Source organism: Azospirillum sp. SYSU D00513 (assembly GCF_017356015.1).
Classification (GTDB): domain Bacteria; phylum Pseudomonadota; class Alphaproteobacteria; order Azospirillales; family Azospirillaceae; genus Azospirillum.
On the sequence record NZ_JAFIQV010000045.1, the window covers coordinates 1 to 53,994 of the forward strand.

The window sequence follows — 53,994 nt, forward strand, 5'->3', positions numbered from 1 at the left end:
CCTCAACTCCTCGAACCGCCCGGTGCGGACCCGCATGCCGGGTGGTGTGGGAGGGGTGCGGTCCACTAGGATCGCCCCCTATCCCGATTGCGCATGCGGGGGTGTGCCTTTGCGTGACGGCACATGCGTTGGCACGCTGCGGTTGCCGGTGGTCACGGAATTCCGAGATTCCGGGGTTGCGTCCGCCGCAGAATCTGGCGATATTCGCCGTCCCTGGGGGCCCGTAGTTCAGTGGTTAGAACGCGCCGCTCATAACGGTGTTGTCGTCGGTTCAAATCCGGCCGGGCCTACCAGGCTTTTCAAGGGGTTGGCGGCTTTTCAAATCGGCGGATCACGCCGCATGGAAAGCAACTGGAAAGCAGTTCGCCTCTCCGACAAAAAACTACCTAACAGCAACTTTCTGTTTGCGGGTGCGAAGTGCGGCGCGCCGTTGAGCCGTTTGTTCCCGGCGCCCGGTATCATGTCAAAACCGCTCCGCACGGAGAGCTACCGCCCCTGCCGCCCCCGTTCTATCATTCACTTGCATCCAGCCGCGCCGACCCCGCGCGCCAGAACAGGAGAGGACGGTCCATGCCGCACGACCATTCCCACGACGATGGTTATCCTGAGCATCCCTCCCACGGCCATGAGCGCGCGCCGGTCGATTGGCGGGAGCATGGGGTGAAGGTCATTCCCGGCGGGGCGCTGGATCCGAACACGGCGCAGACGCCGGGCATGAATCGGGCGACGGCGATCAACAACGCGCGGGCCGGGGCGGAGAAGATCTGGGCGGGGACGGTGGTGATCCATCCCAACGCCAAGACAGGGGCGCACCATCACGGCGACCTGGAAAGCGTGATCTATGTCGTGAAGGGCAGGGCGCGCATGCGCTGGGGCGACAAGCTGGAGTTCACCGCGGAGGCCGGGCCGGGGGACTTCATCTTCGTGCCGCCCTATGTCCCGCATCAGGAGATCAACGCCAACCCGGACGAGCCGCTGGAATGCGTCCTGGTCCGGTCCGGGCAGGAGCCGGTCGTGGTCAACCTCGACATCACGCCGGTCGAGCCGCCGGAGCAGGTTCTCTGGAAGGACCCGATCCACCGGTAACGGTTGCGCGAGGCGGGCGGCCGGCGGGGCCGGGCCGTCTTGGATCGGGGCGGGCGCACCCCACATGCTCGGGGCCATGAAAACCCTGCCCTATCCTTCCCGTCCGTCGCGGCGCGCCCTGCTGTCCGCCACCGTCGCCTCCGCCACCCTGGGCGCGCTGCCGCCGTTCGTGCCGTCCGCCCGGGCGCAGGACATGGCGCAGGCACCGGGGGCGGACGCCGCCTTCGACGCGGCTCGGCTGGGGCGGGCGGTGGACCGGGCGGCGCGGCTGGATCAGATCCGTGGGCTGATCATCGGCAGGCATGGGCGCATCGCGGTCGCGGAGGCGATCCGTGGGCCGGCGCTCGACCGGCCGGTGAACGTGAAGTCTGTGTCCAAGACCATCGTCGCGTCGCTCGCGGGCGCGGCCATAGACCGGGGCGTCCTGCGGGGCGTGGACATGACGCTCGCCGAGGCCGCACCCGGCTTGATACCACGCGATGCCGACCCCCGCGTCCGCGCCATCACCATCGCCCAGCTCCTCACGCTCCAGGCCGGGCTGGAGCCAACCTCCGGCCCCTTGTACGGGCGCTGGATCGAGAGTCCGAACTGGATCGCCTACGCCCTGCGCCGTCCCTTCGTGGCGGAGCCCGGCGAGCGCATGATCTACTCGACGGGCACGACCCATGTGCTGGGCGCGGTGATCGCGCGGGCCGCCGGGCGCGACCTGCTGTCGCTCGCGCGGGACTGGCTGGGCGAGCCGCTCGGCATCCGGCTGGCGGGCTGGACCCGCGATCCGCAGGGCTTCTACATGGGCGGCAACAACATGCTGCTGTCGCCGCGCGACCTGTTCCGCTTCGGCGAGATGTGGCGCGCCGGCGGGCTCTGGAACGGCCAGCGCGTGCTGAGCGCCGCCTGGGCGGAGGCGTCCTGGACGCCGCGCACGCGCTCGCCCTTCTCCGGCGACGAATACGGCTATGGCTGGTTCCTGGCGGAGGAGGGCGGGCGGTCCTTCGCCTACGCGCGCGGCTACGGGGGGCAGATGCTCTATGTCGTGCCGTCGCTCGGCCTGACGGTCGTCGTGACCTCCGACCCCAACCGGCCGGCCCGCTCCGACGGCCATGTCGGAGACCTGAAGGCGCTGCTGGCCGAGGAGATCATCCCGGCCGCGGAAAACGCCTAAGAGGGCGTCAGACGGCGAAGCCGGCCAGCAGGGAGAGGACGGCACCGGTGGTGAGGTGCGTCCGCAGCCGCCCGTACCAGTCCGGAAGCCGCCCCCGCCGCACCAGGGTCCGGTCCACGCCCCACGCCGCCAGCAGGCCGAGGACCAGCACCGCCAGCCCGATGCCGCCCCCAACCAGCAGCCCCGCCCAGCCGAGCAGGGACGGCACGTTGCTCCAGACCAAGGCCAGGGCCGGCCGGGGTTCGGCGGCGGCGAGGCCGATACCCCAATGGACCGCCCCCACGAAGGACAGGATGACCGCGCCGTAGCCCATCAGCGAGCGGAGCGCGAATGCCGCCCATTCGCCGTCCAGGAACAGGCAGCCCAGGGCCGAGGCCGCGAAGGGGATCAGCCCGGCGTAGCCGAGCAGGTGGGCAGTTTCCGGAACCCTGTCCGTGCGCATGGGACGCTTTCCTTTCTTCGCGGAAGAGGCGGGCCAGCCTTCAACGCCGGCCAGGGGACAACGATCCGGGACCGGGGCTCCGTGGCCGGCTTGGCGGAAAGGCCGGGTTGCTGGCGGCGGCACGCTCGTCCATCTTCTCCCCAAGACGGACGAAGAAGGCTTTGCGATGCGGACGGTGATTGCATTGATGGTCGGGCTCGCCCTGGCCGCCGGGAGCGCCCAGGCCGCGGACGCGGTGCGGGTGGGGTCGAAGCTCGACGCCGAGAGCGGCCTGCTCGGGAGCATGATCTTCCAGGTGCTCCAGGCCAACGGCATCCCCGTGGAGAACAAGATCCAGCTCGGCCCGACGAAGATCGTCCGCAGCGCGCTGCTCGCCGGCGAGATCGACGTCTATCCGGAATACACCGGCAACGGCGCCTTCTTCTTCAACATGGACAAGGACCCGGCCTGGAAGAGCGCCGGGGCCGGCTACGAGAAGGTCCGGCAGCTCGACCGGGAGAAGAACAACATCGTCTGGCTGAAGCCGGCGCCCGCCAACAACACCTGGGCGATCGCGGTGCGCGGTGACGTGGCGGCGCCCAACGGGCTGAAGACCATGGAGGATTTCTCCAAATGGGTCGGGTCCGGCGGCAAGGCGAAGATCGCCGCCTCGGCGGAATTCGTGGAGAGCCCGGCGGCCCTGCCGTCCTTCCAGATCACCTACGGCTTCGCCCTGCTGCCGGAGCAGATCCTCGTCCTGGCCGGCGGGGACACCGCCGCGACGATCCGCGCGGCGGCGGAAGGCACCTCCGGCGTGAACACCGCCATGGTCTACGGGACCGACGGCGCCATCTCCGCGCTGGGGCTCGTGGTGATGGAGGACACGAAGGGCGCGCAGATGGTCTACGAGCCGGCGCCGACCGTCCGCGCGTCGGTGCTCGACGCCCATCCGAAGATCCGAGAGGCGCTGGAGCCGGTCTTCGCCTCGCTCGACGCCGAAACCCTGCGGGGGCTGAACGCCCGGATCTCGGTCGAGGGACAGGACATCGCGCAGGTCGCCACCTCCTACCTGACATCGAAGGGCTTCCTGAAATGATTGCCCACCAGGGAGCGCGCGCGGCACGGGGATGATCCGCAACCGCGTCCTGTTCGTGCTGGCCGCCGCCATCGCCGTGGCGGCCCTGGCGCTGCCTTTCCTGAGCTTCGCGCCCAACCGCCTGCTGTCCGGTCAGGGCATCGCGCTCGCGGCGGCGCTGGAGATGCCCCGGGGCCTCGCGCTGCTGGCGCCCGGCGCGGTGCTGTTGGCGGTACCCTTCCTGCGGCCCTCGCGTGGCGCGACGGCGGCCTCCGTCGCCGCGGCCCTGCTGGTCGGCGCCGGCCTGCTCTGGCTGGCGGGGCTCCACGCGGCGGAGCTGGCGGCCACGGCGCCCCCGGCGGCGCGCACCTCCTTCGGCAGCGGATTCTGGGCGATGGAGGCCGCGGCGCTGCTCGCCGCCCTGGACGGGGCGCGCCGGCTGGGCCTGCCGGCGCCCGGCCGCATCGCGCTCGGCCTCGCCACCGCGCTGCTGCTGGCGGCACCGCTGGCCGCCGGGCAACTCGATCAGCTCTCCATCCTGAAGGAATACGCCAACCGCCGGGATGCCTTCTCCGACGCGGTCCTGCGGCATGGCGCCATCGTCGCGGCGGCGCTGGTCCCGACCCTTGCGCTCGGCCTGCCTCTGGGCGTCCTGGCACAGCGCCGCCCCACCGTTGGGCGGCTCCTCTTCCCGGTTCTGAACATCGTGCAGACGATCCCGTCCATCGCCCTGTTCGGGCTGATGCTGGCGCCCCTATCGGCGCTGTCCGCCGCCTTTCCGTCGCTGGGGATCGCCGGAGTTGGCATGGCGCCGGCGGTCATCGCGCTGACCCTCTATTCCCTGCTGCCGATCGTCCGCAACACGGCGGCGGGGCTCGACGGCGTGCCGGAGCCCGTGCGGGAGGCGGCGCGCGGCATGGGGATGACGCCGGCGCAGCTCTTCCTGCGCGTGGACGTGCCGCTGGCGCTGCCGGTGCTGCTGGCCGGCTTTCGGATCACGCTGGTGCAGGCGGTCGGGCTGGCCGCCGTGGCGGCGCTGATCGGCGCGGGCGGGCTCGGGGCGATCATGTTCCAGGGGCTGTTCGCCAACGCGCTCGACCTCGTCCTGCTGGGCGCCGTGCCGGTGATCCTGCTGGCTCTGGCCGCCGACGCGCTGCTGCGGCTGGCCGAGGCGCTGCTCCCGCTGCCCGGCGGGAGGAGGGCGGTATGACGCGCCCCATGATCGCCTTCGAGGGGGTGACGAAGCGCTTCGGCTCCTGGACGGCGGTGGACGGCGTGTCCCTCGCGGTGGAGGAGGGGGAGTTCTGCGTGCTGGTCGGTCCCTCGGGATCGGGCAAGTCCACGCTGCTGCGCATGGTCAACCGGCTGGCGGCGCCGGACGCGGGTGCCGTCCGCGTCGCCGGGGAGGACATCGCCGGCCTTGCCCCGGAGGCCCTGCGCCGGCGCATGGGCTACGTCATCCAGTCCGTCGGACTCTTTCCGCACTGGACCGTCGCGCGCAACATCGCGACGGTCCCGGTCCTGCTGGGCTGGCCCAGGGCGCGGGTGCGCGAGCGGGTGGACGCGCTGATGCGGCTCCTGAACCTCGACCCGGATCGTTTCCGCGGCCTCTACCCGCACCAGCTCTCCGGCGGGCAGCAGCAGCGGGTCGGGGTGGCGCGGGCACTGGCCGGCGACCCGCCGGTGCTGCTGATGGACGAGCCCTTCAGCGCGCTCGACCCGATCACGCGCGGCACCCTCAGGACGGAGCTGGCGCAGATCCACCGCAAGACCGGCAAGACGATCCTCTTCGTCACCCACGACATGGACGAGGCGCTGGCGCTCGCCGACCGGATCGCCGTGCTGGAGCAGGGGCGGCTGGTCCAGCACGCCACGCCGCGGGAGATCCTGACGCGCCCGGCGGACGGCTTCGTGCGCGACCTCGTCGGCCGCGAGGAGTGGGGCCTGAAGCGGCTCGCGGTGGAGACGGCGGGCGAGCGCGCCCGGCCGGACGCGCCCCCACCCAGCGAGCAACCGCCCGGCGAACCGCTGCCCGGCGACATGCCCCTGCGCCGCGCCCTGTCGGAGATGATCGCGCGCGGGGTGGACCGGCTTCCGGTCATGGACGCCGAGGGTCGCCCGGCCGGCGTCTTGCATCTGGCGGATCTGGTCCGGTCATGACCGGCCGAAGGTTTTGGCAGGTCTTCGGGCTGCTGGCCGACCGGCTCGTCCTGGCGGTGCTGGCGCTGGTCCTCCTGCTGTATGGCATGCCGCTGCTGAAGCCTTTCTTTGCCGCCCTCTACCCGACGCTCGACCGGCCGATGTACGAAGGCGACGGCTTCGCGGCGCTCGCCGCCGACCACATGGCGCTGGTCGGGCTGTCGAGCCTCGCGGCGGCGGCGGCCGGCGTTCTGGCAGGGCTGGCGGTGACGCGGCCCTGGGGGGCGGAGTTCCGGGGCCTGGTGGAGGCGCTGGCGACCGCGGGGCAGACCTTTCCGCCGGTGGCCGTCCTCGCCGTCGCCGTCCCCGCCGTCGGGTTCGGCGCCGCGCCGGCGCTGATCGCCCTGACGCTCTACGCCGTGCTGCCGATCGTGCAGAACACCATCGCCGGGCTGGAGGGTGTGCCGGCGCCCGTGCTGGAGAGCGCGCGCGGCATGGGCATGCGGCCGGCGGCGATCCTCCTGCGCGTCGAGCTTCCCCTGGCCGCCCCGGTGATCCTCGCGGGCCTCCGCACGGCGGTGGCGATCAACGTCGGCACAGCCGCCATCGCCTCTACCGTGGGGGCCAAGACGCTGGGGCTGCCGATCATCGTCGGGCTGAACGGGGCGAACCCGGCCTACGTCATCCAGGGCGCCCTCGTGGTCGCGGCCCTCGCCGTGGTCGTCGATCTTGGCTTCGACCGGCTCGCCCTGCTGCTGTCGCGCTGGCAGCGGGCGTAAGAGGCGGGGCCGGTCTACAGGAGACCGAGTTCCCTCAGTTCGGCTTCCATGTCGGCGGGCATGGCCTCGGCATCGGCCTCATCGCCCGGACGGGCGTCGCGCGGGACGGCCTCGCCCTCCAGATAGTGCCAGCCCTGGAAGCCCTTCCGCTCCACCGGCCGGACCGGGACCAGCTCGGCGTCGAGCACGAAGACCCCGATCCAGTCCCCATCGTCGTCATAGGCCTCGATGAACTCCACGATCGTCTGGCGCGCGCGGATCATGCCCTTGATGACCCAATAGACGCAGCTGTCCTCGTCCAGCTCCGCCGCGCGGCGCGGCCGGCGGCGGGTGATGCTGGGAAGCGTTGCGGTCTCGCCGTCGCGCAGCACCTTGTGGGACTGGCGCCGCCGCAGCCCGTCGATGTCCTTGATGCCGACGGCGGTCTTGAGGATGTGCAGGGTCATGGCGTCCCGGAATGGCGTGAAGCCGCCTAGATGGCGACCGGCGGGAGGCGGCTCAAGCGCCCGGACGACCCATTTCCGTTCGCCCCACCCATGCGTTCTGCGAAGCCCCCCACGGCCCTCGCTTTGGAACCACGAGGCCGCCGGAGAGTTGGAGGGCGGATATGGGGAAGGGGCAGGGTGCGCGATGATCGACGAAGGGTGGATTTCCAGGCAGCGGGCCGGCTTCGCGCGGGCGCTGGACCGCTTCGGCGAGGGCCGGCCCACCCTCCTTCTGGCGCACCACGATGCGGACGGGCTGTCCGCGGCCGCCCTGCTGCTGCGGGCACTCGCCCGCGTCTCCCGGCCCTGCGAGACGCGCATCGTCGGGCGCGGTGAGAATCCCTGGTCGCCGGAGATCGCCGGGGAGGTGCGGACGGGCGCTCCCGGCGGGCTGATCGTCGCCGACCTGGGGGTGCGCGGGGAACCCGTCGCGCCGGGCGTGCCGACGGTCCTCATCGACCATCATGTTCCGGTCGGAACGCCGCCGCAGGATGCCACGGTGATCTCCGGCTACGGGCTGGGGCCGACCCCTTCATCGAGCCTGCTCGCCCATTGGTGCGCGCAGGGGCTGGGGGATGTGGACGACCTGCTGTGGCTCGCCGCGGTCGGGCTGATCGGCGACTATGGCGACAAGGCGGGCTTCCCGGAGCTGGCCGCCGCGCGCAAACGCTTCGGGGCGACCGCGCTGCGCGAGACGGTGTCGCTCGTCAACGCGCCCCGGCGCGCGGCATCCGGGGACGCGTCGCCCGCGCTGGCGCTGCTGATGAAGGCGGACAGCCCGAAGGACCTCCTGTCGGGGGCGCACCCGGAGATCGAGGCGCTGCACCGCGCGCGGGACGAGGTCAAGGCCGCGCTGGAGGTGGGGCGGAAGGTGGCGCCCCGGATCGCCGGCCCCGTCGCCCTGATCCGGCTCGACTCCCCCTGCCAGATCCACCCGCTGGTCGCGCAGTCCTGGCGCTCCCGGCTCAAGGACCGCATCGTCATCGCCGCGAACCCGGGCTACCGCCCCGGCTGGGTGCATTTCGCCGCCCGCAGCGCCACCGGCGTGAACCTGATCGCGTTCCTGAAGGACCACGCGCCACCGGACGCGGGCGACCATTTTGCGAACGGGCACGAGCAGGCCACCGGCGGCGCCCTGAAGCCGGAGGCCTGGAACGCCTTCGTGGCGGGTCTCGGCTTCGGGCCGGAGATGAACGTCCCGGCCTGACGCCGAGCCATGCGGGCGTAGGCGTGACTCCCAAGACTGCCCAAGGAGTGGCCTGTCTCTGTTTTAAATGCCCAAGAAAGAGCCAGGAAAAGCCCGGCGGCCAAAACTTGCATGCCTGCCCCGTCTGGCGCCGTCCCGATCCCAGGCCATGGCATGTGTCTTGCTGACAGGTCCGCACTCAAGCCGAAGTCCAGAAGGGGCTTCGCCAAGCCTCCTTCCGGCGTCGGGGCGGGGGTGGGGCAACGCTGCCCAAGATCACGGAGGATACGGCGGCCTTTCGGCCTTCCGGTCCGCCACCTCAGCCGTGCCCACGCCCATCATGAAGGAAGCACCCATGCCCGAGAGGATCCTCGCGCTCTCAAAAGCGGTCTCGGACCTCGCCGCCGGCAAGATGGACGAAATTCAGTCCGTCACCCGCTCGACCAAGATCCTGGCGCTCAACGCGCTGATCGAGGCCACCCGCGCGGGCGAGGCCGGGCGCGGCTTCGCCGTGGTGGCGCAGGAGGTGAAAGCCATCTCCGAGCGCATCGACGGCATCGCCGCCGACCTGCGGGGACGCCTCCAGGAACAGACCGCCGCCCTCGACACGCTCGGGCGCCGCATGGTGTCCCAGCTGCGCGGCGGGCGGCTGGCCGACCTGTCCTTGAACATGATCGACCTCATCGACCGGAACCTCTACGAGCGGTCCTGCGACGTGCGCTGGTGGGCGACCGACAGCGCGGTGGTGGACAGCCTCGCCAACCCTACTGCGGAGCGGCGCGCCCACGCCGCCCGGCGGCTCGGGGTCATTCTCAAGAACTACACGGTCTATCTCGACCTCTGGGTCACCGACCGGCAGGGGACGGTGGTGGCGACCGGCCGCCCCGACCGCTACCCGCGCGCGGCGGGCGCGTCCGTCGCGACCGAGCCCTGGTTCCGGGAGGCAATGGCCGCCGAGGACGGGGCGCGTTTCGCCGTCGCCGACATCGCCTGCAACGGGATGCTGGACGGTCGGCCGGTCGCGACCTACGCGGCTTCCATCCGGGAGGGCGGCGAGGACAGCGGGGCGGCACTCGGCGTGCTGGCGGTCTTCTTCGACTGGCAGCCGCAGTCGCAGACGGTCGTGGACAGCGTGCGCCTGACAGAGGAGGAGCGCGCCGCGACCCGCTGCCTGCTGCTCGACAGCCGCTTGCGCGTCATCGCCGCGTCGGACGGGGCGGGGCTGCTGACGGAGAGCTTCCCCCTGAAGACCGAGGGCAAGCCCCAGGGCTTCTACGCCGAACCGGACGGAACCGTCGTCGGCTTCGCCCTCACCCCCGGCTATGAGACCTACCGGGGGCTGGGCTGGTACGGCGTCGTCGTGCAGCGGCGCCTGGACGGCGAGCCGGGACGGCGGGCGGGCTGAATCTTCGACAGGGGGAGGACGGATCGGGAAAGGACCGCGCCGTGCCGGCCGGAATTTAACCGGCTGGAAAGCATTGCCGGGCAAACATCCGCCGCAGACTTCGCCTTTCCTCCTATGCCCCCGGTGACGACGCAGTGCCCAACCTGACCATAGCGATCCGGCGCAGATTCTCTTCGAGCCTGAAGGACGCCATGCCGGGCCTGCGGGAATGGGGGCTGCGGGGTGGGTTTTCCCTTTGCCTGGCGTGTCTCGCAGCCGTTTTTTCCTTCGCGCCGTTCCCGGCCGCCGCCCAGGCGCCGATTGTCGCCCTGTCGGGCGACCGGCAGATCGAACTGACCACGACCAAGGCGGTCATGGTCTCGCTGCCGGCAGACGCGAGCGACGTTCTCATCGCCGATCCGGCCGTCGCCGAGATCGTGATCAAGACCCCGCGCCTCGCCTATCTCATCGGCGTCAAGCCGGGCGACACCAACGCCTTCTTCCTGGACGCGAACGGCCGGCGGCTGCTGTCGCTCGACATCCGGGTCGAGAAGGATCTGTCGGCGTTGCGCAAGGCCATCTCCGACCTGATGCCCGACGCGGCGATCAACATCCGGTCGCTCAACGGGGACGTCGTCCTGTCCGGCGAGGTCGGCTCCTCGGAAATGGCGGAAGACGCCCGCCGGCTGGCCAGGCGCTTCGTGGAGAATGACGCGGGCGTGATCAACATGCTGCGCGTCGGCCGTCCGGAGCAGGTGCTGATCCAGGTGCGGGTCACCGAGATGCGGCGCAGCGTCGCCAAGAGGCTGGGCATCAGCCTGGGCGCGAGGGGACGGGGCGTGTCCGGCGACTTTTTCCAGAGCGGCATCCCCGGCGGATCGGGAGTGTTCCTCGACCAGTTCAGCCAGGCCTTGGTGACGGGCAACATAGGCGGGTTCCTCAACCTGTCGGCCATGATCGAGGCGCTGGAGTCCGACGGCTACATCAAGACGCTGGCGGAGCCGAACCTGACGGCCATGTCCGGCGAGTCCGCCAATTTCCTGGCCGGCGGCGAATTCCCCATTCCCGTCGCGCGGGACGACAACGGCAACATCACCCTGGAGTTCAAGCCTTTCGGCGTCAGCCTGAAATTCACGCCGGTCGTGCTGGACGGCGGGCGGGTCAGTATGCGCATCGCGACCGAGGTCAGCGCGCTATCCAGCGAGGGCGCCTTCCGGCTGGCCGACATCGAGATCCCCGGCCTCACGGTCCGCCGGGCTGAAACGGCGGTGGAGATCCCCAGCGGCGGCAGCCTTGTGCTCGGCGGGCTGCTGCGCAACGACTCCTCCAACCAGCTCCGCGGCCTGCCGGCCCTGGCCGACCTCCCCATCATCGGGGCGCTGTTCCGCAGCAGCGAGTTCCTGAGCGACCAGTCCGAACTGGTGGTCATCGCCGTGCCCTACATCGTCCGTCCGACCGGCCCCCAGCGGCTGAGCGATCCGGCCAGGGGGTTCCAGGAGACGAACGACCTCAACCGCTACTTCTTCGGCAAGCTGTACCAGCGCTATCCGGCGGCGGCCCAGAAGCGGCCGGCCGTCGCGGCGGAAGGCGCCGGCTACATCCTGGATTGGAAGCAGCCATGACCCGGTCCCGTTCGGCCCTTTTCGGTTCCATGCTGGCCGTGCTCGTCCTTTCGGCCTGCGGGCGGAGCTTTCCACCCCTCTCCGAACCTCCGCAGATCACCGTCGCGCGCGAACCGCGGTATCTGCAATTGACGGTTGATTCGTCTGGCGCAATTGGCGGCGCGCCCGGCGACCTGCCGGGCTTCCTCGCCCTGTGGCGCGACGAAGGCTGGGGTCCCCTGACGGTGGAGGCACCGTCCCTGCCGCCCAGGGCGCGCGGACGGCTGGCGGCGGCCCTGGCCGCCAAGGTGCGGGGCGTCGGCGCCGACCCGGAGGCGATCGCCCTGGCGCCACCCGGCACCGGTACGCCAGGCGTCTGGCTGCGTTTCGACCGCGCGGTCGCCGCGATCCCGGAATGCGCGCCGGAGATGCCCAGCTTCGGCAAGATCCCGAACTTTCCGGGACCGGCCTTCGGCTGCGCGACGCGCGGAAACCTGGGAGCCATGGTCGCCAACCCCGCCGATCTCCTGGGGCCGCGGCCGAACGGCAGCCGCGATGCCACGCGCGGCGCCGCCGTCGTCAACCGTTACCGCCGCGGACCGTCCGCCGGCGGGGCCGCCCAGCAGGGTGCCTCGTCCGGTGGAGCGGCGCCGGCGGCCAGCCGGCCGTGAGGGTGTCATGCTGCGCGTGCAAGCCCACTGTTTCGTGACGAGCAAGGAAACCGGGGAGGCGCTGGGAACGGCCTTCCGCGACCACCGGCTCGGCAAGATCACTCCGACCCTGATCCCCGGCGGCTTCGCCGCGGCGGAGGAGCGCTATGCCGGCGAGTCCTCCCCGGCGCTGATCGTCATCGAGACGGGGGACGCAGCCGCGGACGGCGGCGAGGCGCTTCTGGCGCAGGTGGCCGCCCTGGCGGAGCTGTGCTCGGTCGGCTCGAACCTGATCCTGCTGGGACCCACCAACGATGTGGACATGTACCGGCTGCTGCGCCGGCAGGGGGTTGCCGATTACCTGCGCCTGCCGCTGGACCCCGCCCGGCTGGCGGACGCGGTGCGTGACCTGTTCGAGGATCCGGAGCGCGCCTCCAAGGGGGAGATCGTCGCCGTCGTCGGCGCCAAGGGCGGCTGCGGCAGCTCGACCATCGCCTGCAACCTGGCCCACACGCTGGCTGAACTGTCGGACGCCGAAGCCATCCTCGTCGATCTCGACCTGCATTTCGGGGCCGGCGACCTCGCCGTCAACATCGACACGGGCGTCGGAGTCCGCAACGCGCTGAACGACCCGGACCAGATCAACGAGCTGTTCCTTCAGCGCTGCGCCGTCCGCTACGACGAGCGCCTTCAGCTTCTGGCGGCCCCGGCGGCACTCGACGCCGACGGGCGGGTGGAGGCGGACCGCCTGCAAAGCATGGCCGAGGCGCTTCGGGGCCAGGCGCGCTGGGTCGTCCTCGACCTGCCGCACCAGTGGACGGGATGGGTGCAGCGGGCCTTGCGGATCGCCGACACGGTGGTGGTCGTGGCGCCGCTCGACCTGCCCGGCCTGCGCAACACGCGCAACCTGACGGACTGGCTGGCGGCGGAACGTCCTGGTGCCGCGGCCCCGCACCTGCTGCTGACCGGCGGCGGGGCCGGCGGGCCGCCGGTTATCGACATGGCCGAGTTCCTGCGCACGCTGGGCGCCGCCAAGGCCGTCGAGATCCCGGAGGACCGTGACGCGCTGCGGGCCGCCTCCAGTGCCGGCCGGATGATCGCCCAGGTGCGGCCGCGCTCCCGCGCGGCACTGGCGCTGCGCCAGTTCGCCGCCGGGCTGGCCGGTCAAGCCGCGCCCGGCGCGCGGCCGAAACAGGCCGGCGGCCTGCTGTCGAAGCTGCGGCTCGAACGCTTCCTCGGCGGGCGCCCGGCCCGCAAGGCGGGGTAACCGCCATGTTCGGCCGACGCAGCGCTCCCTTACCGGCTGCAGCACCCACCTCGGCACCCGCCCGGAGCGAGGTGCCGCCGCCTCCACCTGCGCCGGCCACGCCGGCGGCGGTCCCGGCCGCGGAGCCTTCGGAACCGAGCGAGCGGCGTGCCAACGACGACGGCTATTACGAGGTCAAGACGAAGGTGTTCGAGTCCCTGCTCGACACCATCGACCTGACCGAGCTGAACCGGCTGGACGGCAAGGCCAAGCGGGACGAGCTGGGCGACATCTGCCGCGAGATCATCCACGTCAAGGGCTACGTTCTCAGCCCCTCCAAGGAGGAGGAGCTGGTCGGCGACATCTGCAACGACGTGCTGGGGCTGGGGCCGCTGGAGCCCCTTCTGATGCGCGACGACATCGCCGACATCATGGTGAACGGTGCCGACAAGGTCTACATCGAGGTGGACGGCCGGATCGAGCTGACCCCGATCCGGTTCCGCGACAACGCGCAGCTGATGAACATCTGCCAGCGGATCGTCAGCGCCGTCGGCCGCCGGGTGGACGAATCCAACCCCATCTGCGACGCCCGCCTTCTCGACGGCTCCCGCGTCAACGTCATCGCCCCGCCGCTGGCGCTCGACGGCCCGACCCTGACCATCCGCAAGTTCAAGCGCGAGAAGCTGACCCTCGACAAGCTCGTGGAGTTCGGCTCCGCGTCGCCCGCCTGCGCCACGGTCCTGCGCATCGCCGCGGCCAGCCGCTGCAACATCCTGATCTCCGGCGGCACCGGCTCCGGCAAGACGACGCTGCTGAACTGCCTGACGCGCTACATCGATCCGGGCGAACGCATCGTCACCTGCGAGGACGCGGCGGAGCTGCAACTCCAGCAGCCGCATGTGGTCCGGCTGGAAACCCGCCCGAAGAACCTGGAAGGGGCGGGCGAGGTGCTGATGCGCGACCTCGTCAAGAACTGCCTGCGCATGCGGCCGGAGCGGATCATCGTCGGCGAGGTGCGCGGGCCGGAGGCCTTCGACCTGCTGCAGGCGATGAACACCGGCCATGACGGCTCCATGGGCACGCTGCACGCCAACACCCCGCGCGAGGCGACCAGCCGGCTGGAGAACATGATCGCCATGGGCGGCTTCAACCTGCCCATCCGCGCGGTGCGCGAGCAGATCGCCTCGGCCATCGACGTCATCGTTCAGGCGTCCCGCCTGCGCGACGGCACGCGCAAGATCACCCACATCACCGAGGTCGTGGGCATGGAGGGCGACGTCATCGTCATGCAGGACCTCTTCGTCTACGATTTCGCGGGCGAGGACGAGCGCGGCCGGGTCCTGGGCCGGCACCGTTCCACGGGGCTGCGGCCGCAGTTCATGGAGAAGGCCCGCTATTTCGGGCTGGACCGCGAACTGTTCGCCGCGCTGGAGGAGGCCGGCTGACATGCTGCCGCTCCTCACCCTGACCCTTGCCGTGCTCGCCGCGCTGGCGGCGGCCCTGTTCCACCAGTTCGCGCGGTCGGACCGCGCGCACATGCGCCGGCGGCTGAACGCGATGGCCCTGTCCTTCGCCTCGAGGGGCGGGGCGGGCGGGGTGAGCGAGGGCGTGATGCGCCGGCGCCTGATCCAGGCGAAGCTGCGCGAACTGGAAAACCAGCGCCAGCGGGCGCGCCGCGACACGGTCCCGCAACTGCTCCTGCAATCCGGGCTGGCGCTGACCCTGCGAGGGTTCATGGCGGGCAGCATGGGGCTGGCGGCTGCGGTCGGCGGGATCGCCTGGCTGGCGGGGCTTCCCCCGCTGCTGTGCCCGCTGCCCGCCGCCGGCGCGGGGCTGCTGTTGCCGCGCATGGCGCTCCGGATCGTCATTCGGCGGCGGCAGGCGCGCTTTACCCAGCATTTCGCGGACGCGCTGGACATCCTCGTGCGCGGCGTGCGCTCCGGCCTGCCGGTGGGCGAGAGCCTGCGCATCGTCGCGCGGGAATCGCCCGACCCGGTCGGGCCGGAGTTCCAGTTCCTGAACGAGAGCCAGCGCGTCGGCATGACGCTGAAGCAGGCGCTGGAGCGCGGCCTGGAACGCATGCCGGTGACGGAGATGCAGTTCTTCGCGATCGTCCTGCTGATCCAGCAGCAGACCGGCGGAAATCTCGCCGCGACGCTCGACAACCTTTCGGGTGTCCTGCGCGGGCGCAAGCGGCTGCGCGACAAGATCGCGGCGATCTCGTCCGAGGCCAAGGCCTCGGCCGCCATCATCGGGTCGCTTCCCTTCGTGGTCTGCGCCGGCCTGACGCTGGTCAATCCCGAATACATGTGGGTCCTGTTCTCGGAGCGCACCGGAAACGTCATGCTGCTCGGTTGCCTGCTGTGGATGACCATCGGGGTGCTGGTCATGCGCAAAATGATCAATTTCGGTTTCTAGACGGGCAGTCGGGCATGGCGGACGCACTCCTGGAACCGACCTTCGTGATCACCGCGGTGTCCGCCCTCGCGGTCCTGCTGGCGCTGGTCGGCATCCTGCTGCCCTACATCCGGCCTGATCCGATGGCCGCCCGCCTGCGGGCGGTCGGGGACCGGCGGCGCGAACTGCGGGCTCGCCAAGTGGAGGTTCAGCAACGCCGGTCCAAGCTGCGCCGCACCGAATCCACCCTGGTGCGCCGTCTCGTGGACGGTCTGAAGCTGCGCGAGCGGCTGGCCGGAGACGGGCTTCGGACCAAGCTGGTTCAGGCCGGCTGGCGCAACCCGAACGCGGTGCCGGTCTATCTGTTCGCGCGCTTCGCAGGCCCCCTGCTGCTCGGCGGCTTCGCCGCCTATGTGCTGTTCGGGACAAGCCTCTACCAGTTCAGCGGACTGAAGAAGGCCCTGTTCGTCGGAGGAGCGACGCTCTTTGCCTTCCTGCTTCCGGCGCTCCTGACGACCAACGCGATCCAGAAGCGCCAGATGGTGCTCGCCCATGCCTTTCCGGACGCACTCGACCTGTTGCTGATCTGCGTGGAATCAGGTCTGTCCTTGGAGGCAGCCTTCGGCCGGGTGGCGCAGGAGTTCGGATCGGCGGCCCCCGAGATCGCCGAGGAATTCGAACTGGCCACGGCGGAACTGGCCTACATGACGGACCGCCGGCAGGCGTTGGACAATCTTTACCTGCGCACCGGGCTTCCAGAAGTGAAGGCCGTCTGCACCACCATGATCCAGGCGGAGAAATACGGAACGCCGCTGGCGCGCGCCCTGAAAGTTTCCGCCGAGGAGAGCCGAAACGCGCGCATGGCCGTCGCGGAGAAGAAAGCTGCGGCGCTGCCGGCCAAACTGACCGTCCCGATGATACTTTTCTTCCTGCCAGCGTTGTTCATCGTTATCCTTGGCCCCGCCATTATCAGCTTGACGTCCAAGTGACGCAACCTCAGGTTGTGAGCGCGACCCCGTTCCGGAGATCCAGACTATGCAGCGCCTGACGTATGTCGCCGGCCAGTTCCGTTGGACCATGGCCGGCAGCAAGCTCCTGGCGGGCCTGCCGGAATCGGCGGTCCTCGAACTGGAGCGCGCGTCCGACTGGTTCCATTGCGCGCCGGACGACATCGTCCTCGGCGCCGACGAACGGCTCGACGGCGTCTATTTCGTGGCGGATGGGAACATTCGCATCTTCCACCGGCTGGACGGCAAGCGCGAGATCAACTTTGCCCAGTTCGGGCCGGGAGACGCCTTCGGCGAACTGTCGGTCATCGACGGCAAGGGCCGTTCGGCGGACGCCGTCGCCGTCAACACGGCGGTGATCGCCGTCTGCCCGAAGCAGGCCTTTCTCGACATGCTGATGCAGCAGCCGGTGGTGGCGATGCGTCTCCTGCAAAAGATGGCCGGCATCATCCGGCGCGCCGACCAGCGGATCGCCAATCTGGCGGCGATGACCGGCCCTCAGCGCGTCTACGCGGAACTGCTCCGCCTGGCGACGCCCGACCTGACGAAACAGGGGCGCTACGTCATCGACCCGGCCCCTTATCACCGGGACATCGCCGCCTGGTCAGGAACTACCACGGACGTGGTGGCACGCGCGTTCGGCCACCTGATGCGGTCGAACCTGATGCAGCGGCAGGGGTCGAGCCTGCTCCTGAACGACCGGGACCGCATCAACGTGCTGATACGTACTGAATCCGAGGAGATTCCCGGCGGCAAGGAACCGGCGGGAAGCCCAGCCTGAGGCCGGCTGCGCCGTCCGGATTGGCCGGAGTTCCAACGCCTTCCGCCCAAGGGGCGGGAGGCTCCTTTTCTTTGCGGGCCCCTCCCGCCCGTGAGTGGCCGCTCCGTGCGCCGCGTATTGGAGCGGGGCGATGCACCGAGACAGGAACTCGGGATGTCGTCGCGTTGCAGCATTTCAGAATCGCCTAAAATTACTCGAATATTGCGATTATTATTTTAGGGAATGCGCTTGGTTACTTTGTTTCCTGCTTCAGCAAGGATGTATCGGGACTGTTTATGGCTAAGAGAATAGAAAAATTCTAAGAAGCAAACTCTTCAAAAAATGCGGACGTGCGGCTTTCTCCGGATGCAATGGCCCTCGTCCCTTAACCTCCTTTTAAGACTAGGCGGCCGATACTTCGATCAGTCCCACTTGTGACCAAAAGAGGTTGCGTCATGCTCATCAACTCGCTCATCGTGTCCGCCGCCAACACGCTGAAAAGCCGCCGCGGCGCCACCGCAATCGAATACGGGCTGATCGCCGCAGGCATCGCCATCGTGATCGCGGGCGTGATGACCCTGCTCGGCGACCAGCTGGAAACCCTGTTCAACGATTTGTTCGCGAGCGTCTGACGATCCATCAGTCGGGAAAACGGCAGGATTGTCCGCTTGCAACGCATCCGGGCAATCCCGCCGCTTTCAAGGGACACGGACGGAGACCAGCCATGGCGTGTGTGACTCGCGACCGCCGTGGGGCCGTCGGGATCATGTTCGGCCTGGTGATGCCCGTCCTGATCGGCTTCGTCGCCCTCGGCACCGAGGTCGGTTCATGGTACCTGGAACGGCGCGAAATGCAGACCGCGGCGGACATGGCCGCCCTGGGCGCGGCCTATGACCTGCTGTCGGGAAGCGGCGACGAGGTGGATGCCGCCGAACGGGAAGCCGAACGTTACGGCTTCGGGGCCGGCATCGCCGACATCACGGTGAACACGCCGCCCGACGATGGACCGGCCAGCGGGGACGAGGAAGCGGTCGAGGTCATCCTGACCCGCTCCGTGCCGCTCCTCTTCGCGCGCCTGTTCGCGGACGAGTCCTACGTCATCACCGTTCGGGCCACGGCGGCCGTCAACAGCGCGGGGACCGCCTGCGTCCTCGCGCTCGACCCCACCGGGTCCCAGGCTCTGAACATTTCCGGCAACGCCACGGTGACGACGCCGGGCTGCGTCCTGGCCGCCAACTCGAACAGCCCCACCGCCATCGCGGTGGGCGGCAGCGCCGACGCCACCGTGCGCTCCCTGACGACCGTCGGCGGCTACAGCGCATCCGACGACCGGCTGACGACGGACCTTCCCCCGCGCACGAACGCGCCGGCGGTGGTCGATCCCTATGCCGGCCGCTCCATTCCCGCGGACGGGCCGTGCGACGCCACCAATTACCGGAGCAACCAGGCGGGCGGCGGGAGCATCACGCCCGGACGATACTGCTCGGGCATGGATTTCCGCGCGCAGACCACGGTGAACTTCGCGCCGGGCACCTACATCGTGGACGGCGGCAGCTTCACCGTGAACGGCGGCGCCACCCTCACCTGCACCGGCTGCACCGGCGCGCAGGGCGTCACCATCGTGCTGACGGGGTCAGGCAACGATTTCGCCACGGTGGGCATAAACGGAGGCGCAAACATCGCGCTCAAGGCCCCGGGGCAGGGGGCTTACGCCGGGATGCTGTTCTTCCAGGACCCCGCCGCGCCCGCCGGCAACAGCGGCAACAGCTACCAGAACACCATCAACGGCGGCGCCGACATAGACCTGGAGGGTGCATTTTATTTCCCCAACCAGGGGGTTTCCCTCAGCGGCAACCTCGGCGCGGGCAGCGGCTGCGTGCAGCTCGTCGCCCGCCGGGTCAATTTCACCGGAAGTTCGTCCCTCGGGAGCGATTGCGATGACACAGCGGTCGAAACGATCAACGCGGGCGGGGCCATCCGGCTTGTCGAATGACGCGCGCACGGGCGCACGCAGGGGTACCAGGGCGGGCAACGCCGCGGTCGAAACCGCGCTGCTCGCGCCTGTGATCCTGTTCCTGCTCGCCGGCATCGTCGATTACGGCGGAGCGGTGCGGGAACGGATGGCGCTCACCAGCGCCGTCCGGTCCGGCCTTCAGTACGCGCTGGACACCGGGGCCGGACCCGCCGCCGTGGAACTGGCTGTGCAGGGTGCCCTGATGGAGGAGGCCGAATCCACGACGGTCGCCGCGACGCGCTTCTGCGAATGCCCGGACGGCGACGACGCGGACTGCCGCGACCGCTGCGAGGACAGCGTCCCCCCCTACGATATCATGCAGATCGACGCGCGGCGGGATTACACGCCCCTGATGCCCTGGCCCGGCATCGACAGCCCCATGACGCTGGAAGCCAGCGCGCGAGTCCGCATCCAATGACGCGGCCGGACGCGCCGATCTCCAATCACCTTTGCCGGCCCGGATTCCTTCGGCTCGGGAGGCGCGGGGTAAGCGCGCTGGAGTTCGCGCTGATCGCGCCCTTCGCCCTCACGCTGCTCATCGGGATGATGGAGGCGGGGCGCGCCTACTGGATCTGGAGCACGCTGCAGCACGCCGCCGACGAAGCCAGCCGCTACGTGATGGTCAACCAGGACGCCGGCGAGAGCGAGGTGACGGACCAGGCGCTCGGCCGTCTGCCGGGCATGGACCCGGATTCCGTCACGGTGGAGGTGGACCGCGAGACGGCGGGCGGCGTCGATTTCGTGACGGTCCGCGCCAGCTTCGACTTCACGGTCTCCGCCGCCATCGTGCCGATCCCCGCGGTCACGCTGGTGGGCAGCGCGCGGGCCGCCCTTCCGTGACCGGCGCTCCTTTTCAGGAGTCCCCTTCCGGTGCGGGAACGGGAGTTGCCGCGGGTGCTGCCGGAACCGGGGCCGCCGACGCAGAGGCCGGCGCGGAGGACGGGGCCTGCCCTGCGGCGGACACGCAGCGCGGCGCGCAGGTGAGGCTGCTTTCGGCGGCACCGCGATGGACGGTCATCGTCCAGGGGTCCGTCCCGCCGACCACCACCGTCGTGTTCACCAGCCGCTCCCCGCTCTTCGAGAAGACCAGGAGGCTGGTGCTTCCCGGGGCCTTGCCGATGACGGCGAGCCGCCGCTGGTCCACCGGGGCGACATCGGCGACGGCGGGGTTGGCGACCAGGATGGTGCCGACATCGTCGGTGAGGGCGAGTTCGACCAGCCGGTCACCGCCGACCCGCAGCACCTCATCGGCCGCTTGGGCCGCCGGCCCTGCCGCCGCGATGGCGAAGGCGGAAATCAGCAGCGCTTTAAGCATCCCTTGACCCTCTGACTCTAACGTGACGGCACGGGCCCACACAGGAAAACAAGCATGGCTTCGGTTAAGAAACGGTTCGATCCCCGGCGGCTCGCGGCGTCCGCCGTGGCGCTCGGGCTTCTGGCGGCCTGCCAGACGACGGGTCCGGCGGCCACGCCGGAGTCCAGCATCGACCGGTATCTGACGGCCGCCGCCCGGAAGGCCGAGGCCGAAGGCGACCACCAGGCGGCCTCGACCCATTACCGCGCCTTGGCGGACGAACGCCCGAAGGACAAGGAGGTCGTGCTGGCGCTCGCCCGCAGCCTCCAGAGGAGCGACGCGGCCGACGAGGGCATCGCCCGCCTGAGGGCGGCGCTGGACTCCTCGGGACCGGACGCGGAACTGCTGGTCGAGCTGGGCAAGATGCAGATCGTTGCCGGCCGGCCCGAGGAGGCCAAGGCGACGCTGGAACAGGCAGCGAAGGTCGCGCCGAACGATGCCGGCCCGCTGCACGCGCTGGCGATGGCGGAGGACCGGCTGGGCGACCACGAGGCCGCCTCCTCCCTGTACGAGCGGGCGCTGAAGCGGGATCCCGGCAATGCGGCGCTGCTGAACAACTACGCGATGTCGCTGGCCCTGGCCGGCGACGTCGGCCGGGCGCGCGGCCTTCTGAATCGCGCGGCGGCCCTGCCCGGAGCGCCGGAGCGCATCCACGCCAACCTCGCCCTGCTGGATCAGCTCGGCGCGCCGGACGATGTGCCGCCGGGCGCTGCCGGAGCCTCGGAGCGGCACGCCGGAACCTCCGCCGCGGCACCCGCAGGGACACCCTCCGGGAGACCTGGCGGGGCTTTGGCACCGGCCAAGGATCTCTCCGGCGGCGCGACTCTGGGTTCGACGAACCCGGTGCCCCAGAGACCGGGGACGGACCGATGATCGCAACCCTGTTGCTCACCGTTCTGGCGGCTTCGCTGGCGGTCGCGATGGTCAGCGATCTCAGGACCATGGAGATCCCGGACGGGGTGTCGGTGGCGCTTGTGGCGGCCTTCCTCGTCGGCGGGCTGGCGGGCGGTGCCGCCTGGACCGTCCTGCTGGCGCATGCCGGCGCGGGGCTCGCGGTCTTTCTCGCCGGCGTGCTCCTGCACCGGGCCGGGCTCTGGGGCGGCGGCGACGTCAAGCTCGGCGCGGTGCTGGCCCTGTGGTTCGGTTGGGGCGCGCTGCCGGCCTGGGGGCTGGCCGTCTCGCTGATCGGGGGCGTGCTGACGCTGGCGCTGCTCGCCCTGCGGCGCCGGCCCCTTACCGCCGGTGCCCCCAGCTGGCTCGCTCGGCTGGCCACGCCGGGCGAGGGCGTGCCCTACGGCGTCGCCATCGGCGGCGGCGCCCTTGTGAATTGGAACGAAGCGCTGCGCTTCCTGCCGGCATCCTGACGAGCGCGTGGGGAATATTCGATGATGCGATGGATCCTGATGGCGGCCGCCCTTCTCGCCACCGTGGCGGCGGTCCTGCTGACGCGCAGCTATCTGAACAACCGTGAGCGCCAGCTCGTGGCGGAACACGCGACGCCGATGACCGACGTGCTCGTCACCGGGGCCGAGTTGGAGATCGGCCAGACCGTGTCGGACCGCAACCTCGTCTGGCAGCGCTGGCCCAGCAGCAACCTGCACAAGAGCTACGTCACGCGCGACAAGGAGCCCGACGCCGTCCGCCGCCTCGCCGGTTCGGCCGCGCGCCAGCCGCTCTTCGCGGGCGAGCCGGTGACCGACGCCAAGCTGGTCAAGCGCGAGGGCTCCAGCATCGTCGCGGTCGCGCTCAAGGACGGATTCCGCGCCATCACCATCAAGGTGAACGAGGCGCAGGGGCTGGCCGGCCTCGTGAAGCCTGGGGACCAGGTGGACGTCATTCTCGCGCACAAGGTCAATCTGCCCGACGGTCCGCGGCGCGAGGCCAGCCACATCTCCGAGGTGGTGGCCCGCAACGCGCGCGTCCTGGGGGTGGGGCAGGAGATCAGGGGCAACGACGACAAGAACAAGCCGGCCAAGACCATCACCGTCGAGGTCACGCCGGAGGAAGCCGAGGCGGTGGCCCTGGGCAACGAAATCGGCACGGTGTCGCTCTCGCTGCGCAGCGCCTTCGCGGACAGCGAGGAACCGTCCCGGCGCAGAGCCTTCACGAGCGTGGAAACCCTGTCCGCGGCGCTTCGGGGGGAACGCCCGGCCGGCCCGGTCATGCTGGTCGCCGCGCGTGCGCTTCCCGCCGGGAGCCTGCTGGCCGAAAGCGATCTCGCCTGGAGCCCTGCGGACCCGTCGGCGGACCCCACGTCGGTCTTCGTTCAGGAGCGGGCACGGCCTTCCGGGCTGCGCGGCGCCCTGCTGCTCGAAGCGGTCGCGGCCGGACGGCCGGTGTCCCGGCACGGTGTCGTGAAGCCGACCGAATCCCGCTTCGTGCCGCTCGCCCTGCGCGCCGGATACCGCGCGGTCAGCGTCGCCATCGATCCCGCCACCGCGGTCGGCGGCTTCATCTCGGCTGGCGACCGGGTGGACGTGATCTACACCGACGCGCTGGACGACCAATCCCAAGCCGCGGTCCTGAAGCAGCGGAACTGGAGCGAGACGGTCGCCACCGGCGTCCGGGTCCTGTCCATGGAAAGCTCCGTCGATCTGGAGACCCAGCTGCCCAAGGCCGGCGACACGGCGACGCTGGAGGCGACACCCGCCCAGGCGGAGGCCATCGCGCTCGCCGGCGCCATGGGAAAGCTGACCCTGACGCTCCGCCCCATGGGGGAGGAAACGCTGGAGGTGGCGCAGGGCGGCTCCTCCCGCTTCGGGGGAAGCTTCACCGTGGACCGCGACATGAGCCGCGCGCTGGAGACCATCGCCGGGAACGGCGTGCGCTCGTCCGACAGCATCCTGATCTACCGCGGAACGTCGCTGGCCGTGGTGCCGGTCCAGGGTGCCGCCGGCCAGGGGCGGTGACGGCACGGCCGTATCCTGTGACATTCGGCGGTGTTTGACCGGGATCAATTCCCCGAGCGCCAGCCGGGCCTAGGCTCCCCTTCAAGTTCTTTCGAGGAGAGTCGTCATGGAAACGCTCGTTTTCGCCATCGCCGCCGTCCTGCTCTGCGGCTTCCTGTTCGTCCAGTCGCTGATGGCCTTCGCCATCCTGAACGCCGCCGTACGGGAGATCCGCGCCCGCCTCGCCCGCGCGGCGCACGCCACGGTGCCGGCCGGGCTGGCCGCGCGCTGACGCGGAGCGCCGCCAGGGGTAAGCTGGGGGCGGCCCGTTCCGCTGCCCGGCGTTCAATCACCTGCCCGGCGTTCAATCACCTGTTGTGCGCCCCGGCCTGTCGGTTATGCTTCCCTGATGCGTCACGACGACAGGGAAGCAGGACTGCCATGATGAAGCGCTTCGCCACGGTTCTCGCGGTCACCGTTGCCTTCTGCGGGGGGCTCGGCCCGTCCGGCGCGGCGCAGGCGCAGGATTTCTCGCCGGCGGTCGTCTACGATCTCGGCGGCAAGTTCGACAAATCCTTCAACGAGGCCGCCCACGCCGGGGCCGAGCGCTTCAAGGCCGAGACCGGCATCGCCTACCGCGACTTCGAGCCGACGGGCGAGAGTCAGGTCGAGCAGGCCCTGCGCAACATGGCGCGGCGCGGCGCCACGGTCGTGGCCGCCGTCGGATTCTCCCAGGCGACGCCCGTCACGCGGGTGGGCAAGGAGTTTCCGAACACGAAATTCTGCCTGATCGATTCCGTGGTGGACCTGCCCAACGTCCAGTCGATCACCTTCAAGGAGCATGAGGGCTCCTTCCTCGTCGGCATGGCCGCGGCCATGGCGTCGAAGACCGGCAAGGTCGGCTTCGTCGGCGGCATGGACATCCCGCTGATCCGCAACTTCCTCACCGGCTACGAGCAAGGCGTGAAGCACGCCAACGGCTCGGCCGAGCTGTTCGCCAACATGACCGGCACGACGCCGATGGCCTGGAACGATCCGACCCGCGGGGCGGAGCTCGCCAAGAGCCAGTTCGGGCGCGGCGCCGACGTGGTGTATGCGGCGGCCGGCGCCACCGGCCTGGGCGTGCTGCAGGCGGCGGCTGACGCCGGGAAGCTCGGCATCGGGGTGGACAGCAACCAGAACTTCCTGCACCCCGGCAAGATCCTGACCTCCATGGTCAAGCGGGTGGACGTCGCCGTCCACGACTGCTTCCGGACGGCCCGCGACGGCAGCTGGAAGCCCGGCCACAGCACGCTCGGCCTCAAGGAGGAGGGCGTCGGCTACGCGCTCGACCAGCACAACCGCGCCCTGGTGACGCCGGAGATGGAGGCGACGCTGGAGGACACCCGGAAGAAGATCATCGCCGGCGAGATCCAGGTGAAGCCCTACACGCCCTGACCGGCCGGCCGCCCGGCATGCCCGTTCCCGTTCCGCCCGCGCTGGAAACCCGCGCGGTCAACAAATGGTTCGGCGCCAACCACGCCAACCGCGACGTGTCGCTGTCCGTGCCGAAGGGCACCATCCATGGCATCGTGGGTGAGAACGGGGCCGGCAAGTCGACGATCATGAGCATCGTCTACGGCTATCTGCAGCCCGACGGCGGGGAGATCCTGGTGGACGGCCGCGCGCTCGCTGTGCGCGGGCCGCGCGACGCGCTGGCGGCCGGCATCGGCATGGTCCACCAGCACTTCATGCTGGTGGACCCCTTCACCGTGCTGGAGAACGTGCTGCTGGGGGCGGAGGGGGGATGGACCCTGACGCGCGGCATGGCGCGGGCGCGGGCGGAGCTGACCCGGCTGGCCCGCGACTACGGGCTGGAGGTCGAGCTGGACCGGCCGGTGGGCGATCTGCCGGTCGGCGCGCAGCAGCGGGTGGAGATCCTGAAGGCGCTGTACCGGGGCGCCGACATCCTGATCCTCGACGAGCCGACCGGCGTCCTGACCCCGCAGGAGGCGGACCACCTCTTCCGCATCCTGCGCGCGCTGCGCGACCAGGGAAAGACGCTGGTCATCATCACGCACAAGCTGCGCGAGATCATGGAGCTGACCGACAACGTCACCGTCATGCGGCGGGGCGAGGTCGTGGCGAACGTCCGCACCGCCGACACGGACAAGGAACGGCTCGCCGAGCTGATGGTCGGCCGCAAGGTTCAGCTGCGCGTCGACAAGAGGCCCGCCCGGCCCGGCGCGGAGGTGCTGGCGGTCGAGGGGCTGCGCGTCCGCGATCCGTCGGGTGCCGAGCGGGTGCGGGGCGTGGACCTGCGGGTACGGGCGGGCGAGATCGTCGGCATCGCCGGCGTGTCGGGCAACGGCCAGTCCGAACTGCTGGAGGCTCTGGGCGGCATGCTTCCCTTCGCCGGCGGGCGGGTGAGGCTGCATGGCCAAGAGCTGCCCTCGGGCGGGCTCGACGCCCGCAGCTTGCGGGGCCTCGGCGTCGGCCATGTGCCGGAGGACCGGCAGCGTGTCGGGCTGGTGACCGGCTTCTCGGCCGACGAGAACGCCATCCTCGGCCATCACGACGACCCGGCCTACAACGGCCGCCTGTTGCTGGACCGCCGCGCCGTGCGCGCCCGCTGCGAGGCGGAGATGGAGGCCTACGACGTGCGCCCCCGCGACCCGCGCCTGCCGGCGTCGGGCTTTTCCGGCGGCAACCAGCAGAAGATCGTGCTGGCCCGGGAAATGGAGCGGAACCCCGGCCTGCTCCTGGTCGGGCAGCCGACGCGGGGCGTGGACATCGGCGCCATCGAGTTCATCCACCGGCGGCTGGTGGCCCTGCGCGACGAGGGCAAGGCGATCCTGCTGGTGTCGGTCGAGCTGGACGAGATCCTGGGCCTGTCCGACCGGGTGCTGGTCATGTTCGACGGCAGGATCGTCGGGGAGGTCGATCCCGCTGGGGCCGACGAACGCCGGCTCGGGCTGATGATGGCGGGGGCGGCGGCAGGGTAGGTTTCGGTTGCACGCGTTTCTGGATCGACGGAGGGACGGAGCGGAATGGCAGGCGGCGGAACGGGGGTGCCGGGAGCGGTGCCGGGCTGGGTGGATCATGCGCTGCTGCCGCTGCTGAACCTGCTCGCGGCCTTCACCCTGTCCGTCGCCGTCATCCTGGCGATCGGGGAGAACCCGCTGGACGTGCTGGGGCTGATGGTTCAGGAGGCGCTGGGCTACCCCGAGGCCATCGGCTACACGCTCTATTACGCGACCAACTACGTCTTCACGGGGCTGGCGGTCGCGGTCGCCTTCCATTGCGGGCTGTTCAACATCGGGGGCGAGGGGCAGGCGACCATCGGCGGGCTCGGGGCCGGGCTGGTCGGGCTGGCGCTGACCGGCTGGCCCTGGCCGCTCGCCGCTGCCGCGGCGATCCTCGCCTCGGCCCTGTTCGGGGCGGCCTGGGCCTGGATTCCCGGCTGGCTCCAGGCCCGGCGCGGCAGCCACATCGTCATCACGACGATCATGTTCAACTTCATCGCCGCGTCGCTCATGACCTACCTGATGGTCGATGTGCTGATCCGGCCGGGCCAGCAGGCGCCGGAATCGCGCGAGTTCGATCCCGGCGTCTGGCTGCCCTCCATGGAGCAGGGGCTGGGCTGGTTCGGGATCGCCGTTCCGCCCTCGCCCTTGAACCTGTCCTTCCTGTGGGCGCTCGCCTGCTGCGTGCTGGTGTATCTGTTCCTGTGGCGCACGCGCTGGGGCTACGAGCTGCGCACCGTCGGGCGGAACGAGCGGGCTGCGGTCTATGCCGGAATCCGCCCGGCGCGCGTCATGATCGTCGCCATGCTGATCTCCGGCGCGCTGGCCGGCTTCGTCGGCGTGAACGAGATCCTCGGCGTGCAGCACCGGCTGATGCTGAACGTCGTGGGCGGAGCGGGCTTCGTCGGCATCGCTGTGGCGCTGATGGGGCGCAACCACCCCGTCGGCATCCTGCTGGCCGCCCTCCTGTTCGGCGTGCTGGCGCAGGGCGGCGCCCAGGTGGCCTTCGAGTATCCCAGCGTCAACCGGGAGCTGGTCATGGTCATCCAGGGCCTCGTCATCCTCTTCGCCGGCGCGCTCGAGAACCTGTTCCGGCCAAGGGTGGAGGCGCTGTTCCGCCGCCGCCGCGCCGCAGTATCCACGATCCAGGGGAGGGGCTGAGATGGAGGACGCCCTCACCACGGCCCTGCTGCTGCTGGACGCCACGATCCGCGTCGCGACCCCGCTGGTGCTCGCCGCCCTCGCCGGCCTCTACAGCGAGCGGGCCGGCGTCGTGGACATCGGGCTGGAAGGCAAGATGCTGACCGGCGCCTTCTTCGCGGCGGCGGCGGCCTATGTCACGGGCGATCCCTGGCTCGGGCTGCTGGCGGGGATGGCCGGCGGGCTGGCGCTGGCGCTGGTGCACGGCTTCGCCTGCGTCACCCACGGCGGCAACCAGGTGGTCTCCGGCATGGCGATCAACATCCTGGCGATCGGGCTGGCCCCGACGCTCGCCTTCGCCTGGTTCGCCCAGGGCGGCCAGACGCCGATGCTGCCCGGCTCGGCGCGGCTGCCGCAGATCCCCATGCCGGGCGTCGAGGCGCTGGGCGGAATTCCGGTGCTGGGACCCGTCTACCGGGAACTGGTGGACGACACCAACCTGCTGGTCTGGGCGGCGCTGGCCGCCGTGCCGGTGACGCATTGGGTCCTCTTCCGCTCCCGCTTCGGGCTGCGGCTGCGGGCGGTGGGGGAAAGCCCGGCGGCGGTGGACACGGCGGGCCTCTCCGTGGCCGGTCTGCGCTACAAGGCGCTGGTGATCTCCGGCCTGCTGACCGGCATGGCCGGGGCCTATCTCTCCATCGCGCACGGCGCCGGCTTCGTGCGCGACATGACGGCCGGCAAGGGCTATCTGGCGCTGGCCGCCCTGATCTTCGGCAAGTGGCGGCCCTGGCCGACGCTGTTCGCCTGCCTGCTCTTCGCCTTCACCGACGCGCTCCAGGTCCGGCTCCAGGGCGTGCCCCTGCCGTGGATCGGCGTGATCCCCGTGCAGTTCATCCAGATGCTGCCCTACCTGCTCACCGTGCTGCTGCTCGCCGGCTTCGTCGGCCGCGCCGTGGCCCCGAAGGCGAGCGGCGTGCCTTACGTGAAGGAACGGTAGTGCGTCTTTTCGGATGACCGTCCGGTCAGGCGACCCGTTCCTTTCCCAGGCCGAGCGCGGTTTCCACATTCGACAGGAACGCGCGGGCGTCGACCGGTTTCCTCAGGATCGAGGTGCTGGCCCGCGCCCCGTCCATCATGATGGGGTTGTGTTGGGCGTGCCCACTGACGACGATCACCGGCAATTCGGGGTTGAAGTCCGTCCGCAGGCGGTAGATCAGGTCCCAGCCCGTCATCCTGGGCATCCGGATGTCCGTGATCAGCAGGTCCGCCGGATCGCGCGCATAGGCATTGAGCGCCTCCATCCCGTCCTGGGCCACGGTGACCCGCAGGCCGGCATCCTCCAGCATCATCTGGAGCGCGCAACCGATGAGGGCTTCGTCCTCGGCCACGATCACATGTTTTCTGTCCACTGCAGCCGGTCCCTCCTCCCAGCTCAAGGCGGCGATTTTCGCCTTGAAAGGGAATCTGGATCGAAAGCCGGGGCAGAACAACCGGTCATTCGGGAATTAACCGGAAAGTTCTACCTCTTGTAAGGCGGCGGGCGCTTCGTGGAACCGGCCGGAACCGGTCAGGCGGCCATCTCCACCGCGGACTGAAGGAGGTCGCGGACCGCGCGCACGATCTCCGACACGCCCACGGGCTTCGCCAGGACGGCGGTCGGGGGAGCCCGCCTGTTCACGACGATCTCGTCGGGATCGACCGAGCCGCTCACGATGACGACGGGGAGGTCCGGGGCGTAACGGCCACGGACGCACCGGACCAGTTCCAGACCGTCCATCCGCGGCATCCGGACATCCGTCAGGATCAGGTCGGCCGGGTCGGCCTGGAACGCCTCCAGCGCGGCCTGCCCGTCATGGACGGCGGTGACGCGGTAGCCCGCCCCCTCCAGGATCAGCTTGAAGCCGAGGGCGATGGTGGTGTCGTCATCCGCGACGATCAGGTGCTTCATGATGCGGCGGGCTTTCCGGGTGCGGGGACGTGGCGGGGAGGGGCGGTCAGGCGACCGCCTCGCTCAGGCCGTTGCGGACGGCGTTCACCAAGTCCTTGAAGGACACGGGCTTGGTCAGCACCGGGACCGGTTCGCCCGGGATGCCGTCGTGGATGGTGCCCCGGTGGATGTTGCCGCTGACGATCAGGATCCGCTGGTCCGGATTCCGCTGCCGGATCATGCGGACGAGATCCAGGCCGTTCATCTTCGGAAGCCCGACATCGACCATGACCAGATCGGCGGGTTCGCTTGCGTACCGGTCCAGGGCCGACAGACCGTCATAGGCGAGCGTCACCTCGAACCCGGCCTCTTCCAAGGCCATCTCGAAACCCATGGCGATCAGGACTTCGTCCTCGGCGATCAGGACCCGCTTGGTCACGTTCCACACCCTCAATCCGGGAAGGCGGATTGTTCCGCTCGGGGATATTCTCCTAAAATCCGGGAATTTGCAACAAAATGCATATTACCTTTTGCAGGTATCCGGACGTCTAAACTGGCGGGGTCGGAAGGCGCTTAGGCCTTTTTTCATACATCCGGGAAATAGTTTCCGTTTCGATCAACCCCCACGGATCCAAGCCAGCCGGAGCGGCCTTCTGCCATGAGCCTGAAGAATCTGTCCATCACCACCAAGATCATGGCGTCCCTTCTCCTCATGGGGCTCCTGACGCTGGGGACGAACCTCTACGCGCTCTCCTCGATGACGGCCATCGATGCGGAATATTCCGAACTCATCGAGCATGAGGCGATGGCGGCGAGCAGCCTGCCGCGGGCCAACCGTATCTTGTCCGAAATAGCCCGGCTGACCTACAGGATGATCGCCGAGGACGACCTGGACGCGGCGGCCAACCTGGTCTCGACCATCGAGAGCAGCGAAGCGCGTGCCCTGGCCTGGTTCGAGCGGTCGGAGCGGCTGCCGGAAACGCACGAGCGGGTCGCCGCTCTCAAGGCCGAGTTCCAGCGGATCGCGCTCCTGTCGAACGCGGTGCAGAAGGCCGTGCTCTCCGAAGACAAGGCGCTGGCGGCCAAGCTCATGGCCGAGGCCGTGGAACCAGCGCTGCAGGCGCTGGGCACGGAGCTTAGCAAGCTGATCGACGAGATCCTGACGCGCATGGATGCGGCTTCCGCCGCCGCGACGGACAGCACGGACAAATCCTACAGGCTCGTGCTCGCGACGGCGCTTGTCGGCATCGCGCTCTGCCTCGGGCTGGCCGTCCTCATTGCCCGCAGCGGCATCGCCGTGCCGGTCCGTGCCCTGTCCGGAATCATGGAGCGGCTGGCCGGCGGGGACAACGCGGTGGAGGTCACGGGCCACGACCGCAAGGACGAGATCGGCGCGATGGCCCGCACCGTCCTGGTCTTCAGGGAAAACGCGGTCGCCAAGCAGCGCATGGAGGCCGAGCAGGCCGAGCAGAAATCCCGCGCCGAGACCGAGCGCCGGGCGCTGATGCACCGCATGGCGGAGGAGTTCGAGGCCTCGGTGAAGACCGTCGTCTCGCAGGTTTCCAGCGCCGTGGCTCAGATGCAGGGCAACGCCCGGCAGCTCTCCTCGGTCGCCGAGGAGAGCCGGGCCCAGGCCTCCACCGTCGCCTCGGCCACCCTGCAGGCCTCGGCCAACGTCCACACCGTCGCCACGGCGGCGGAGGAGATGTCCGGCTCCATCGCCGAGATCAGCCGCCAGGTCGAGCAGTCGGCCACGGTCGCCGCCGAGGCGGTTAACCGGGCGACCGGCGCCAACCGGACGGTGCAGGCGCTGGCGGCCCAGGCCGGCGCGATCGGCGAGGTGGTGCAGCTCATCCACGGCATCGCCGCCCAGACCAACCTGCTGGCGCTGAACGCCACCATCGAGGCGGCCCGCGCGGGCGAGGCCGGCAAGGGTTTCGCGGTGGTGGCGAGCGAAGTGAAGAACCTCGCCAGCCAGACGGCCAAGGCGACGGAGGAGATCTCCGCCCAGATCGGCGGCATGCAGGCAGCGACCGGCGAAGCCGTGGACGCCATCGCCGAGATCGCGGTGACGATCACCCGCTTGAACGAGATCGCCACCTCCATCGCCTCGGCCATGGAGGAGCAGGACGCCGCGACCAAGGAGATCGCCCGCAACGTCCAGCAGGCCGCCCGCGGAACGGAGGAGGTGTCCTCCAACATCGCCGGCGTCGAGGAATCCGCCCGCGGCACCGGCCGGGCCGCGTCCGAGATGCTGGATGCCGCCGACAGCCTCGCGGGCCAGGCCTCCACCCTGACGGCGGAAGTGGACCGCTTCATCCGCGAGGTGCGCGCCGGCTGATGGGAAGGGCGGTCTTAACGGTCGCGTGGGGGCGGCGGGCCGTGTAAAAAGCCGCGGTCCGCATGCAGGAGGCTGCACCCCATGTCCGCCATCGGCTCCCCCATCGACCTTGCCACCGACCTCGCTCCCGCCCTCGCCGGCCTCTGCGACACGGCGGCGGAGGTCGCGCGGACGGTGCTGGCGCCCGCGGCCGAGGCGGTGGACCGCGAGGGCGCCTGGCCGGCCGCCGGCATGGCGGCGCTGGCCGCGTCTGGCCTGACGGCGCTCCATATCCCGCTCCGGCTCGGCGGGCACGAGCAGGGGCTTCTCGCCTTGGCGGTCGTCACCGAGGAGCTGGGGCGGGCCTGCAGCTCGACCGCCATGTGCTTCGGCATGCACAGCGTCGCGGCCAAGGTGCTGGCCGCCAAGGCGACGGCCGACCAGGAGGAGCGCTTCCTGCGCCCGATCGCCGAGGGGCGGCACATCACCACGCTGGCCTTGAGCGAACCCGGGACCGGCGTGCATTTCTTCCTGCCCCGCGCCCGGTTCCGGCCGGACGGTGCCGGCGTTGACAGCGACGGCGGCTATGTGCTGGACGGGGAGAAGAGCTTCGTCACCAACGGCGGCCATGCCGATTCCTACGTGGTCTCCGCCGTGCCGCCCGGTGCCGAACTCGATCCGGGCGCCTTCACCTGCCTCGCCGTGGAACGCGGCGCCCAGGGGCTGGAATGGGGCAAGCCCTGGCAGGGCTTCGGCATGCGCGGCAACAGCTCGCGTTCGCTCAGGCTGAACGGCGTGCGGATCCCCGGCGCGAACCTGCTGGGCGCCGAGGGCGACCAGATCTGGTACGTGTTCGAGGTGGTGGCGCCCTACTTCCTCATCGCCATGGCCGGTGTCTATCTCGGCATCGCGCGCGCGGCGCTGGACGAGGCGGTGGCGCACCTGAAGCAGCGGCACCACGACCATACCGGCGAAAGCCTCAGCGAGATCCCGGTCCTCTGGCATCAGGTGGCGCAGGCCTGGACGGAGATCGAGGCGACCCGCCAGCTCGTCCGGCACGCCGCGCGCCAGGGCGACCACGGCGCGCCGCAGGCTCCGCTCGCCCTGTTCGCCGCCAAGGCCAAGGTGGCCGAGACGGTGACCGCCGTGACGGAAACGGCGATGATGCTCATGGGCGGGCGCGGCTACGCGGAGTCGGGCCGGATCGGCCGGCTGCACCGCGATGCCCGCGCCGCCCATGTCATGTCCCCGACCACGCATCTGTTGAACACGTGGCTCGGGCGCTCCCTTCTCGACCTGCCCCTGCTCTGATGCCCGCCGCGAGGATGGACGCCGTGCCGTTCAGGGTTGCCCATTTCGGTGACGAGAGAAGCGAGCGGCTGCTCCGCGAAGCCGTCGGCCTGTCGCCCGATCCCTTCGAACTCGTGCCTGGCGAGACGGCGGACGGCACTGCACCGGACAGCGCGGAGGATGGTGCCGCAGCCGAGGCGCGGCCGGACCTGTTCGTCCTGGGCTCGGACTCCTACGAGCGGCTGAGCCAGGCCCAGCGGCTCCGCGCCAGCGCTCCCTCCGCCCAGATCCTGTTCCTGGTGCCGGCCGAGCGGCTGGAGCGGTTCCGCGGCAGCCTTCCCTTCCTGCCGCACATGGCCTCGGCCTGGACGGCGGACGCCGACGCCCCGCCGCGCGCCCTGGCGGAGATCCTGGCCAAGGCGGCACAGTCCTCGCGCCGGCGCGCCTCCATGGCGACCTTGCGCGACCGCATCAACCGCCAGCTCTCGCCCGCACGGCCCGAGGACGAGGCGGAGCGGCGGCTGAAGCAGCTCGCCCTGTCGGAGGGCTACCTCGCCACCCTTTTGTCGCAGGCGCCCGATGCCTTCATCGCCCTGACGCCGGGCGGGACCATCCTGGCCTGGAACGCCGCCGCGGCCCGGCTCTTCGGCGTTCCGCCGGAGGGTGCCGTCGGCCGGGCCGCCGCCGAGGCGCTGCCGCCGGAGATCCACGTAGAGTTGTCGCGCCTGGCCTCGGCCGGTCTCGGGGGCGGTGGGGGCGGCGAGGCCGCACGCGAGGTCACTTTCCGTTCCGCCGGCGGCCCGCGCTGGGTGGAGCTGCGGCTGGCGCCGGTGCGCGGCGAGCAGGGCGGGATCACCACCCTGTCGGTCACGGTCCACGACGTCACCCAGCGCCGGGCGGCCGAGGCCCGGCTGCGGGAGAGCGAGGCCCGCTATCGCACCGTGACCGAAACCCTGCCGCAGCTCGTCTGGACCTGCCGCACGAACGGGAGCTGCGACTATCTCAGCCGCCAGTGGATCGAATACACCGGCATCGCGGAGGCCGAACAGCTCGGGCTCGGCTGGATCGACCGGGTGATCCACCCGGATGACCGCCAGCGCACGCTCGATCACTGGATGGGCGCCGTGCGGGGGCTCCACCCCTACAGCATCGAATATCGCATCCGCCGCCATGACGGCGCCTACCGCTGGTTCATGACGCGCGGCACGCCGATCCGGTCGGAGACGGGCGAGATCGTCCAGTGGTTCGGCACCTGCACCGACATCGAGGAGATCGTCCAGGCCCGGGAGACGCTGGCGCGCGACGCCGAGGAGCTGGAGCGGCGCGTCGCCCAGGAGGTCGCCCGGCGCACCGAGGCGGAGGAAGCCCTGCGCCAGGCCCAGAAGATGGAGGCGGTCGGCCAGCTCACCGGCGGGCTGGCGCACGACTTCAACAACCTGCTGACCGGCATCACCGGCAGCCTGGAGCTGATGCAGGCGCGCATCGCGCAGGGGCGCGTCGGCGAGCTGGACCGCTACATCCACGCGGCCCAGGGGGCGGCCAAGCGGGCGGCGGCCCTGACGCACCGGCTGCTGGCCTTCTCCCGCCGGCAGACGCTCGACCCGAAGCCGACCAACGTGAACCGGCTGGTGGCGGGGATGGAGGAGCTGATCCGGCGCACCATCGGCCCCTCCATCGAGCTGGAGGTGGTCGGCGCCGTCGGGCTCTGGAGCGCGCAGGTGGACCCGAACCAGCTGGAGAACGCGCTTCTCAACCTCTGCATCAACGCCCGCGACGCGATGCCCGACGGCGGGCGGCTGACCATCGAGACGGCGAACCGCTGGCTGGACGAGCGGGCGGCGCGACAGCGCGACATGGCGCCGGGTCAATATCTGTCGCTCTGCGTCACCGACACGGGCACCGGCATGACGCCCGAGGTCATCCAGCGCGCCTTCGAGCCCTTCTTCACCACCAAGCCCCTGGGCATGGGCACGGGGCTCGGCCTGTCGATGATCTACGGCTTCGCGCGCCAGTCGGGCGGGCAGGTTCGGATCTATTCGGAGGTCGGGGTCGGCACGACCATGTGCATCTACCTGCCCCGCCACCATGGCGAGGAGGACCACCCCGAGATCGGCCGCGATCCGGCGGACGGGGCCGCCGCCACGCGGGGCGAGACGGTCCTTGTGGTGGACGACGAGGCCATGGTGCGGATGCTCGTGACCGAGGTGCTGGAGGATCTCGGCTACTTGGTCATCGAGGCCGCGGACGGCCCCGGCGGGCTGGAGGTGCTGCGGTCCGACCGGCGCGTGGACCTGCTGGTCACCGACGTCGGTCTGCCGGGCGGCATGAACGGCCGGCAGCTCGCGGACGGCGGACGGATCCTGCGTCCGGGGCTGAAGGTTCTCTTCATCACCGGCTACGCCGAGAACGCCGTCGTCGGGAACGGCCATCTGGAGCCGGGCATGCAGGTCCTGACCAAACCCTTCGCGGTGGAGGAGCTGGCGAAGCGGGTGAAGGGCTTCTTCGCCTGAAGGGGCGGCCCCGCAATGCCTGCCCCGTGAAGTATTTCTGACGTTCGCAACCTTGCTCCTCCGGTCCGGTTCCCCTGGTCATTTTCCAAGGAAGGAGGGTGACCATGAAACGAACCGTACCGATCACCGCAGGCACGGCCGTGCTGATGCTCACGGCGGCCTTTTCCGTCCAGGCCCAGCAGGGCGGGCAGCGGTCCGCCCTGTCCGGGCAATGCCGCGCGGCCATCGAGGAGGTCTCCGGGCGCGTTCCTGGCGCATCCGCCGCGACGGCCCCCGCCGAGGGCGAGCGCCGGGCCGTCCTCGCGGCGCTCGACGCCGCCCGCATCGCCGCCGATGCCGGCGGCCCGGGCTGCATGAGCATCGTACAGGGCGCGCGGGAGATCCTGGACGAGCAGGAGCGCACCGCCTCGGCCGGCGATGACGATCCGGGGGCGGCGATTCCCAACAACGCGCCCAAGCCCAACGCCCGGTAACCCGGCCAGTGAACGCCGCTTGAGCGCTGTCACAAAACGGTAAGCAAAGCGACGCTTGCCTGTCCAGCGGTCCAGTCTAAGTTCGTGTGAGCTGGATTGGTGGGCGCGACGGCGCCCCGCGGCCTGGGGAGGCGTGGGTTGAGCATCTATGAGCTGGTCCGGGCGCCGGACAACGAGGGCGAGTTTCCCTGGCCCGAGGATGCGCTCCGCTATGTCGTGGACGAGCGGGCGGGATCGCTCTGGTGGGAAACCGCCGAAGGCTCCCGGCCGCTGACCAAGGCGGAGATCCGCGCCGTGCTGACCCTGTATCGGGCCGAGCGCGTGACCTTGTACGGCGAGGGGCGCTTCACCATCCTCGGGCTCGACGAGGATGGGCGCCCCATCATCCTGGACCGTGTCCGCCACCGCCAGTCCGCCGTCGCGGACGGGGACTGACGGCGGTCGAACGTCAGCGTTTCGCGGCCGACAGCGTCGCCTGGGCGCCCGCCCGCAGGAATCCGGCGTCGAAGCCCACGGCGACGAGGTCGTAGCCCTGGCGCACCATCGACCCGGCCGTCTCGCCCGTGGCCGCATACACGCCCGCGAACTTTCCGACCGCCCTGGCCCGCGCGAAGGCATGGTCGAGCGCCGACCGCGCCTCCGCCCCCTCCGGGGCGATGGAGGCTCCGTTCGACAGGGCGATGGACAGGTCGAAGGGGCCGATGAAGATGCCGTCGATCATCGGCACGGCCAGGATCTCGTCGAGATTGTCCAAGGCCTCGCGCGTCTCGATCATCGCCAGGGCCAGGGAATAGCCGTTGGCCTCGGCGAGATAGTCCGCCGGCTGCCGTCCGGCCAGGGACATCGCACCATAGGGTCCCCAGCTCCGCTGGCCGAGCGGCGGGAACTTGACGAAGCCCCCGAACAGCCGGGCGTCCTCGGCGCTGTTGATCATGGGCGAGATGATGGCCGAGGCGCCCGCGTCGAGCAGGCGCGCGGCGGTGGCGAAATCGCCGACCGGGATGCGGGCGATGGACGGCTTTCCGGCTGCCGCGACCAGCGGGATCGTCCGCGCGGCGGCGGCGAAATCGAAGCCGCCATGCTGCATGTCGAGCGTCACCGCGTCGAACCCTTCGTTCGCGAGCAGCCCGGCGACCGCCGGTTCGGGGATGCCGCACCAGGCGGACAGAGCGGGCGTGCCCGACCGCATGCGGTCGGCGAGGGCACGGATGCTGGACATGGATTTCCTCCCATCACCTATTCTTGAGAGGCCACCATGCCTCCGATGTGGGCCGCGTGCAAAGCTTCCGGAAGCGCTTTCCGGTGCTGGCCGCAACGCTCCGGCTCTGATAGGCATCCCATGGCGAAGCGTGGCAGGGGAGTGAAGGGCATGAAGCTGGCGCGTCTGTTGGTGGCGGCCGTCGCCGCCCTTTCCACCGGTTCCGGCATCGCCGTGGCGCAGGAGTTCGGCCTGCGCATCCTGCACGTCAACGACGTGCACGGGCGCTACGACCAGACCAGCGCCTCCGGCAGCTATTGCACACCGAAATCCCTGGCCGAGGGCAAATGCGTGGGCGGGGCCGCGCGCCTCGCCACCCGGCTGGCGGCGCTTCGCACGGGCAACGCGCTGTTCCTCGACGCGGGCGACCAGTTCCAGGGCACGCTCTTCTACACGGTGCACAAGCAGGCGGCCCCGCTCGCCATCCTGTCCCTGCTGAAGCCCGATGCCCAGACGCTCGGCAACCACGAGTTCGACGACGGCCCGCCGGTGCTGGCGCGCTACCTGGACGGGGTCTCCTGGCCCGTGCTGGGCGCCAATGTCGGCACGGGTGGCGAGCCGCTGCTGCGGGGCCGCATCCCGCCGTCCGCCGTCGTCACGCGCGGTGGCGAGCGGATCGGCATCGTCGGGCTGACCACGGCGGAAACCCCGCTGACCTCCACCCCCGGCCCGACCCTGTCCTTCGCGGAGGAGGCGGCCTCCCTCCAGGCGGCGGTGGACGCGTTGCGGGCGCAGGGCATCGACAAGATCGTCGCCCTGACCCATGTCGGCTACAGCAACGACCGGACCCTCGCCGCGGCGGTGGAAGGGGTGGACGTGTTCGTCGGCGGGCACAGCCACACGCTGCTGTCCAACAGCGACCCCAAGGCCGCCGGCCCCTATCCCCATGTCGCCCGCTCCCGCACGGGAGAGCCGGTGCTGGTGGTTCAGGCGGGTGCCTACGGCACGCATCTCGGCCGGCTCGAGGTGACCTTCGACGGGCGGGGCGTGCTGACCGGCTGGTCCGGCGACACCGAGCTTCTGGCGAACGCCGTTCCCATGGATCCGGCGGTGCAGGCCGAGGTCGAACGTCTGGGCCGGCCGCTGGAGGCCCTGCGCGGCGAGCCGGTGGGGGAAAGCCGGGTGGAACTGTCCAACGCCGCCTGCCGACGGGAGGAATGCCCGCTGGGCAACCTGATCGCCGACGCCATGCTCTGGGCCATGCGGGAGCAGGGCGGGCAGGTCGCCATCCAGAACGGCGGCGGCATCCGCAGCGGCATTCCCGCGGGCACCGTCACGCTGGGCCATGTGCTGGAGGTACTGCCCTTCTCCAACACCGTCGCCTGGGCCGACCTGACCGGCGAGGATCTGTGGCAGGAGCTGGAGAACGGCGTCAGCCGCGCCCAGGACCCGAACGATTCCGGCAGCGGCCGCTTCCCCCAGGTCGCCGGGATGCGCTACGCCTTCGACCCGAAGCGTCCGGCCGGCGAGCGCATCCTGTCGGTGGAGATCCACGACGCCGCCGGCGGCTACGCCCCGCTGGACCGGGCGAAGCGCTACCGCGTCGTCACCAACAACTTCGTCCGCCAGGGCGGCGACGCCTACGCCCGCCTCGCCAAGGCCGAGACCTCCTACGACTTCGGCCCCAACCTGGAGGCCGTCACCGCCGAACACATCAGGCGCGCCGGCCCGCTGGCGCCGGTGGCGGAGGGACGCGTCAGGCGGGTGGAGTGAGAGGCATGGTCTGCGCCTCCAGCAGGCCGGTGCCCTCGTAGATGTCCGTCAGGGGCAGCGTGACGGCGTGCCCCGCGATCTCCAGCGCCACCGCCCCGGCGGTGACGTCGTCACGCGGCAGCAGCCGGCCCTCGGCGCCCCTGGTCCAGACGCTGACGCGCGGCTCGTCCTGGGAGACGCAGACATACTGCCGGATGCTCGGGACGCTGTCGTAATCCCGCAGCTTCGTGGTCTGATCATACCAGCGCGTGGATTTGGACAGCACCTCGAACACGACCGCCGGCTCGGTCGCGTCGTGGGAGGTCCGGTCGAAGGGGCCGCAATCGATGGTGACGTCCGGGTAACGGGAGTTGCCGGTGCCGGGCATGGGCACCCGAAGGTCCGACCCGCCGGGCCGGCAGGGGCCGCCGCGCAGCAGCGGGCGCAGGCTCGCGATCAGGTTCGCCGCGATCAGCGCGTGCGCCTGCGTCCCGCCCGTCATCATGACGGGCCGGCCGTCCAACAGCTCGTAGCGCTCGGCCTGCCGCTCCTCCCAGGCCAGGAAGTCCGGCAGGGGCCAGTCTTGCCGCGGCGGCTCGCCCATGATTCCCTCCGTCGCCCGTCCCGAATATCGGGCCTTCCAGGGCCGAAGGGAAGCCCGCGGGGAACCTCCCGCCCACGCGCCGTGTCGAAGAGGGCTGGGCGGCACCGCAGGGCCGTCCGCGTCGGTGATCGCAAGAGCATGGGAGCAGGAATGAGCGACGAACCCCGCCAGCAGGTTCCCATGAGGCTGAACGACATCGTGCAGCGGCACCGCGACGAGTTGGAGGTGGCGCTGGCAACCGCCGAGGACCTCGCCGCCACCGACGGCGCCATCGAGGGCGACGACATCGCCGCGACGCTCGACGACTGGTGGGCCATCGCCATCCGCGACCTGACCGAGGACCGCTTCCTGCTGGTCTTCTACGGCGAGAATCCCCTGTCCGGTAAGCTGCGCCAAGCATCCGGCGTGCGGACCATCGACCTGGACCGGAACCTTATCCAGACCGGAAGCGCCATCTACTCCCTGGGCCAGCCAGGGCAGGGCGACCCGCCGGTGGAGGTCGTGCTCGACCTCTGCTCGGAACTCCACCGGCGCGGGCTGGGCGAGCGGTTCGGGGTGCCGGTGACGTGGGAGCGGTGAGGGGGAAGCGAAGCGGTTCGGCGACGCTCGTACCGGAAGAAGAGGAATACGGGGCAGCATTACTCAGGCGGCTGAGTATCAGCCTGATTTCCTTCTGAACTGCTTCCGCTTTGCAGGCGCAACTGCTTTTTGACGATTTCACGAGTTCGTTTGGCAATTTCCTCCTGCTCGTCCGCCGGCAGCTTGGCTATATAATCCGTGAGGTTCGTCACATCAGTTGCCCTTTTCGCTCTACCAGCGTCTTTGAGAAGACGGTTTTTTGCCTATTGCAACCAAGCTGCATCCGTTCGCATGTTATTGCAAGGGACGGTCAATTCTCCGACGATGAAGGTAAGCCGGCTGTCCGGTATGGGAGCCGCATCAGTCAGCTCCATCCCGCAATGGCCCTTGATCCCGCGCCCCGCCTGCCTGAGGAATAACCTCCAGACTCATGACCGGCCCGGAGAGCGGCGCCGGCCTGGGTGACGGAGGAGAAGGTCGAAAATGCCCGAGACTGCTGACATGATCGCCGAGGCTTTCCATCGTGCCCGCCAGGACGGCTTGGCGCTGGCGGACTATCCGGGCGAGGTTCCGAAGGACCTTGCCACGGCCTATGAAATCCAGGAGCGCGCCATCGGCCTGTGGCCCGACCAGGTCGTCGGCTGGAAGGTCGCGATGGTGGCCGAGCCCTGGCGCGCGGCCTATCCGACGTCCGACCGCATCTCCGGTCCGGTCTTCTCCAAGCGGCTGGTGAGCAGCATCACCGGGCCGGCGCAGCTCAAGGCCTTTCCGGGCGGCTTCATCGCGGTGGAGGCGGAGTTCGTGGTGCGCATCGGGCGCGACATCCCCGCCGACGCGACCTTCGCCAAGGCCGACGACCTGCTGCCCTACGTCGCGGGCGTCCATGCGGGGATCGAGCTGGCGGCGAGCCCGCTCGCCAGCCTCAACGATCTCGGCCCGGGTGCGGTGGTCAGCGACTTCGGCAACAACAGCGGCGTGATCATCGGCGACGAGATCACCAGCTTCGCCGATGGCGGGCTGGAGGCGGAGGTCTCCAGCATGGCCGTGAACGGGCAGGAGGTCGGGACCGGCAGCGCCGCCCGCATCCCCGGCGGCCCGCTGGAGGCCGTCCGCTACCTCCACGCCCATCTGGCCGAACGCGGCCGCACCCTGAAGGCGGGCGACTGGGTCTCCACCGGCGCCAGCACGGGCATCCACCGCACCGAGATCGGGGCAAGCTGCAAGGCGGTCTTCAAGGGCGGCGCCTCGGCCTCCCTGACCATCCTGTAAGGCGCCGAAGGGGCGGGCGGCCCGGCGCAACGATCTGCGCCGGGCCGCTCCGGTCCCCCCTCAACCCACCTCGTCCACTTTCTCGTAATCCACGGGCGCCGCGTGCCACCCCTGGGCGCGCTTGGCCCAGAAGGCGTCGTGCAGGCGCATGGAAAGGGGGCCGGGGCGGTCGTTGCCCATGATGCGGCCGTCGATGCGCGAGGCGGGCATGATGCCGCCGGCCGTGGTGCAGGTGAAGATCTCGTCGGCGTTGCGGAACTCCTCGGCGGAGATGGCGCGGACCTCGCAGGGGATGCCCAGATCCTCGCACAGTTCCATCACCGACAGGCGCGTCACACCGTCGAGCGCGCCGCGTTCGGGGGTCGCCACGGTGCCGCCGGTGATGGAAAAGACATTGAAGCCCGCCCCCTCCGTCACGTTGCCGTCGGCGTCCAGCAGCACGGCAAAGTCGGCGCCGCGTTCCAGCGCCTCGAACTGGCCGCGGGTCAGGTCGCCCCAGTGGAAGTTCTTCACGCGCGGCTCGACGCTTTCCGGCGGGATGCGGCGGGTGTCGGCGATGATCAGGTGCAGGCCGCGCTCGCACATCTCCTTGCCGGCGACCGACACCCAGGGCACGGCGAAGGCTGCGATGTAGTTGCGGGCGTAGGCGGGGTGGCGCGGCATGCCGGGCATCGGCACCCCGCGCAGGCAGTCCATCGCGACATAAGCAGACCGCAGGCCGGACAGCCGGACCAGCCGCTCCAGGATCGCCTTGATCTCCTCGTCCGTTTCCCTGGGCTTCAGGTGCAGCGCCTCCATCGAGGCGCGGAAGCGGCGGATGTGGTCGTCCAGCCGGAAGAAGCAGCCCTCCCACACGCCGACCACGTCGTAGGTCACGTCGGACCGGCGATAGCCCCAGTCGGTCAGGGGGATCGCCGCCTCCCCGACCGGCATGAAGCGGCCGTCCACATAGGCGGCACCAGCGGCGAAACGGTTGGCGGCGGGGGCGGTCGGTTCGGCCATGATGGCTCCTCGGGAGGGCTTGGGTCGGGTCAGGGTGCCGAGGCCGCGATCAGGCGCTTGTCGCGGCGGCGCAGCAGGGCGGCGAGCCCGGCGAGGCAGAGCGTGCCGACGATCAGCAGCAGGGCGGCGGCGGCGACGGTCGGGCTGATGTTCTCGCGGATGCTGGAGAACATCTGGCGGGCCAGCGTCCGCTGGTTCGGGCCGGCGACGAACAGGGTGATGACCACCTCGTCCAGCGAGGTCGCGAAGGCGAAGACCGCCCCCGACACCACGCCGGGCAGGGCGAGCGGCAGCGTCACCAGCCGGAACACCGTGGCGGGCGGCGCCCCCAGGCTCATCGCCGCGCGCTCCACCGTCGGGTCGATGCCCTGGAGCGACGCCGACACGCTGACGACGACGAAGGGCACGCACAGCACCGTGTGGGCCAGGATCACGCCCGTGTAGCTGCTGCCCAGCCCCAGACGCGCCAGGAAGATCTGCATGCCCACCCCCAGCACGACCGCCGGAACCACCATCGGCAGCAGGAACAGCGTCCGGAACACCCCCGCCAGCGGCAGGACGCGCCCGCGCAGGCCCAGTGCGGCCAGCGTGCCGAGCAGGGTGGACAAGACCGTCGCCCCGGCCCCGACGATCAGGCTGTTGACGATGGACATGCGCCAGGCGTCCGCCGTCGCCAGCTCCTCGAACCAGCGGAGCGACCAGGAGGGGATGGGGTAGGTCAGGAAGACGCTCGAGGTGAAGGCGAGCGGCAGGATGGCCAGGATCGGCAGCATCAGGAAGGCCACAGCCAGAAGCCCGAACAGCGTTTGCAGGACACGCAGCATCGCTCACGCCCCCGGCAGTTGCGGCGAACGGGACAGCCGCCCATAGACCAGATACAGCAGCGTCGTCACCGTCAGCAGGATCAGGCCCAGCGCACCCGCCATGCCCCAGTTGGCCGTGCCCGTCGCGTAGAAGGCGATGACCGAGCTGATCATCTGGTCGCCCGCCCCGCCGACCAGCGCCGGGGTGATGTAGTAGCCGATGGCCACCATGAAGACGAGGAGCGATCCCGACAGCAGCCCGGGCAGGCTGAGCGGCAGAAGCACGTGCCAGAAGGCGCGCAACGGCCCCGCCCCCATGGAGGCTGCCGCCGGCATCAGGTTGCGGGGGACCGACAGCAGCACGCTGTAGATCGGCAGCACCATGAAGGGCAGCAGGACATGGGTCATGGCGATCACCACCCCCAGCCGGTTGAAGATCAGCGGCAGCGGCTCCTCGATCAGGCCGATGGCCTGGAGCGCGCCGTTGATCAGACCCTCGTTCTGCAAAAGGATGAACCAGGCGGCCGTGCGCACCAGAAGCGAGGTCCAGAGCGGCAGCAGCACGGCCATCAGCAGTGCCGCGCGCACCCAGCCGGTCGCGGCGGCGGCGAGCATGGCATAGGGCAGGCCGATGGCGGCGCAGGCCAGCGTCACCGTGGCGGCCACCAGGAAGGTGCGCGCCATGATCACCCGGTTGGCGGCGGCCTCCGGATCGGCGTTCACGATGGCGCCGTCCGCGTCGCGCCGCAGATCGACGGCGGCGAGCAGGTTGCGGTCGGTGTAGCGCGGCACGGCGGCCTTCAGCGCCAGCCAGAATCGCGGCTGCTCCCAGCGCGGGTCCACGGCGGGGAGGGAGACGGCCCCCGGATCGGCGGCATCGCGCGCGGCGCCCGCCGTGCGGGTCAGCAGGGTGCGGAAGCCCGACACGGCGCTGTTCAGCCGCCGCACCGCCTCGCCCAAGGCCTGCTGGTCGTCGGCGGCGCGCAGGTCCTCGACCAGGGCGCGCTGCACCGGTTGGGGCGGCAGGCCCGCCCCGTCCCAGTCGGCCATGGCCTCGGCCGTGCGCGGCATGACGGTGCTCACCGCCTCGTCGGACACGGCGGCGGTCACCATCGCGCCGAGCGGCCAGAGGAAGAAGACGGCGAGGAAGAGCAACAGCGGCGCCACGAGCAGGAAGGCCCGCGACCGCTCTCCGGCGGTGGCCCGGCTCATCGCGCCAGCACCGTCAGGTCGGCCGGGTCGAAGCCTGCCGTCACCGGCGTGCCCACCGCCCAGTCGCCGGCCAGCCGCTCGCAGCGCGCCACGAGGCCGAGGGGCCCGCTCGCCAACTGCACCCGCATGTGGTCGCCGTGATAGACGCAGTCGGAAATCGTGACCGGCAGGAGGTTGCCGCCGACGGAGTCGGCGCCCAGCCGGATGCGCTCCGGCCGCAGGGACAGCGACACCTCCTGGCCCAGGGCGAGCCCGTCCGTCCGGCGCACCCGGAGCGGCAGCCCCTCCACGATCACCGTCGCGGTGGCGTCCTCCAGCGCCGCGACCCGGCCCTCCATCAGGTTCGTCTCCCCGATGAACTGGGCGACGAAGCGGCTGCGCGGCGTGTCGTAGACGGCGTGCGGGGCGTCGAGCTGCTCGATCCGCCCGGCGTTGAACACGCCGATGCGGTCGGACATGGTCAGCGCCTCCGTCTGGTCGTGGGTGACGAAGACGATGGTCAGGCCGAGCCGGCGGTGCAGGTCGCGGATCTCGATCTGCATGTGCTCGCGCAGCTGCTTGTCGAGCGCGCCCAGCGGTTCGTCCATCAGGATCACGTCGGGCTCGAAGACCAGGGCGCGGGTCAGCGCCACCCGCTGCTGCTGCCCGCCGGAGAGCTGCGAGGGGCGGCGGTCCTTCAGCGCGCCGAGCCGGACCATGTCCAGCGCGCGCTCCACCCGGCGGTCGATCTCCGCGCGCGGCAGGCGCTGCATGCGCAGGGGGAAGGCGACGTTTTCCGCCACGGTCATGTGGGGAAACAGGGCGTAATTCTGGAACACCACCCCCATCTGCCGCCGGTGCGGGGGCAGATGGTCGATGCGCTTGCCGCCGAGATGGATCGTGCCGCTCGTCGGGCGTTCAAATCCCGCGAGCATCATCAGGATCGTGGTCTTGCCGGAGCCCGAGGGCCCGAGCAGGCTGAGGAATTCCCCCTTGGCGATGCCGAGGTCGAGATTGTCGACCACGGTCAGTGGGCCGAAGGCCTTGGAAACGGACTCGAACTGGATGAACGGCTGCATGAACCTGCCTTGACGCGCACCGGATGCCGTGTGGTTTCGCAAACGGGGACCGGCGCGCCGGCACCGGCCCCCCAGGGCATGGACTAGCGGGCGAGCCACGCGTTGAAGCGGGCGTTCAACTCCTCGATGTTGTCCACCCAGAAATCGGCGTCGAGCGCCAGGGTGCCTTCGAGGTTCTTCGGCGTCGTCGGCAGGTCGCCCTGCAATGCCGCCGGGACGGCCGACGCCGCCTGCTTGTTCGGCAGGCCATAGGCGATGTAGTCCGGCAGCTTGGCCTGGTTCTCGGCCTTGCTGGCGAAGGCGATGAAGTCCATGCCCGCCTGCCGGTTCGGGCTGTCCTTCAGCACCACCCAGCTGTCCACGGCGTAGACGCTGCCCGGCCAGACGACCTTGAAATTCTTGCCCTCGGACTTGTTGATGCCGGAGATGCGGCCGTTGTAGGCCGAGGTCATCACCACCTCGCCCGACGCCAGGAGCTGAAGCGGCTGGGCGCCCGATTCCCACCAGACGATGTGCGGCTTCAGCGCGTCCAGCTTCTTGAAGGCGCGGTCCACGCCGGCCGGCGTGCCCAGCGTCTCGTACACCTTGTCGGCCGGGACGCCGTCCGCCATCAGCGCGAATTCCAGCGCGTATTTCGGACCGCGCCGCAGGCCGCGCTTGCCCGGGAACTTCTCGACGTTCCAGAAATCCGCCCAGGAAGTCGGCGCCGTCGTCAGCTTGCCGGCGTCGTAGCTCAGCGCCGTGCTCCAGACGATAGCGCCGACGCCGCAGTCGCTGACCGCCGCCGGCAGAAAGCTCTCCTTGCCGCCGAGCTTGCTCCAGTCCAGCTTCTCGTAGAAGCCGTCGGCGCAGCCGAGCGCCAGTTCCTCCGCCTCGACCTGGACCACGTCCCAGTTGGGGACGCCCGCCTTGACCTTGGCGGCGATCACGCCGATGCCGCCGTCCCAGCTCTCGTCCAGCACCGGCTTGCCCGACAGCTTGGAGAAGGGCTCGAAGTAGATCTTGCGCTGGGCGTCCTGGTAATTGCCGCCCCAGGAGACCACGGTCAGATCGCGCGCCTGGCCGTCCTGCGCGCCGAACGCGCCGAGCAGGCAGGAAAGGCAACCGATGAGAGCCAGTCTTTTCGCGGATCGCATAGCGCATCTCCCTTGTCTTTGAGGTCGCTTAGGTTAGGCACACTCTTTCGGAAGTTGAAAGCCGCAAGCGCCATGCCAAAGCTTCGGATCCTGGGCCGGCACCGGCGGAAGCGGGGTGGAGCCGGCGGAAAGGGCGGGGGCCTTGACGGGCTTCGCGGCATCCTGCCGTATTCCGCGCCATTGGACGGCGGCATTGGACGATGAGCGAGGGAGGAACGGATGATCGCGTTCGACATCGAGGAGGCGGTTCTGCCCGGACGGGTGGTCGTCCTCAACCAGGGAATCACGGACATCCGCTGCGACGCGCTGGTGAACTCCGCGCACCCGACGCTGATGGCGGGCGGCGGAGTCTCCGGCGCGATCCACCGCGCCGCCGGGCCGGAGCTGGAACGGGCGGCGGCACCGCTCGGGCCGCTGGAGCCGGGTGAGGCGGTGGCGACTCCGGCCTTCCTGCTGCCGGCCCGCCACGTCATCCACGCCGTGGCACCGGTCTGGCACGGCGGCGGCAGCGGCGAGATGGAGGGACTCGAGCGCTGCTACGCGGCCATCCTCGCGCGGGCGGAGGAGGTCGGCGCGCGGTCGCTGGTGATCCCCACGATCGGCACGGGCATCTACGGTTGGCCGGCGGAGAACGCGGCGGAGATCGGCATCGGCGCCGCCGAGCGCTTCGTCGCCTCCGGGCCGGAGCGCCGCGCCGTCTTCGCCACGACGGATGGCGCGACGGCGCGCGTCTTCACGGCGCGGCTTTACCGCGACCTGCCGCGCTGAGGGAAGCGGGACGGGAAAGCCGAGGGCCTAGCGGCCCGCGGTCAGGAAGGCGCGCAGGGCCTCGGCGGCTTCCAGCGTGACCTGGGGGAAGAAGGCGACCTGCCCCTCGGGGAGACTCGGGGGCGTGCGGCGCTCGTCCTTTCCGGCGGCGTCCACGGCCGGGACGCCGTCCTGCGGGTCGAAGAAATGCAGGGCGAGCTGGCCATTGGGCTCCGCCGCATAGGGCAGGCCCGGCAGCGTCCGGCGTTCGGTGCCGGGCAGCAGATACTGTTCGCCTTGATCCGTCCGTTCCGTCCGCGCCATGCCGGGCATCCTGTCCGCGCCGCTGGAAATAACCTTGGCCCTCAGAATACAGGGGACGCGGCCCGGCGTCACGCACCCCGTCGGCGGTAGGCTTGCCGGTGTTGCCGGATCAGGGCTGGAACCAGTTCCCGGACATGACGATCATGGACAGGAGCTGCACCGTCTCCCCGTAATAGTCGCCGCCCTTGCGGCGGTTCGCCAGATGGTCCCACAGGGCGTCGAGGAACTTCTGGTTGGACGGGTCGAGCATGGCGCCGGCGCCGATGGGCGCCTGGAAGAAGACATGCTCGTAATTGCCGTCCACCGTGCCGTCCAGCCGGTAGGTCGCCCGGATCTTGCGCGGGTTGCCGCCGGAGGCCGATTTGAAGAAATCGATCATCTTCTGGCCGACGATGCGCGCGCGCGGGTCGCCCGACACGATGTAGTCCGACGCGAGGCGCCAGGGGTTGCGGCCGGCGTTCCAGGCGTAGAAGCCCTCCGTCATGCTCTCCAGCCGCCCGCCGGGCGAGGGGACCGGCTGGCCGGTGTCCACCGCCACCGCGAAGTCCGGGATCAGCCCCGTGCGCGGCGCGTGCCGGGCCTGGAGATAGTCCATCAGCTCGTAGCCGCGGTCGATCAGCCGCTCCCAGTGCCGGTCGCCCGTCGCCTTCAGGAAGGCACGGAAATGGCCGGGCATGAAATCGGAGGTGCGCGTCAGGTCTGGCGGATGGTTGCCGATGTAGCCCTCCTTCAGCGTCAGCCCGTCGCGGATCGCGTCGATGATCCTCACCGCCTCGGCCCGGTAGTCGATCGGGCCGTCGCTGCCCCACTGCCGGTCGGCCATCAGCAGGCCGAAGGCGATGTCGAGGTCGCCGTCCGCCGCCGGGTAGGGGTCCAGCGTCTGGCAGTCGTGCCCGACGATCCAGGACATCAGGTGCGGGCTGTTCTTGGAGGGGTGCATCCGCGTGAAGCGGAAGATGCCGTCGAAGATCTCGCGCGCCTGCGGGTCGGCCCCCGCCATGACCGGCAGGATCATCATGCCGTAGCCCTGGCCCTCGGACACGCCGATGCCGCGCTCCTGCCCGCCCTTGACCACCCAGCCGCCGCAGGTCCGGGCGAGATACTGGGACTTCCAGTGCCTGTAGAAGGCCAGGACGGCCTTGTCCATCTTGGCCCGGTCGCGGTTCGGAAGGATGGCGGCGGGGTTGTAGGCCCAGCGGTGCGCGCCGAAGGGATAGGCCACCGCCGCCGGATCGGCCGCCGGCGGCGCGTGCTGGGCCATCGCGACGATCCGTTCCAAGGGGAAGGGGGCCTGGGACGCGCGGGAGTCGGCGGACTCGCCGGCTTGGGCCGCATGGGCAGGAATCAGCCAGGCCAGGAGGGCCAGCCCGGCTGCCAGGCCCGTCTTCGAAGCGCGGGAACGGTTCATCGAAAGCCTCCTCGGTCAGCCCCCTATATGCGTGCCCGCCCGAAACCCGGCAAAGGCGATGAGGGCTAATACACTCCCAGAGGAGCGGAGGGCGCCTTCGGTATGAGGATTGGGCTGTTCGGGGACATGACGGGCCGCGAGTGGTAGGACGTGCCTTTAGCGCCCTGCCGTTGCCCCCTCGCGCTGCCGGGCGACCTGCATCAACTCGACGACCGTCTTCTGCAGCTCGCCCGCGGCGACCGGCTTGTGGAGCAGCCGGTAGCCGCCGTTCCGGGCCTCCACCAGCCGTTCCGGCGCCGTGTCGCCGGTCACGACCGCCGCCGGGATGCGGGAATCCAGCCGGGCGTGGACGGCGCCGACGACCGCCAGCCCGGTCTCGCCGCCGCGCAGCCGGTAGTCCACCAGGATCGCGTCCGGCCGGTGCCCCTCCTCCAGCAGGCGCAGCGCTTCCCGTTGCGAACCCGCGGCGACCGCCTGGTAGCCCCATTGCTCGATCATGGCCTGCATGCCCAGCCGGACCAGCTCCTCGTCGTCCACCACCATCACGAGACCGGACGGTGCGGTGGAGGCGGCGCTCTCCTCGGCCACGGCGGCGGGCGGCCGGGCGGCGATCGGCAGCTCGATGATGAAGGCCGACCCCCGGCCGGGAACGGAGCGGAGCCGCACCTCGTGGCCGAGCAGCCGCGCAAGGCGCCGCACCACGGCGAGGCCGAGGCCCAGCCCCTTGCTGCGGTCGCGCTCGGGGTTGCCGACCTGGAAGAACTCCTCGAACACCTCCGCCTGCCGGTCCGGCGCGATGCCGATGCCGGTGTCCACCACCTCGATGCGCAGCCGGTCGCCGCGCCGCCGGCAGCCGATCAGGATGCCGCCCTGTTCGGTGTAGCGCAGCGCGTTCTCGACGAGGTTGCGCAGCATGCGTTCCAGCAGGGTCGGGTCGCTGTGCACGACGGCGTCGCTGCCGACGACACGCAGCCTCAATCCCTTGGCGGCGGCGCGCGGGCCGTATTCGGCGGCCATCCGCCCGATGAGGGTGGAGACGGGCATGGCCGTGGGGTTGGCGACCACCAGCCCCGCGTCCAGCTTGGAGACGTCGAGCAGGCTGTCCAGCAGCATGCGCAACCCGTCCAGCGCCTGCTCCATCGCCAGCAGCATGCGCTCCGACGGCGTGCCCTTCAGCCGTTCCTGGAGGGCGGCCAGGAACAGGACCAGCGACTGCACGGGCTGGCGCAGGTCATGGCTGGCCGCGGCCAGGAACTTGGACTTGGCGATGTTGGCGCGCTCGGCCTCGGACTTCGCGGCGCGCAGGCTGTCCTCGTTGCGCTTGCGGTCGGTGATGTCGCGCGCGACGCCGACGATGCCGATGACCCGGCCCTCCACGGAACGCAGCGCGGCCTTGTTGGCGAGGTAGAGGCGCGGCTCGCCGAGGCTGCGGTCGAAGATCTCCTCCTCCATCACGACCGGGGTCCCGCTCTCCATGATCTGCCGGTCGGAGGCCTCGATGTGGGCGGCGACCTCCGGCGGGAAGAGGTCGCGGTCGCGGGCGCCGAGCACCTGTTCGCGGTCGAGCGCGAAGACGCGGCAGGTGTCGGCGTTGACCATGACGTAATGGCCCTCCGTGTCCTTCACGAACATCGAATCCGGAATGCTTTCCAGCACCGTTTCCAGCAGGGTGTTGCTGTGCTGGATCCGGCGGTCGGCCTCGCGCCGGTCGGTGACGTCGCGCATGAGGGCGGTGAAGAACCGATCGCCGCCGAGGCTCCAGGCGGCCATGGACAGTTCCAGCGGGAAGGCCGAGCCGTCCTTGCGGCGCCCCTCCGCCGCGCGGCCGGTGCCGATGTCCCGCCAGCGGTCCAGCGCCGGGACCAGCATCGTGAGCGGCTTTCCCGCGGCTTGCTCCGCCCCGTAGCCGAAGATCCGTTCCGCCGCGGGGTTGAAGGACTGGATGAGGCCGGTTGCGTCCAGCACGACGACCGCGTCCGCGGCCGTGTCCACGATGGCGCGCAGGCGGGTCTCGGCCTGGCGGGATTCCGCGAGCAGGCTTTCGCGGGCGCCGGCGTGGCGGTCGAGGTCGTCGGCCAGATCGTCGAAAGCCCGTCCCAGCGCGGCGATCTCCGGCGGTCCCTGCAGCCCCGCCCGCGCCGACCGGTCGCCGGCGCGCCAGCGCCGCGTCACCTCCGTCAGTGCCGCGAGCGGCCGGTTCAGCGCGCGCTGCCCGCCCCACCAGGCGGCGAGCAGGCTGAGCAGCAGCACCGCGCCGGCCAGCGCCAGCGAGCGCCACATGGCGTGGTCGATGTTCTCGAAGGCGACGTTCCGGTCGAACCCGACGACGAGCAGGAGATCCCTCCGCCCATCCATCAGCGGCGCATGGGCCAGGATGCGGGTAACGCCGTCCAGGCCGGGCATCTCGGCCGTGCCGGGTTCCACCGCGTCGAGGAGCGGGCGGTAGAAGGGCGGCAGCGGCCGCCCGGTGGTGCCGGGAATGTCCGGCACCCGAGCCAGGACGATGCCGCCGCGGTCGATGAGGGTCACCGACGTGTTTGGGGGCAGGGCCATCCGCGCCAGGTAATCGGCCATCCAGTTGATGTCGAGCAGGGCGGTCAGCACCCCGGCCGGCCGCTCCGCGGTGTCGCGGTAGGGCAGGCTAAAGGGAAGCACCGGCCGCCGGTCAGAGCGACGCTCGGAGAATTCGCCCACGACGAATCCGCCGGTTTCCAGCGCGGCGCGCAGGTGCGGCCGGTCGGCGACGGAGATGCCGATGCCCGCCCGGTTCGTCCCGCAACGGATGACGCCGTCCCGGTCGGTGACCGCGAAATCGAGGAAGGCGGGGTAGTCGGGGCGGAGCCGGTCCAGCAGGCCCTGGCAGTTCCGCATGTCGGACTCGCGCAGCGACCGCGTCTGGCGCAGCGTCACCATGGTCTGGCGGATGCCCTCCACCAGCCGGACATATTCGCCGGCGATCAGGCCCAGTGTGCGGGCCACCTGCTGGTGGACCTCGGCCTCCCGCGCGCGCCGCAGTTCGATCTGATTCCACACCTCGATGCCGGTGATCGGAAGCAGAACCAGCAGGACCAGGGCGACGAGGCGGTGAAACAGGCTCATGGGCGCCGGACGGGGTCCGTTCCGAAAAGGGGAATTCTGCGACGTGCCATGGCCCTGTCCCGCTGGAGGACGCCGGTGCGCGGAACGGCCCTTGCCGTCGCCGCCCTTCGACGTGCGTTTCCGGAATGGGAGTCTTCCACGCAGCCACGGATCAGCACCAGTAGGTCTTACCGCATAGAGGCAGCCGGCGCCCGTCCGGCCCCCGCTGGTTTTCTCTTATCGTCATTTAATAGTATTAATCGCCGGAAGGCGTGTTATGGTGGTCGCGGATCGTCCGTGGGGCTGATTGTCCCGCGCGGCGATGTCCGGGCGCCATGCAGGGCCTCCCCGCGAGGCCCGCGCGCCGGGACCAGGAACGCGTGCCCGAGAAGCCACCGTCCAAGACGGAATCCGCTCGAAAAGCAACCCGCTGAAAAAGCAAGACATCCCTAGGGAGGGGAACAACATGACGCTGAAGACCGTGATCATGGCGATGTCGCTGGCCGCCGCTGCCACAGCGGCAGTCACCGCCGCCCTGCCCGCCGCCGCCCAGGACAAGCTGACCGTCGGCTTCTCCCAGGTCGGCTCGGAATCCGGCTGGCGCGCCGCCGAGACCAAGGTCGGCAAGATGCAGGCCGAACAGCGCGGCATCACCTTCAAGATCTCCGACGCCCAGCAGAAGCAGGAGAACCAGATCAAGGCGATCCGCGCCTTCATCGCCCAGGGCGTGGACGCGATCTTCCTGGCCCCGGTCGTCGCCACCGGCTGGGATCCGGTGCTGAAGGAGGCCAAGGACGCCAAGATCCCGGTCGTGCTGCTCGACCGCGCCATCAACACCAAGGACGAGTCGCTCTACCTGACGGCCGTCACCTCGGACACGGTCCATGAGGGACGCCTCGCCGCCGAATGGCTCGCCAAGGACACGGGCGGCACCTGCAACATCGTCGAACTCCAGGGAACCGTCGGCTCCAGCCCGGCGATCAACCGCAAGAAGGGCTTCGACGAGGTCGTCGCCAAGACCCCCGGCTTCAAGCTCCTGCGCACCCAGTCCGGCGACTTCACCCGGACCAAGGGCAAGGAGGTCATGGAAAGCTTCATCAAGGCCGAGAACGGCGGAAAGAACATCTGCGCCGTCTACGCCCACAACGACGACATGGCGCTGGGCGCCATCCAGGCCATCAAGGAAGCCGGCCTGAAGCCCGGCAAGGACATCAAGGTCGTGTCCATCGACGGCGTCCCCGACATCTTCAAGGCGATGGCCGACGGCGAGGCGAACGCCACCGTCGAGCTGACCCCGAACATGGCCGGCCCCGCCTTCGACGCGCTGGTCGCCTACAAGAAGGACGGCAAGGCCCCGGCCAAGTGGATCCAGACCGAATCCACCCTGTACCTGCCGGACACGGCCAAGGCCGAGTACGAGCGCCGCAAGGACCTGTACTGAGAGCCTGTTTGACTGAAACCTGCTTCTGCCTGTTGGTGACGGCAGGAGGAGTGGACGATGTGGACAGACGCGCAGCGGGAAAAG

Annotated in this window: 54 protein-coding genes and 1 tRNA gene; 38 read left to right on the forward strand and 17 right to left on the reverse strand. The window is 70.3% G+C overall.

What is annotated here, in order from left to right:
- The first annotated feature begins 217 nt into the window (after window positions 1-217).
- The 3 genes from JUB11_RS25930 to JUB11_RS25940 all read left to right on the forward strand — a co-directional run bounded on the left by JUB11_RS25930 (window position 218) and on the right by JUB11_RS25940 (window position 2,248).
- Window positions 218-293, forward strand: a tRNA-Met gene (locus JUB11_RS25930).
- Between the two features lie 277 nt (window positions 294-570).
- A complete protein-coding gene (locus JUB11_RS25935) occupies window positions 571-1,086 on the forward strand; it encodes a cupin domain-containing protein (RefSeq protein ID WP_207461691.1) in 516 nt (171 codons plus the stop codon).
- A gap of 64 nt (window positions 1,087-1,150) precedes the next feature.
- Window positions 1,151-2,248 (forward strand): serine hydrolase, encoded by a 1,098-nt coding sequence (locus JUB11_RS25940; RefSeq protein WP_247887331.1) that lies wholly within the window; start codon window positions 1,151-1,153, stop codon window positions 2,246-2,248.
- A 7-nt stretch (window positions 2,249-2,255) separates the two neighbouring features.
- On the opposite strand, the gene JUB11_RS25945 is transcribed toward JUB11_RS25940, so the two are convergent.
- Window positions 2,256-2,690, reverse strand: coding sequence for a DUF3429 domain-containing protein (locus JUB11_RS25945; protein ID WP_207461692.1), 435 nt, complete (start codon window positions 2,688-2,690; stop codon window positions 2,256-2,258).
- A 166-nt stretch (window positions 2,691-2,856) separates the two neighbouring features.
- Between JUB11_RS25945 and JUB11_RS25950 the strand changes: the two genes are divergently transcribed.
- The 4 genes from JUB11_RS25950 to JUB11_RS25965 are packed head-to-tail and all read left to right on the forward strand — an operon-like array spanning window position 2,857 to window position 6,662.
- Entirely contained in the window at window positions 2,857-3,765 is a 909-nt protein-coding gene (locus tag JUB11_RS25950; protein ID WP_207461693.1) for an ABC transporter substrate-binding protein, read from the forward strand.
- Window positions 3,766-3,796: 31 nt separating this feature from the next.
- Complete coding sequence (locus JUB11_RS25955) at window positions 3,797-4,954, forward strand: ABC transporter permease (RefSeq protein WP_207461694.1); 1,158 nt, start codon at window positions 3,797-3,799, stop codon at window positions 4,952-4,954.
- Entirely contained in the window at window positions 4,951-5,904 is a 954-nt protein-coding gene (locus JUB11_RS25960) for an ABC transporter ATP-binding protein (protein WP_348771507.1), read from the forward strand. The genes JUB11_RS25955 and JUB11_RS25960 overlap by 4 nt, the downstream gene beginning before the upstream one ends.
- Window positions 5,901-6,662, forward strand: a complete 762-nt coding sequence (locus JUB11_RS25965) for an ABC transporter permease (protein ID WP_207461695.1) — start codon at window positions 5,901-5,903, stop codon at window positions 6,660-6,662. Before JUB11_RS25960 ends, JUB11_RS25965 begins: the two co-directional genes overlap by 4 nt.
- A 14-nt stretch (window positions 6,663-6,676) precedes the next feature.
- Here JUB11_RS25965 and JUB11_RS25970 read toward each other — a convergent pair whose 3' ends face one another.
- Window positions 6,677-7,108 carry a DUF1489 family protein gene (locus JUB11_RS25970; protein WP_207461696.1) on the reverse strand — a complete coding sequence of 144 codons (432 nt, stop codon included), beginning with the start codon at window positions 7,106-7,108 and terminating at the stop codon, window positions 6,677-6,679.
- 184 nt (window positions 7,109-7,292) lie between these two features.
- Here JUB11_RS25970 and JUB11_RS25975 point away from each other — a divergent pair, with 184 nt between their 5' ends.
- The 13 genes from JUB11_RS25975 (at window position 7,293) to JUB11_RS26035 (ending at window position 20,232) form a co-directional block, all read left to right on the forward strand.
- Window positions 7,293-8,354 carry a hypothetical protein gene (locus JUB11_RS25975; RefSeq protein ID WP_207461697.1) on the forward strand — a complete coding sequence of 354 codons (1,062 nt, stop codon included), beginning with the start codon at window positions 7,293-7,295 and terminating at the stop codon, window positions 8,352-8,354.
- 334 nt (window positions 8,355-8,688) lie between these two features.
- A complete protein-coding gene (locus JUB11_RS33305) occupies window positions 8,689-9,738 on the forward strand; it encodes a methyl-accepting chemotaxis protein (protein WP_207461698.1) in 1,050 nt (349 codons plus the stop codon).
- Window positions 9,739-9,929: 191 nt separating this feature from the next.
- Window positions 9,930-11,339, forward strand: a complete 1,410-nt coding sequence (locus JUB11_RS25985; RefSeq protein WP_207461699.1) for a type II and III secretion system protein family protein — start codon at window positions 9,930-9,932, stop codon at window positions 11,337-11,339.
- Window positions 11,336-11,989, forward strand: coding sequence for a CpaD family pilus assembly lipoprotein (locus tag JUB11_RS25990; protein WP_207461700.1), 654 nt, complete (start codon window positions 11,336-11,338; stop codon window positions 11,987-11,989). Before JUB11_RS25985 ends, JUB11_RS25990 begins: the two co-directional genes overlap by 4 nt.
- A 7-nt stretch (window positions 11,990-11,996) precedes the next feature.
- The gene (locus tag JUB11_RS25995) at window positions 11,997-13,235 is read left to right on the forward strand and encodes a cellulose synthase operon protein YhjQ/BcsQ (protein ID WP_207461701.1); all 1,239 of its coding nucleotides are present in this window, start codon (window positions 11,997-11,999) and stop codon (window positions 13,233-13,235) included.
- A 5-nt stretch (window positions 13,236-13,240) separates the two neighbouring features.
- Window positions 13,241-14,659, forward strand: a complete 1,419-nt coding sequence (locus JUB11_RS26000) for a CpaF family protein (RefSeq protein ID WP_207461702.1) — start codon at window positions 13,241-13,243, stop codon at window positions 14,657-14,659.
- A 1-nt stretch (window position 14,660) separates the two neighbouring features.
- Entirely contained in the window at window positions 14,661-15,632 is a 972-nt protein-coding gene (locus JUB11_RS26005; RefSeq protein WP_207461703.1) for a type II secretion system F family protein, read from the forward strand.
- A gap of 14 nt (window positions 15,633-15,646) precedes the next feature.
- Window positions 15,647-16,600, forward strand: a complete 954-nt coding sequence (locus JUB11_RS26010; protein WP_207461704.1) for a type II secretion system F family protein — start codon at window positions 15,647-15,649, stop codon at window positions 16,598-16,600.
- Between the two features lie 46 nt (window positions 16,601-16,646).
- Window positions 16,647-17,399 carry a Crp/Fnr family transcriptional regulator gene (locus JUB11_RS26015; RefSeq protein WP_207461705.1) on the forward strand — a complete coding sequence of 251 codons (753 nt, stop codon included), beginning with the start codon at window positions 16,647-16,649 and terminating at the stop codon, window positions 17,397-17,399.
- Window positions 17,400-17,833: 434 nt separating this feature from the next.
- Window positions 17,834-18,010: a Flp family type IVb pilin gene (locus JUB11_RS26020; protein ID WP_207461706.1), complete on the forward strand. Its 177-nt coding sequence runs from the start codon at window positions 17,834-17,836 to the stop codon at window positions 18,008-18,010.
- A 92-nt stretch (window positions 18,011-18,102) separates the two neighbouring features.
- Window positions 18,103-19,371: a pilus assembly protein TadG-related protein gene (locus JUB11_RS26025; protein ID WP_207461707.1), complete on the forward strand. Its 1,269-nt coding sequence runs from the start codon at window positions 18,103-18,105 to the stop codon at window positions 19,369-19,371.
- A complete protein-coding gene (locus JUB11_RS26030; protein WP_207461708.1) occupies window positions 19,361-19,810 on the forward strand; it encodes a TadE/TadG family type IV pilus assembly protein in 450 nt (149 codons plus the stop codon). The genes JUB11_RS26025 and JUB11_RS26030 overlap by 11 nt, the downstream gene beginning before the upstream one ends.
- Window positions 19,807-20,232: a TadE/TadG family type IV pilus assembly protein gene (locus tag JUB11_RS26035; protein ID WP_207461709.1), complete on the forward strand. Its 426-nt coding sequence runs from the start codon at window positions 19,807-19,809 to the stop codon at window positions 20,230-20,232. The genes JUB11_RS26030 and JUB11_RS26035 overlap by 4 nt, the downstream gene beginning before the upstream one ends.
- Before the next feature lie 13 nt (window positions 20,233-20,245).
- Here the strand turns inward: JUB11_RS26035 and JUB11_RS26040 are convergent, their stop codons facing one another.
- Window positions 20,246-20,707, reverse strand: coding sequence for a pilus assembly protein N-terminal domain-containing protein (locus tag JUB11_RS26040; RefSeq protein ID WP_207461710.1), 462 nt, complete (start codon window positions 20,705-20,707; stop codon window positions 20,246-20,248).
- Between the two features lie 54 nt (window positions 20,708-20,761).
- On the opposite strand from JUB11_RS26040, the gene JUB11_RS26045 reads away from it, so the two are divergent.
- The 8 genes from JUB11_RS26045 (at window position 20,762) to JUB11_RS26080 (ending at window position 28,776) form a co-directional block, all read left to right on the forward strand.
- Complete coding sequence (locus tag JUB11_RS26045) at window positions 20,762-21,619, forward strand: tetratricopeptide repeat protein (RefSeq protein ID WP_207461711.1); 858 nt, start codon at window positions 20,762-20,764, stop codon at window positions 21,617-21,619.
- The gene (locus JUB11_RS26050) at window positions 21,616-22,110 is read left to right on the forward strand and encodes a prepilin peptidase (protein ID WP_207461712.1); all 495 of its coding nucleotides are present in this window, start codon (window positions 21,616-21,618) and stop codon (window positions 22,108-22,110) included. The genes JUB11_RS26045 and JUB11_RS26050 overlap by 4 nt, the downstream gene beginning before the upstream one ends.
- 21 nt (window positions 22,111-22,131) lie before the next feature.
- Window positions 22,132-23,655 (forward strand): Flp pilus assembly protein CpaB, encoded by a 1,524-nt coding sequence (gene cpaB / locus JUB11_RS26055; protein ID WP_207461713.1) that lies wholly within the window; start codon window positions 22,132-22,134, stop codon window positions 23,653-23,655.
- 106 nt (window positions 23,656-23,761) lie between these two features.
- A complete protein-coding gene (locus tag JUB11_RS26060) occupies window positions 23,762-23,926 on the forward strand; it encodes a hypothetical protein (protein ID WP_207461714.1) in 165 nt (54 codons plus the stop codon).
- Between the two features lie 152 nt (window positions 23,927-24,078).
- Entirely contained in the window at window positions 24,079-25,071 is a 993-nt protein-coding gene (locus JUB11_RS26065) for a BMP family ABC transporter substrate-binding protein (RefSeq protein ID WP_207461742.1), read from the forward strand.
- Window positions 25,072-25,088: 17 nt separating this feature from the next.
- A complete protein-coding gene (locus JUB11_RS26070) occupies window positions 25,089-26,618 on the forward strand; it encodes an ABC transporter ATP-binding protein (RefSeq protein WP_207461715.1) in 1,530 nt (509 codons plus the stop codon).
- 45 nt (window positions 26,619-26,663) lie between these two features.
- On the forward strand, window positions 26,664-27,800 hold the full coding sequence (locus tag JUB11_RS26075; protein WP_207461716.1) for an ABC transporter permease: 1,137 nt from the start codon (window positions 26,664-26,666) through the stop codon (window positions 27,798-27,800).
- 1 nt (window position 27,801) lies between these two features.
- Window positions 27,802-28,776 carry an ABC transporter permease gene (locus JUB11_RS26080; RefSeq protein WP_207461717.1) on the forward strand — a complete coding sequence of 325 codons (975 nt, stop codon included), beginning with the start codon at window positions 27,802-27,804 and terminating at the stop codon, window positions 28,774-28,776.
- A 25-nt stretch (window positions 28,777-28,801) separates the two neighbouring features.
- Here the strand turns inward: JUB11_RS26080 and JUB11_RS26085 are convergent, their stop codons facing one another.
- The 3 genes from JUB11_RS26085 to JUB11_RS26095 all read right to left on the reverse strand — a co-directional run bounded on the left by JUB11_RS26085 (window position 28,802) and on the right by JUB11_RS26095 (window position 30,145).
- On the reverse strand, window positions 28,802-29,167 hold the full coding sequence (locus tag JUB11_RS26085) for a response regulator (protein WP_207461718.1): 366 nt from the start codon (window positions 29,165-29,167) through the stop codon (window positions 28,802-28,804).
- A gap of 179 nt (window positions 29,168-29,346) precedes the next feature.
- The gene (locus JUB11_RS26090; RefSeq protein WP_207461719.1) at window positions 29,347-29,727 is read right to left on the reverse strand and encodes a response regulator; all 381 of its coding nucleotides are present in this window, start codon (window positions 29,725-29,727) and stop codon (window positions 29,347-29,349) included.
- Between the two features lie 46 nt (window positions 29,728-29,773).
- A complete protein-coding gene (locus JUB11_RS26095) occupies window positions 29,774-30,145 on the reverse strand; it encodes a response regulator (RefSeq protein ID WP_207461720.1) in 372 nt (123 codons plus the stop codon).
- Window positions 30,146-30,364: 219 nt separating this feature from the next.
- On the opposite strand from JUB11_RS26095, the gene JUB11_RS26100 reads away from it, so the two are divergent.
- From JUB11_RS26100 to JUB11_RS26120, 5 genes are all read left to right on the forward strand, one after another.
- Window positions 30,365-32,047 carry a methyl-accepting chemotaxis protein gene (locus JUB11_RS26100; RefSeq protein WP_207461721.1) on the forward strand — a complete coding sequence of 561 codons (1,683 nt, stop codon included), beginning with the start codon at window positions 30,365-30,367 and terminating at the stop codon, window positions 32,045-32,047.
- Between the two features lie 81 nt (window positions 32,048-32,128).
- A complete protein-coding gene (locus JUB11_RS26105) occupies window positions 32,129-33,337 on the forward strand; it encodes an acyl-CoA dehydrogenase family protein (protein ID WP_207461722.1) in 1,209 nt (402 codons plus the stop codon).
- Window positions 33,338-33,360: 23 nt separating this feature from the next.
- Window positions 33,361-35,826: a PAS domain S-box protein gene (locus JUB11_RS26110; protein WP_348771508.1), complete on the forward strand. Its 2,466-nt coding sequence runs from the start codon at window positions 33,361-33,363 to the stop codon at window positions 35,824-35,826.
- Between the two features lie 104 nt (window positions 35,827-35,930).
- Window positions 35,931-36,299 (forward strand): hypothetical protein, encoded by a 369-nt coding sequence (locus JUB11_RS26115; RefSeq protein ID WP_207461723.1) that lies wholly within the window; start codon window positions 35,931-35,933, stop codon window positions 36,297-36,299.
- A 138-nt stretch (window positions 36,300-36,437) separates the two neighbouring features.
- Window positions 36,438-36,734, forward strand: coding sequence for a hypothetical protein (locus JUB11_RS26120; protein ID WP_207461724.1), 297 nt, complete (start codon window positions 36,438-36,440; stop codon window positions 36,732-36,734).
- 13 nt (window positions 36,735-36,747) lie between these two features.
- Here JUB11_RS26120 and JUB11_RS26125 read toward each other — a convergent pair whose 3' ends face one another.
- A complete protein-coding gene (locus tag JUB11_RS26125) occupies window positions 36,748-37,518 on the reverse strand; it encodes an aldolase/citrate lyase family protein (protein ID WP_207461725.1) in 771 nt (256 codons plus the stop codon).
- Between the two features lie 150 nt (window positions 37,519-37,668).
- Between JUB11_RS26125 and JUB11_RS26130 the strand changes: the two genes are divergently transcribed.
- A complete protein-coding gene (locus JUB11_RS26130; protein ID WP_207461726.1) occupies window positions 37,669-39,270 on the forward strand; it encodes a bifunctional metallophosphatase/5'-nucleotidase in 1,602 nt (533 codons plus the stop codon).
- On the opposite strand, the gene JUB11_RS26135 is transcribed toward JUB11_RS26130, so the two are convergent.
- Complete coding sequence (locus JUB11_RS26135; protein WP_207461727.1) at window positions 39,254-39,853, reverse strand: Uma2 family endonuclease; 600 nt, start codon at window positions 39,851-39,853, stop codon at window positions 39,254-39,256. The genes JUB11_RS26130 and JUB11_RS26135 overlap by 17 nt on opposite strands.
- Before the next feature lie 150 nt (window positions 39,854-40,003).
- Here JUB11_RS26135 and JUB11_RS26140 point away from each other — a divergent pair, with 150 nt between their 5' ends.
- A complete protein-coding gene (locus tag JUB11_RS26140) occupies window positions 40,004-40,432 on the forward strand; it encodes a hypothetical protein (RefSeq protein WP_207461728.1) in 429 nt (142 codons plus the stop codon).
- 59 nt (window positions 40,433-40,491) lie between these two features.
- On the opposite strand, the gene JUB11_RS26145 is transcribed toward JUB11_RS26140, so the two are convergent.
- Window positions 40,492-40,644, reverse strand: a complete 153-nt coding sequence (locus tag JUB11_RS26145) for a hypothetical protein (RefSeq protein WP_207461729.1) — start codon at window positions 40,642-40,644, stop codon at window positions 40,492-40,494.
- Window positions 40,645-40,915: 271 nt separating this feature from the next.
- Between JUB11_RS26145 and JUB11_RS26150 the strand changes: the two genes are divergently transcribed.
- Window positions 40,916-41,701, forward strand: coding sequence for a fumarylacetoacetate hydrolase family protein (locus JUB11_RS26150; protein WP_207461730.1), 786 nt, complete (start codon window positions 40,916-40,918; stop codon window positions 41,699-41,701).
- Window positions 41,702-41,761: 60 nt separating this feature from the next.
- Here the strand turns inward: JUB11_RS26150 and JUB11_RS26155 are convergent, their stop codons facing one another.
- The 5 genes from JUB11_RS26155 to JUB11_RS26175 form a co-directional block, all read right to left on the reverse strand.
- Window positions 41,762-42,703, reverse strand: coding sequence for an aminotransferase class IV (locus tag JUB11_RS26155; protein WP_207461731.1), 942 nt, complete (start codon window positions 42,701-42,703; stop codon window positions 41,762-41,764).
- Window positions 42,704-42,732: 29 nt separating this feature from the next.
- Complete coding sequence (locus JUB11_RS26160) at window positions 42,733-43,527, reverse strand: ABC transporter permease (RefSeq protein WP_207461732.1); 795 nt, start codon at window positions 43,525-43,527, stop codon at window positions 42,733-42,735.
- Between the two features lie 3 nt (window positions 43,528-43,530).
- Window positions 43,531-44,718 carry an ABC transporter permease gene (locus tag JUB11_RS26165; RefSeq protein WP_207461733.1) on the reverse strand — a complete coding sequence of 396 codons (1,188 nt, stop codon included), beginning with the start codon at window positions 44,716-44,718 and terminating at the stop codon, window positions 43,531-43,533.
- Window positions 44,715-45,776 carry an ABC transporter ATP-binding protein gene (locus JUB11_RS26170; RefSeq protein ID WP_207461734.1) on the reverse strand — a complete coding sequence of 354 codons (1,062 nt, stop codon included), beginning with the start codon at window positions 45,774-45,776 and terminating at the stop codon, window positions 44,715-44,717. Before JUB11_RS26170 ends, JUB11_RS26165 begins: the two co-directional genes overlap by 4 nt.
- An 83-nt stretch (window positions 45,777-45,859) precedes the next feature.
- On the reverse strand, window positions 45,860-46,912 hold the full coding sequence (locus JUB11_RS26175) for an ABC transporter substrate-binding protein (protein WP_207461735.1): 1,053 nt from the start codon (window positions 46,910-46,912) through the stop codon (window positions 45,860-45,862).
- Between the two features lie 219 nt (window positions 46,913-47,131).
- On the opposite strand from JUB11_RS26175, the gene JUB11_RS26180 reads away from it, so the two are divergent.
- A complete protein-coding gene (locus tag JUB11_RS26180) occupies window positions 47,132-47,680 on the forward strand; it encodes a macro domain-containing protein (RefSeq protein ID WP_207461736.1) in 549 nt (182 codons plus the stop codon).
- A gap of 27 nt (window positions 47,681-47,707) precedes the next feature.
- Here the strand turns inward: JUB11_RS26180 and JUB11_RS26185 are convergent, their stop codons facing one another.
- The 3 genes from JUB11_RS26185 to JUB11_RS26195 form a co-directional block, all read right to left on the reverse strand.
- Complete coding sequence (locus JUB11_RS26185; protein WP_207461737.1) at window positions 47,708-47,983, reverse strand: hypothetical protein; 276 nt, start codon at window positions 47,981-47,983, stop codon at window positions 47,708-47,710.
- A 109-nt stretch (window positions 47,984-48,092) separates the two neighbouring features.
- A complete protein-coding gene (locus JUB11_RS26190) occupies window positions 48,093-49,391 on the reverse strand; it encodes a glycosyl hydrolase family 8 (protein ID WP_207461738.1) in 1,299 nt (432 codons plus the stop codon).
- 156 nt (window positions 49,392-49,547) lie between these two features.
- Window positions 49,548-52,490 (reverse strand): PAS domain S-box protein, encoded by a 2,943-nt coding sequence (locus tag JUB11_RS26195; RefSeq protein WP_207461739.1) that lies wholly within the window; start codon window positions 52,488-52,490, stop codon window positions 49,548-49,550.
- 445 nt (window positions 52,491-52,935) lie between these two features.
- Here JUB11_RS26195 and ytfQ point away from each other — a divergent pair, with 445 nt between their 5' ends.
- Window positions 52,936-53,910 carry a galactofuranose ABC transporter, galactofuranose-binding protein YtfQ gene (ytfQ, locus tag JUB11_RS26200; RefSeq protein ID WP_247887332.1) on the forward strand — a complete coding sequence of 325 codons (975 nt, stop codon included), beginning with the start codon at window positions 52,936-52,938 and terminating at the stop codon, window positions 53,908-53,910.
- The last annotated feature ends 84 nt before the right edge of the window (window positions 53,911-53,994 follow it).

What these genes read in the sequence shown, in the direction of transcription:
- JUB11_RS26160 (WP_207461732.1), bottom strand. Translation starts at nt 43,527, where the DNA reads ATGCTGCGTGTCCTGCAAACGCTGTTCGGGCTTCTGGCTGTGGCCTTC.
- JUB11_RS26070 (WP_207461715.1), top strand. Translation starts at nt 25,089, where the DNA reads ATGCCCGTTCCCGTTCCGCCCGCGCTGGAAACCCGCGCGGTCAACAAA.
- JUB11_RS25955 (WP_207461694.1), top strand. Translation starts at nt 3,797, where the DNA reads ATGATCCGCAACCGCGTCCTGTTCGTGCTGGCCGCCGCCATCGCCGTG.
- JUB11_RS25985 (WP_207461699.1), top strand. Translation starts at nt 9,930, where the DNA reads ATGCCGGGCCTGCGGGAATGGGGGCTGCGGGGTGGGTTTTCCCTTTGC.
- JUB11_RS26180 (WP_207461736.1), top strand. Translation starts at nt 47,132, where the DNA reads ATGATCGCGTTCGACATCGAGGAGGCGGTTCTGCCCGGACGGGTGGTC.
- JUB11_RS26170 (WP_207461734.1), bottom strand. Translation starts at nt 45,776, where the DNA reads ATGCAGCCGTTCATCCAGTTCGAGTCCGTTTCCAAGGCCTTCGGCCCA.
- JUB11_RS26125 (WP_207461725.1), bottom strand. Translation starts at nt 37,518, where the DNA reads ATGTCCAGCATCCGTGCCCTCGCCGACCGCATGCGGTCGGGCACGCCC.
- JUB11_RS26100 (WP_207461721.1), top strand. Translation starts at nt 30,365, where the DNA reads ATGAGCCTGAAGAATCTGTCCATCACCACCAAGATCATGGCGTCCCTT.
- JUB11_RS26035 (WP_207461709.1), top strand. Translation starts at nt 19,807, where the DNA reads ATGACGCGGCCGGACGCGCCGATCTCCAATCACCTTTGCCGGCCCGGA.
- JUB11_RS26040 (WP_207461710.1), bottom strand. Translation starts at nt 20,707, where the DNA reads ATGCTTAAAGCGCTGCTGATTTCCGCCTTCGCCATCGCGGCGGCAGGG.
- JUB11_RS26060 (WP_207461714.1), top strand. Translation starts at nt 23,762, where the DNA reads ATGGAAACGCTCGTTTTCGCCATCGCCGCCGTCCTGCTCTGCGGCTTC.
- JUB11_RS25935 (WP_207461691.1), top strand. Translation starts at nt 571, where the DNA reads ATGCCGCACGACCATTCCCACGACGATGGTTATCCTGAGCATCCCTCC.
- JUB11_RS26075 (WP_207461716.1), top strand. Translation starts at nt 26,664, where the DNA reads ATGGCAGGCGGCGGAACGGGGGTGCCGGGAGCGGTGCCGGGCTGGGTG.
- JUB11_RS26020 (WP_207461706.1), top strand. Translation starts at nt 17,834, where the DNA reads ATGCTCATCAACTCGCTCATCGTGTCCGCCGCCAACACGCTGAAAAGC.
- JUB11_RS25960 (WP_348771507.1), top strand. Translation starts at nt 4,951, where the DNA reads ATGACGCGCCCCATGATCGCCTTCGAGGGGGTGACGAAGCGCTTCGGC.
- JUB11_RS26080 (WP_207461717.1), top strand. Translation starts at nt 27,802, where the DNA reads ATGGAGGACGCCCTCACCACGGCCCTGCTGCTGCTGGACGCCACGATC.
- JUB11_RS26045 (WP_207461711.1), top strand. Translation starts at nt 20,762, where the DNA reads ATGGCTTCGGTTAAGAAACGGTTCGATCCCCGGCGGCTCGCGGCGTCC.
- JUB11_RS26025 (WP_207461707.1), top strand. Translation starts at nt 18,103, where the DNA reads ATGGCGTGTGTGACTCGCGACCGCCGTGGGGCCGTCGGGATCATGTTC.
- JUB11_RS26015 (WP_207461705.1), top strand. Translation starts at nt 16,647, where the DNA reads ATGCAGCGCCTGACGTATGTCGCCGGCCAGTTCCGTTGGACCATGGCC.
- JUB11_RS25970 (WP_207461696.1), bottom strand. Translation starts at nt 7,108, where the DNA reads ATGACCCTGCACATCCTCAAGACCGCCGTCGGCATCAAGGACATCGAC.
- JUB11_RS26140 (WP_207461728.1), top strand. Translation starts at nt 40,004, where the DNA reads ATGAGCGACGAACCCCGCCAGCAGGTTCCCATGAGGCTGAACGACATC.
- JUB11_RS26165 (WP_207461733.1), bottom strand. Translation starts at nt 44,718, where the DNA reads ATGAGCCGGGCCACCGCCGGAGAGCGGTCGCGGGCCTTCCTGCTCGTG.
- JUB11_RS26135 (WP_207461727.1), bottom strand. Translation starts at nt 39,853, where the DNA reads ATGGGCGAGCCGCCGCGGCAAGACTGGCCCCTGCCGGACTTCCTGGCC.
- JUB11_RS25950 (WP_207461693.1), top strand. Translation starts at nt 2,857, where the DNA reads ATGCGGACGGTGATTGCATTGATGGTCGGGCTCGCCCTGGCCGCCGGG.
- JUB11_RS26065 (WP_207461742.1), top strand. Translation starts at nt 24,079, where the DNA reads ATGAAGCGCTTCGCCACGGTTCTCGCGGTCACCGTTGCCTTCTGCGGG.
- cpaB (WP_207461713.1), top strand. Translation starts at nt 22,132, where the DNA reads ATGATGCGATGGATCCTGATGGCGGCCGCCCTTCTCGCCACCGTGGCG.
- JUB11_RS26155 (WP_207461731.1), bottom strand. Translation starts at nt 42,703, where the DNA reads ATGGCCGAACCGACCGCCCCCGCCGCCAACCGTTTCGCCGCTGGTGCC.
- JUB11_RS25975 (WP_207461697.1), top strand. Translation starts at nt 7,293, where the DNA reads ATGATCGACGAAGGGTGGATTTCCAGGCAGCGGGCCGGCTTCGCGCGG.
- JUB11_RS26130 (WP_207461726.1), top strand. Translation starts at nt 37,669, where the DNA reads ATGAAGCTGGCGCGTCTGTTGGTGGCGGCCGTCGCCGCCCTTTCCACC.
- JUB11_RS26195 (WP_207461739.1), bottom strand. Translation starts at nt 52,490, where the DNA reads ATGAGCCTGTTTCACCGCCTCGTCGCCCTGGTCCTGCTGGTTCTGCTT.
- JUB11_RS25965 (WP_207461695.1), top strand. Translation starts at nt 5,901, where the DNA reads ATGACCGGCCGAAGGTTTTGGCAGGTCTTCGGGCTGCTGGCCGACCGG.
- ytfQ (WP_247887332.1), top strand. Translation starts at nt 52,936, where the DNA reads ATGACGCTGAAGACCGTGATCATGGCGATGTCGCTGGCCGCCGCTGCC.
- JUB11_RS26000 (WP_207461702.1), top strand. Translation starts at nt 13,241, where the DNA reads ATGTTCGGCCGACGCAGCGCTCCCTTACCGGCTGCAGCACCCACCTCG.
- JUB11_RS25995 (WP_207461701.1), top strand. Translation starts at nt 11,997, where the DNA reads ATGCTGCGCGTGCAAGCCCACTGTTTCGTGACGAGCAAGGAAACCGGG.
- JUB11_RS25940 (WP_247887331.1), top strand. Translation starts at nt 1,151, where the DNA reads ATGCTCGGGGCCATGAAAACCCTGCCCTATCCTTCCCGTCCGTCGCGG.
- JUB11_RS26175 (WP_207461735.1), bottom strand. Translation starts at nt 46,912, where the DNA reads ATGCGATCCGCGAAAAGACTGGCTCTCATCGGTTGCCTTTCCTGCCTG.
- JUB11_RS26005 (WP_207461703.1), top strand. Translation starts at nt 14,661, where the DNA reads ATGCTGCCGCTCCTCACCCTGACCCTTGCCGTGCTCGCCGCGCTGGCG.
- JUB11_RS33305 (WP_207461698.1), top strand. Translation starts at nt 8,689, where the DNA reads ATGCCCGAGAGGATCCTCGCGCTCTCAAAAGCGGTCTCGGACCTCGCC.
- JUB11_RS26010 (WP_207461704.1), top strand. Translation starts at nt 15,647, where the DNA reads ATGGCGGACGCACTCCTGGAACCGACCTTCGTGATCACCGCGGTGTCC.
- JUB11_RS26150 (WP_207461730.1), top strand. Translation starts at nt 40,916, where the DNA reads ATGCCCGAGACTGCTGACATGATCGCCGAGGCTTTCCATCGTGCCCGC.
- JUB11_RS26185 (WP_207461737.1), bottom strand. Translation starts at nt 47,983, where the DNA reads ATGGCGCGGACGGAACGGACGGATCAAGGCGAACAGTATCTGCTGCCC.
- JUB11_RS26105 (WP_207461722.1), top strand. Translation starts at nt 32,129, where the DNA reads ATGTCCGCCATCGGCTCCCCCATCGACCTTGCCACCGACCTCGCTCCC.
- JUB11_RS26050 (WP_207461712.1), top strand. Translation starts at nt 21,616, where the DNA reads ATGATCGCAACCCTGTTGCTCACCGTTCTGGCGGCTTCGCTGGCGGTC.
- JUB11_RS26190 (WP_207461738.1), bottom strand. Translation starts at nt 49,391, where the DNA reads ATGAACCGTTCCCGCGCTTCGAAGACGGGCCTGGCAGCCGGGCTGGCC.
- JUB11_RS26090 (WP_207461719.1), bottom strand. Translation starts at nt 29,727, where the DNA reads ATGAAGCACCTGATCGTCGCGGATGACGACACCACCATCGCCCTCGGC.
- JUB11_RS25990 (WP_207461700.1), top strand. Translation starts at nt 11,336, where the DNA reads ATGACCCGGTCCCGTTCGGCCCTTTTCGGTTCCATGCTGGCCGTGCTC.
- JUB11_RS25945 (WP_207461692.1), bottom strand. Translation starts at nt 2,690, where the DNA reads ATGCGCACGGACAGGGTTCCGGAAACTGCCCACCTGCTCGGCTACGCC.
- JUB11_RS26115 (WP_207461723.1), top strand. Translation starts at nt 35,931, where the DNA reads ATGAAACGAACCGTACCGATCACCGCAGGCACGGCCGTGCTGATGCTC.